This window comes from Idiomarina sp. A28L (assembly GCF_000218785.1).
Taxonomy (GTDB): domain Bacteria; phylum Pseudomonadota; class Gammaproteobacteria; order Enterobacterales; family Alteromonadaceae; genus Aliidiomarina.
On sequence record NZ_AFPO01000007.1, the window covers coordinates 1 to 57671 of the forward strand.

The 57671-nt window shown below is 44.4% G+C and carries 46 protein-coding genes (1 of these 46 running past the window's edge); 21 read left to right on the plus strand and 25 right to left on the minus strand.

Annotation, left to right across the window (positions count from 1 at the left end):
• Positions 1 to 339 precede the first annotated feature (339 nt).
• Complete coding sequence (locus A28LD_RS01815) at positions 340 to 576, plus strand: hypothetical protein (protein ID WP_007419349.1); 237 nt, start codon at positions 340 to 342, stop codon at positions 574 to 576.
• A gap of 22 nt (positions 577 to 598) precedes the next feature.
• A complete protein-coding gene (locus A28LD_RS01820) occupies positions 599 to 1294 on the plus strand; it encodes an SOS response-associated peptidase family protein (protein WP_007419350.1) in 696 nt (231 codons plus the stop codon).
• Between the two features lie 819 nt (positions 1295 to 2113).
• Here A28LD_RS01820 and A28LD_RS01830 read toward each other — a convergent pair.
• The gene (locus A28LD_RS01830; protein WP_007419351.1) at positions 2114 to 3046 is read right to left on the minus strand and encodes a hypothetical protein; all 933 of its coding nucleotides are present in this window, start codon (positions 3044 to 3046) and stop codon (positions 2114 to 2116) included.
• Between the two features lie 22 nt (positions 3047 to 3068).
• Complete coding sequence (locus tag A28LD_RS01835; protein WP_007419352.1) at positions 3069 to 4520, minus strand: GIY-YIG nuclease family protein; 1452 nt, start codon at positions 4518 to 4520, stop codon at positions 3069 to 3071.
• Between the two features lie 767 nt (positions 4521 to 5287).
• On the opposite strand from A28LD_RS01835, the gene A28LD_RS01840 reads away from it, so the two are divergent.
• Complete coding sequence (locus A28LD_RS01840; protein ID WP_007419353.1) at positions 5288 to 5494, plus strand: helix-turn-helix domain-containing protein; 207 nt, start codon at positions 5288 to 5290, stop codon at positions 5492 to 5494.
• Between the two features lie 398 nt (positions 5495 to 5892).
• Here the strand turns inward: A28LD_RS01840 and A28LD_RS01845 are convergent, their stop codons facing one another.
• The 3 genes from A28LD_RS01845 to A28LD_RS01855 all read right to left on the minus strand — a co-directional run bounded on the left by A28LD_RS01845 (position 5893) and on the right by A28LD_RS01855 (position 8564).
• Entirely contained in the window at positions 5893 to 6459 is a 567-nt protein-coding gene (locus tag A28LD_RS01845; protein ID WP_040486870.1) for a hypothetical protein, read from the minus strand.
• 493 nt (positions 6460 to 6952) lie between these two features.
• Positions 6953 to 8269 carry a type II toxin-antitoxin system HipA family toxin gene (locus A28LD_RS11810; protein ID WP_050795123.1) on the minus strand — a complete coding sequence of 439 codons (1317 nt, stop codon included), beginning with the start codon at positions 8267 to 8269 and terminating at the stop codon, positions 6953 to 6955.
• Complete coding sequence (locus A28LD_RS01855) at positions 8256 to 8564, minus strand: hypothetical protein (protein ID WP_007419356.1); 309 nt, start codon at positions 8562 to 8564, stop codon at positions 8256 to 8258. Before A28LD_RS01855 ends, A28LD_RS11810 begins: the two co-directional genes overlap by 14 nt.
• 741 nt (positions 8565 to 9305) lie before the next feature.
• On the opposite strand from A28LD_RS01855, the gene A28LD_RS01860 reads away from it, so the two are divergent.
• The 3 genes from A28LD_RS01860 (at position 9306) to A28LD_RS01870 (ending at position 14054) form a co-directional block, all read left to right on the plus strand.
• Positions 9306 to 9695: a response regulator gene (locus A28LD_RS01860; protein WP_007419357.1), complete on the plus strand. Its 390-nt coding sequence runs from the start codon at positions 9306 to 9308 to the stop codon at positions 9693 to 9695.
• Complete coding sequence (locus tag A28LD_RS01865; protein WP_007419358.1) at positions 9688 to 11388, plus strand: GGDEF domain-containing response regulator; 1701 nt, start codon at positions 9688 to 9690, stop codon at positions 11386 to 11388. Before A28LD_RS01860 ends, A28LD_RS01865 begins: the two co-directional genes overlap by 8 nt.
• A gap of 218 nt (positions 11389 to 11606) precedes the next feature.
• Entirely contained in the window at positions 11607 to 14054 is a 2448-nt protein-coding gene (locus A28LD_RS01870) for an EAL domain-containing protein (protein WP_007419359.1), read from the plus strand.
• 18 nt (positions 14055 to 14072) lie between these two features.
• On the opposite strand, the gene A28LD_RS01875 is transcribed toward A28LD_RS01870, so the two are convergent.
• Positions 14073 to 14522: a response regulator gene (locus A28LD_RS01875; RefSeq protein ID WP_007419360.1), complete on the minus strand. Its 450-nt coding sequence runs from the start codon at positions 14520 to 14522 to the stop codon at positions 14073 to 14075.
• 191 nt (positions 14523 to 14713) lie between these two features.
• Between A28LD_RS01875 and A28LD_RS01880 the strand changes: the two genes are divergently transcribed.
• The 3 genes from A28LD_RS01880 to A28LD_RS01890 all read left to right on the plus strand — a co-directional run bounded on the left by A28LD_RS01880 (position 14714) and on the right by A28LD_RS01890 (position 17830).
• A complete protein-coding gene (locus A28LD_RS01880; RefSeq protein ID WP_007419361.1) occupies positions 14714 to 16045 on the plus strand; it encodes a HipA domain-containing protein in 1332 nt (443 codons plus the stop codon).
• The gene (locus A28LD_RS01885) at positions 16038 to 16316 is read left to right on the plus strand and encodes a helix-turn-helix transcriptional regulator (protein WP_007419362.1); all 279 of its coding nucleotides are present in this window, start codon (positions 16038 to 16040) and stop codon (positions 16314 to 16316) included. Before A28LD_RS01880 ends, A28LD_RS01885 begins: the two co-directional genes overlap by 8 nt.
• A 758-nt stretch (positions 16317 to 17074) precedes the next feature.
• Positions 17075 to 17830 carry a DUF3667 domain-containing protein gene (locus A28LD_RS01890; protein WP_040486872.1) on the plus strand — a complete coding sequence of 252 codons (756 nt, stop codon included), beginning with the start codon at positions 17075 to 17077 and terminating at the stop codon, positions 17828 to 17830.
• 27 nt (positions 17831 to 17857) lie between these two features.
• On the opposite strand, the gene A28LD_RS01895 is transcribed toward A28LD_RS01890, so the two are convergent.
• From A28LD_RS01895 to A28LD_RS01915, 5 genes are all read right to left on the minus strand, one after another.
• Entirely contained in the window at positions 17858 to 18112 is a 255-nt protein-coding gene (locus A28LD_RS01895) for a hypothetical protein (protein WP_139043488.1), read from the minus strand.
• A 218-nt stretch (positions 18113 to 18330) separates the two neighbouring features.
• Positions 18331 to 19563 (minus strand): hypothetical protein, encoded by a 1233-nt coding sequence (locus A28LD_RS01900; RefSeq protein ID WP_007419365.1) that lies wholly within the window; start codon positions 19561 to 19563, stop codon positions 18331 to 18333.
• 157 nt (positions 19564 to 19720) lie between these two features.
• Positions 19721 to 20050, minus strand: a complete 330-nt coding sequence (locus A28LD_RS01905) for a hypothetical protein (protein WP_007419366.1) — start codon at positions 20048 to 20050, stop codon at positions 19721 to 19723.
• A 185-nt stretch (positions 20051 to 20235) separates the two neighbouring features.
• Complete coding sequence (locus A28LD_RS01910; RefSeq protein ID WP_007419367.1) at positions 20236 to 21549, minus strand: type II toxin-antitoxin system HipA family toxin; 1314 nt, start codon at positions 21547 to 21549, stop codon at positions 20236 to 20238.
• Positions 21549 to 21824 carry a helix-turn-helix domain-containing protein gene (locus A28LD_RS01915; protein ID WP_007419368.1) on the minus strand — a complete coding sequence of 92 codons (276 nt, stop codon included), beginning with the start codon at positions 21822 to 21824 and terminating at the stop codon, positions 21549 to 21551. The genes A28LD_RS01910 and A28LD_RS01915 overlap by 1 nt, the downstream gene beginning before the upstream one ends.
• 551 nt (positions 21825 to 22375) lie before the next feature.
• Here A28LD_RS01915 and A28LD_RS01920 point away from each other — a divergent pair.
• From A28LD_RS01920 to A28LD_RS01945, 6 genes are all read left to right on the plus strand, one after another.
• A complete protein-coding gene (locus A28LD_RS01920) occupies positions 22376 to 22912 on the plus strand; it encodes a sigma-70 family RNA polymerase sigma factor (protein WP_007419369.1) in 537 nt (178 codons plus the stop codon).
• On the plus strand, positions 22909 to 23583 hold the full coding sequence (locus tag A28LD_RS01925; protein ID WP_007419370.1) for an anti-sigma factor: 675 nt from the start codon (positions 22909 to 22911) through the stop codon (positions 23581 to 23583). The genes A28LD_RS01920 and A28LD_RS01925 overlap by 4 nt, the downstream gene beginning before the upstream one ends.
• A gap of 76 nt (positions 23584 to 23659) precedes the next feature.
• The gene (locus A28LD_RS01930; protein WP_007419371.1) at positions 23660 to 25234 is read left to right on the plus strand and encodes a DUF4331 domain-containing protein; all 1575 of its coding nucleotides are present in this window, start codon (positions 23660 to 23662) and stop codon (positions 25232 to 25234) included.
• Positions 25235 to 25255: 21 nt separating this feature from the next.
• Positions 25256 to 25747 (plus strand): Ig-like domain-containing protein, encoded by a 492-nt coding sequence (locus tag A28LD_RS01935; RefSeq protein WP_007419372.1) that lies wholly within the window; start codon positions 25256 to 25258, stop codon positions 25745 to 25747.
• 38 nt (positions 25748 to 25785) lie between these two features.
• Positions 25786 to 26808, plus strand: a complete 1023-nt coding sequence (locus A28LD_RS01940; protein WP_139043489.1) for a tetratricopeptide repeat protein — start codon at positions 25786 to 25788, stop codon at positions 26806 to 26808.
• Between the two features lie 113 nt (positions 26809 to 26921).
• On the plus strand, positions 26922 to 27299 hold the full coding sequence (locus A28LD_RS01945; RefSeq protein ID WP_139043490.1) for a hypothetical protein: 378 nt from the start codon (positions 26922 to 26924) through the stop codon (positions 27297 to 27299).
• Between the two features lie 219 nt (positions 27300 to 27518).
• On the opposite strand, the gene A28LD_RS11815 is transcribed toward A28LD_RS01945, so the two are convergent.
• The 3 genes from A28LD_RS11815 to A28LD_RS01960 are packed head-to-tail and all read right to left on the minus strand — an operon-like array spanning position 27519 to position 34446.
• Positions 27519 to 30131 (minus strand): hybrid sensor histidine kinase/response regulator, encoded by a 2613-nt coding sequence (locus A28LD_RS11815; RefSeq protein ID WP_007419375.1) that lies wholly within the window; start codon positions 30129 to 30131, stop codon positions 27519 to 27521.
• A 5-nt stretch (positions 30132 to 30136) separates the two neighbouring features.
• Positions 30137 to 33256, minus strand: coding sequence for a hybrid sensor histidine kinase/response regulator (locus A28LD_RS12325; RefSeq protein WP_007419376.1), 3120 nt, complete (start codon positions 33254 to 33256; stop codon positions 30137 to 30139).
• 17 nt (positions 33257 to 33273) lie between these two features.
• On the minus strand, positions 33274 to 34446 hold the full coding sequence (locus A28LD_RS01960; RefSeq protein ID WP_007419377.1) for an EAL domain-containing response regulator: 1173 nt from the start codon (positions 34444 to 34446) through the stop codon (positions 33274 to 33276).
• A 563-nt stretch (positions 34447 to 35009) separates the two neighbouring features.
• Here A28LD_RS01960 and A28LD_RS01965 point away from each other — a divergent pair.
• Positions 35010 to 36221 (plus strand): NAD(P)/FAD-dependent oxidoreductase, encoded by a 1212-nt coding sequence (locus A28LD_RS01965; RefSeq protein WP_007419378.1) that lies wholly within the window; start codon positions 35010 to 35012, stop codon positions 36219 to 36221.
• A 55-nt stretch (positions 36222 to 36276) separates the two neighbouring features.
• Here the strand turns inward: A28LD_RS01965 and A28LD_RS01970 are convergent, their stop codons facing one another.
• Together A28LD_RS01970 and A28LD_RS01975 are read right to left on the minus strand one after the other, a co-directional pair.
• Positions 36277 to 37326, minus strand: a complete 1050-nt coding sequence (locus A28LD_RS01970; protein WP_007419379.1) for a linear amide C-N hydrolase — start codon at positions 37324 to 37326, stop codon at positions 36277 to 36279.
• 157 nt (positions 37327 to 37483) lie between these two features.
• Positions 37484 to 37816: a DUF6768 family protein gene (locus tag A28LD_RS01975; protein ID WP_007419380.1), complete on the minus strand. Its 333-nt coding sequence runs from the start codon at positions 37814 to 37816 to the stop codon at positions 37484 to 37486.
• Positions 37817 to 37932: 116 nt separating this feature from the next.
• On the opposite strand from A28LD_RS01975, the gene A28LD_RS01980 reads away from it, so the two are divergent.
• Complete coding sequence (locus A28LD_RS01980) at positions 37933 to 38265, plus strand: hypothetical protein (protein WP_139043491.1); 333 nt, start codon at positions 37933 to 37935, stop codon at positions 38263 to 38265.
• Between the two features lie 54 nt (positions 38266 to 38319).
• Here A28LD_RS01980 and rluF read toward each other — a convergent pair whose 3' ends face one another.
• Positions 38320 to 39273 carry a 23S rRNA pseudouridine(2604) synthase RluF gene (gene rluF, locus A28LD_RS01985; protein ID WP_007419382.1) on the minus strand — a complete coding sequence of 318 codons (954 nt, stop codon included), beginning with the start codon at positions 39271 to 39273 and terminating at the stop codon, positions 38320 to 38322.
• A 265-nt stretch (positions 39274 to 39538) separates the two neighbouring features.
• On the opposite strand from rluF, the gene A28LD_RS01990 reads away from it, so the two are divergent.
• Positions 39539 to 40744 (plus strand): GGDEF domain-containing protein, encoded by a 1206-nt coding sequence (locus A28LD_RS01990; RefSeq protein ID WP_007419383.1) that lies wholly within the window; start codon positions 39539 to 39541, stop codon positions 40742 to 40744.
• A 105-nt stretch (positions 40745 to 40849) separates the two neighbouring features.
• On the opposite strand, the gene katG is transcribed toward A28LD_RS01990, so the two are convergent.
• Positions 40850 to 43054, minus strand: coding sequence for a catalase/peroxidase HPI (gene katG, locus A28LD_RS01995; protein ID WP_007419384.1), 2205 nt, complete (start codon positions 43052 to 43054; stop codon positions 40850 to 40852).
• Between the two features lie 284 nt (positions 43055 to 43338).
• On the opposite strand from katG, the gene A28LD_RS02000 reads away from it, so the two are divergent.
• Positions 43339 to 44643: a hypothetical protein gene (locus A28LD_RS02000; RefSeq protein WP_007419385.1), complete on the plus strand. Its 1305-nt coding sequence runs from the start codon at positions 43339 to 43341 to the stop codon at positions 44641 to 44643.
• 69 nt (positions 44644 to 44712) lie between these two features.
• Positions 44713 to 45213, plus strand: coding sequence for a DUF1543 domain-containing protein (locus A28LD_RS02005; RefSeq protein WP_007419386.1), 501 nt, complete (start codon positions 44713 to 44715; stop codon positions 45211 to 45213).
• A 94-nt stretch (positions 45214 to 45307) separates the two neighbouring features.
• On the opposite strand, the gene prpF is transcribed toward A28LD_RS02005, so the two are convergent.
• The 7 genes from prpF to A28LD_RS02040 all read right to left on the minus strand — a co-directional run bounded on the left by prpF (position 45308) and on the right by A28LD_RS02040 (position 56964).
• Entirely contained in the window at positions 45308 to 46477 is a 1170-nt protein-coding gene (prpF, locus tag A28LD_RS02010) for a 2-methylaconitate cis-trans isomerase PrpF (RefSeq protein ID WP_007419387.1), read from the minus strand.
• Positions 46470 to 49061 carry a Fe/S-dependent 2-methylisocitrate dehydratase AcnD gene (acnD, locus tag A28LD_RS02015; protein WP_007419388.1) on the minus strand — a complete coding sequence of 864 codons (2592 nt, stop codon included), beginning with the start codon at positions 49059 to 49061 and terminating at the stop codon, positions 46470 to 46472. Before acnD ends, prpF begins: the two co-directional genes overlap by 8 nt.
• An 82-nt stretch (positions 49062 to 49143) precedes the next feature.
• Positions 49144 to 50268 (minus strand): bifunctional 2-methylcitrate synthase/citrate synthase, encoded by a 1125-nt coding sequence (gene prpC / locus A28LD_RS02020; RefSeq protein ID WP_007419389.1) that lies wholly within the window; start codon positions 50266 to 50268, stop codon positions 49144 to 49146.
• 93 nt (positions 50269 to 50361) lie between these two features.
• Positions 50362 to 51240, minus strand: coding sequence for a methylisocitrate lyase (gene prpB / locus A28LD_RS02025; RefSeq protein WP_007419390.1), 879 nt, complete (start codon positions 51238 to 51240; stop codon positions 50362 to 50364).
• Positions 51224 to 51925 (minus strand): GntR family transcriptional regulator, encoded by a 702-nt coding sequence (locus tag A28LD_RS02030; protein WP_007419391.1) that lies wholly within the window; start codon positions 51923 to 51925, stop codon positions 51224 to 51226. Before A28LD_RS02030 ends, prpB begins: the two co-directional genes overlap by 17 nt.
• Before the next feature lie 181 nt (positions 51926 to 52106).
• Positions 52107 to 53693, minus strand: a complete 1587-nt coding sequence (locus tag A28LD_RS02035) for an ABC-F family ATPase (RefSeq protein WP_007419392.1) — start codon at positions 53691 to 53693, stop codon at positions 52107 to 52109.
• A gap of 235 nt (positions 53694 to 53928) precedes the next feature.
• Positions 53929 to 56964 (minus strand): ligand-binding sensor domain-containing diguanylate cyclase, encoded by a 3036-nt coding sequence (locus A28LD_RS02040; RefSeq protein WP_158091780.1) that lies wholly within the window; start codon positions 56962 to 56964, stop codon positions 53929 to 53931.
• A gap of 382 nt (positions 56965 to 57346) precedes the next feature.
• Between A28LD_RS02040 and dbpA the strand changes: the two genes are divergently transcribed.
• Positions 57347 to 57671 carry the 5' portion of an ATP-dependent RNA helicase DbpA gene (gene dbpA / locus A28LD_RS02045; RefSeq protein WP_007419394.1) on the plus strand. The gene runs 1070 nt beyond the window's last position, so the window shows 325 of its 1395 coding nt (coding positions 1-325); it begins with the start codon at positions 57347 to 57349; its stop codon lies off the right edge, out of view.

The window sequence follows — 57671 nt, forward strand, 5'->3', positions numbered from 1 at the left end:
GGTAACATACTACTACCCCTAAGGACATAAAGGAGCCCAAAAGATGTCTAAGGGATCTAGATACACCACATAGACAACGAGGTATGCGCTTGTCCATGAGATTAGGGCAAGTCCAGTGTTCAAATCTTTGTTTTATGGGAGTCATGCACTTTTTGCCACGGGCAAATTTAAATCTGCACTTGAAGAGCATGAATTTACCGGTATAACGTTTGATGAGGATTTAGCTCGCGTATTCTAAATTCAAAGTGTATTGCCATGAGAACCTGTCGTTTGGCGGATTTACTGCTATTCTGCTGGTATCTATTAAATACGTTACTGGCGGCATGGTGGAGCGACTTTATGGTTACAACAGAACTTGTTAAAGACAGCGATGGCAATCATATCCTAATTATTCCTGAGGAGTTTGAGGCTGAGTTCAGTGGAGTAGATAAGGTTGATATATGTCGCGAGGGACAATGTCTTATTATCACGCCGATCCGCAAAAGCTGGTCATCTCTTGCTGATGCTGAACGAGCTGATGAGGATTTTCTAACTTCACGACCGGACGTCATCACCCCGAATAAAGATTCAGAATAACGGGCTATAACGGAATTGGTTTATGTGCGGCAGACTGAATGTTATCGACGACTCAGACGTAATAGAGCTATGTGAGGGTCTGCAAATAAGCTTGTTTGCTAATCAGCCCATATTCAGTCGGTTTATCCGAGCCACTCAGCCTGTCAGTATCGTTCGTGAGAAACAAGGCGTGCGCCGGATGGATACCGCAAGCTGGTGGTTACTACTCGATAAATCGGATACTGGCTTTAAACCCTCAAAGTACACCTCGTTCAACACCCGTTACGACAAACTTAATGTAAAAAACTCAGCGGGTTATCAGCCCTTTCGGCATAGCCGCTGCGTAATACCGGTTAAAGGATTTGGCGAAACAGAATATGTTAACGGCAAACCTATTCATTACCACGATATGGTAGCCAAACAGGGTGGTTTATTCATGGGAGGTTTATGTCGTGAGTGGTTTAATTCAGAAACGGGTGAGAGCGCTTTATCCTGCTCAGTGATTACCTTACCACCTCATCCCAAACTGAAAGACATTCACTCTAAATCGATGCCATTGATATTGCCGCCACAACCTGAACTTCTAAATAGCTGGCTGGATGAGAGTATTACCAATCCTGTGATGTTTGATGAACTGTTAGAGCCCAGATTACCCGTGAATTTAATTGCTTGGCAAATTGATAAACCCAGTACACATAAATTAATAGCCCCAAAATTTGAAATTTCGGCTGATATCTAACGACTGGTATTTAGGCACAATGATGGACATGAGGCGGTGATGCCAATTTTAGCTCGACGTTGACTTAAGCCTCGCCTAACCTGCCAGCTAAGTACCAACAGAGACACGTACCCAAGTTTAATGGAAATCTCATCGATGTCATGGCTCCATTCTTGGGGGGAGATGTCACAATGGTTCAAGTCTTACTGCAAATTAAAAGTTAAAGGCACAAAAAAGCCACCCGAAGGTGGCTTTTTGTTTAGCGGCCTTGGCTAGAGGCTAGCTAACAGGTAGTAATTCTTAATCAAATACTTGACTACTATGGCAAACCTGTAAAAAGAGTGCAACTTTAAAAATAACGCAATAGCAGAGTGCATGGACGGCCTGACCTTATCTATCTGCAGGACGGCTGTTAATTTGCAGGCGAAACTGATCCACGATTTGCATCTAAAATTGCTCCATCCGATTGCAAGTTTTCTCGTTGCTAAAGCCAGAGATCCTTTTATGTCTGAGTATTCCAGCCCTCACCATTATGAAATGCAAAATAAGTGTCTTAATCCCCTTTATAGGCGGGGCTTTGTTCTGACTCTTCCACAAAAATTATACTCTATATTTCAGGGGTTTACCGTATCGGATTTTTATATAAATTAAACACCAAAAACTGCTCAAAATTTAACCTATGCGTTAAGGGGCGTTTGTATAAACATATCAGAAGAACCAACATAACTACAGACCACTTTTAGTTTTTTATATATGTTTTTAAGTAGCAATATCTCTGTAGTAAAGAAAAGGAAAGTCGGAGTTGACCTTTCCCCTGAAATAACACTGCAATTTCGGTAACTAGAGCGAAAATGAAACCGCTGTATAGAGAGACAAAGCGATCGCAAAAGTTGGAATCACCTGTCTATAAATTGTTTGCTGCACCGACTTGTATTTTTTTCTGTCTGACTCCAGCTCTTCTACTTGAGAGATAAGGAGTTCCTGTTGAAACATGAGGCTTTCTATCGTTTCCCTGTTTTTCTGAGCATAGATCTCCAATTCAGAAGTGGATAGAACCAAACTATCAATACGCTGGGTTTGAATTCGGTCAATCTCGTCTTGATTGGCATTTTGCGCTTTAAGCTCCTCGATTAACCGTTGCTGCTCCCTATCTCGCTCGATGGTTTCAAAAGCTCGAGATTCCAGCTCGTACAGTTTCCTATCTTGCTCAGCATCGTGTATCACTTTCAAATCCACAAAACCATCTAGTTCATGGAGCTTCTTTTGATGATGTTCAACCATTTCCTGTTGCTTGATTTGAGTCGCCACTTGCTCCTTGAGCCCTTCGATAATCGCTATTGCCGCGGCTCTCTGATTTTCGTCAAGCGTCAGGGTATCGCCTTCAACTGCTGCGATCTTATTCACTAATGCTTCGTGGAACTGCTTTAAAAATCGGTTCTTGGTATTCTGGACGATCATCATCAACTGAAGAATCTTCTGGGTCGTCTCAACACTAGCCCCTAGATCGCCAATCATGCTTGAAATATTTTTAGAGCTTTCACCTGATATCGACTTTTTAAATCTTAATAAGAAGCCGTGTTCTGCGAACTCTTTCGCCTGCTTTCTCGTTGTTTTAGTCTTTGTCAATGAATCACTCAGACTCTTGAAGTGCACTTCAAAATCTTCAAAAAATTCTGCGAAGTCAGAACTCATCGATAACCCTTGGGATTTTTCTGCCTCATGAGTTGCCAGAATTTCTGTCTCCATTCCTTTTGTCGTCTCTGCTGTTGTCATATATTCCCTGCCTTAATTTTCTTTACGCTATGTTTTTGGGGGTACTGGAGCCATTCAAAAGCGCATTCACATCAATAGGTGCTATCGACTTATGATCACGCAAAGACTGAGTCTTATCTTTTAAGTCAATGCAAAAATCCGTAGCAGAATCTACATACTCTTTTACCCCCAGCAATAGCTCCATTTCCCTCTTCGCAACATCTAATAGTTGCTCAACAGCTCGTCTTTCTGCCTCTTGAGCTTCTTTCCAACCAAGCTTTATTCCCGCTACAAAATCAATCACTTTGGGAAGATGAGTGGTTAAGAAGTAGCTGGTTAAGCCAAAACCTATGGCGGCAAACGTAGCAGATAAGAACGGTGCGACAGGGCCAAGCGCTGTCAGCTGACTTTCCATCGCCGCATCTAACGCATCCCAAACGATAAGAGCACCACTGATGGCAATTGTTTCAGTTATTTTTCGTACTAACTCCTCTCGGGACATTTTGCTCGAGCCTCTAAATAGGTTCCAGCTCGCTGAAGCCAAATCAAATATATTACGCGCAAGCATGTAAACCTGCTGGAACGCTTTGTTTAGCGCATTAACGACGAATTCAAAAACGCCTTTAAGCGCTTTAAACGGCGCACTGAACATTTGTTTCAGTATCTTTACAATCCGGACCCAAATGCGCCTCGCGCGTTCCTTTATCGTCCTTTTTATACCTGCAATCACCTCGACCAACTCATCTTTTAAGGCCTTTATTAACTCGCTAGCCAATTGCTCAAACAGAACTGCAGCACCTTGCTTTAAGGCTTCCTTACCCGCACCAACTGCAAGTGCTCCCGCGTCTTTCATGTGATCTTTAGCCTTCTTCGCCTCAATGTTAGAGCGCTTTGTTTGTTTCCCTTCCAATTCACTTCTCTTGTTCAGCGACGGGTTCCCTTCTTTAATGAGGTGCGCTTCAATCGCTGCAGCACTTGCTTCTGAGTCTGTCTGTAGAAAGCGAACTGTACATCCTTCCTCTAACACCTGATTCAATTTGTATTGTTTTTCGGGGGTTCCTGTTGCGTTTTCGCGAAGGTGACCATTCTGCCAACGAGTTCGTAGCGTAGTGCTATCGCCCACGTAAACAGGGTTATCGTTATTATCATAAACAACATAAACTCCTGGAGCTTCGGGGACTTTCTCAAGACCCTCTGGTTTACCACCATGAATTCTAAACTCACCATCAAATTGAGCAGTTGAAAGCGATGAAATGCCATGGGTCATGGTTTTCATCGCGATTTCTTTCCATAGAACACCGCGATTGGCTACGTCCATGTATGTTTGTGCAGATGGGGTCGCGGGCTTATCCGCTGCACTCGATTTATTTCTTTTCTGTGCAATCAGCTTTCGCGTAACATTTTCTATCGCCTTATCCATAATTTGGTTGGCAAGAGGATTCAAGGCTAGATTTGATTCCGCGCTTAGTTCGGAAGATGTAGTACTTTTTTGCATAGACAGCTCCAGTGGTTTACATCTACTGCAATAGTTAGCGTTGGAAACTCTGGAGGACCATTGACGACATCCATTTCCTTAATTTAGCTTCTATTGCCATGAAGTAGTTCAATAATATGCGTATTGTGGCATTAGCATCAAGCATCGGTTTGAAAAATACCGCATCCAGAATTCATGATTAATTTATAGCGTCGACAGAAATATGGAAGAAAGTTAACCGTAATCGTTAATGTGTTGCCTTACCCCAAATGCGAAGAAATTTTTCAGTAATGGCAGATTTGCGACTTTTCCCGAATGGCTTTCCAAGCGAATTCTTCAATTTGATCCGCACTAGTACTTGCGGATACTGAGCTAAGTAAGAAAAATTAAATAACTAGATGAATCATGAAGGCCAACAAGAATGCTCGCATTCCGAGGGCCTTATTAACTAAAGAGCAAACGTTCCAAGTGGGATAAATACCGTCTAAGGTGTGTGGTTGTTTTTATGAAATTACAAATCAGTTGATGATGTAAAGTGGAAAGGATCTAATGCTGGAAAACCTGGAGGGCGAGATGAGCTAAAGAACTCTAATGATCAACTAGGAGCAGTGGTACGAATAACTCATTATGGCTAAGTCAAATTGAGTGACAAGCCGGATATACTTTAGAAATAAATCTATCTTCCTGCTCAACTGTTGCAATATAACGGAAGCCCATACATTCACCCTGAAATCTGATAACCTGTAAATCGCTTCGCGGAAATTGATGAGAAATTCGCATAAAATTTAATGACCATTGGCGAGACGGTCAAGAAAACCCGAAACGACCTCTATGATATGAATCAAAAAGATTACGCCAAATTTATCAACGTCTCCGACAAAACCTTACGCGATGTTGAAAAGGGGAACACCGATGCGCGGCTATCAATTGTTAACAAATTACTTGCGCCGGGAAGTTTTCAAGTGAGCGCTCGAGTGGTGAAAAGGGTGATTTAATGTCGAAATATTTCGACATAGAAAGTCAGGTTTTTTGTTCACCAAAAATATTTTTGTCGTGGCTAAAGGTCAAAAACTCAACTTTTTGAAACCGCTTTATGTGACACGATTTTGCATAGAACGATCTAAAGTGGGGTGAGATACCGGTAAAAAGCTCTTCGGAACCCCACTTAACCTACTGTTTTTACTGAAGATACCGATTTACCCCTACTATCCTTTCCGCACTCCGGAGGCGGAGGTCAGAGGTTCGAATCCTCTCGGGCGCGCCATTAAAGCCTTTCAGCGCACTTCCCACTTCAAGTTCCATTACTTTTCTTTTCATGAGTTGAAGTCGTCTAGAATATTCAGGCCTTACCAGATTGGTATTTCACAAACGCGTCTCTAAAAATAATGTTGCGCTATTGATTCGCCAGCAAGGCCAATATCGACATGCCTAAAGTAACAGCTATGGCAGCTAAGCTTATCCAGAGCCACGTCAACGCTTTTAACAAACTAGGGTTAGGCGGCGTTGGCAGTATACCTGCAATCGCACGCTCTTCTAACTCGGCTTCGCGCTGCTTTTGTTTGCGCTCACTCGGTTGTAACCAAAACCACTGCATAGCGAATACCAAAAGAATGATAGGCGAGAGGATTTGTGCGAGTAGTGAGGAGATTTCTACCCAGAATATATCTAGGTAGCAGAGCGCTAACCAACCATTGACTGCAAACATGGCGAACACAAGCGCACTTAACAACAGTAAGATTTTGGCGTAGCGGTGCGCCGAGAGTGGCGGCAATGGCTTGTTCACTCGTGTGATTATTTTCTGTTCATGCTGCTCACGGTATACACTTAGGTGATACACCAGCTGAAACAAACGCGCATAATCATAAGAATGGCGCGTATCCACTTTGGCCTTAAAGGCGGGGCGCTGCTGATGAAAATGAAGCTCAACTTCAAGCAGCTTTCCCACGTATACGCTGTTCACATAGCATTCTGTGAAGGCTTGAGAAATCGTCTTAACCTCTCTAAAGGGGATGCATTCACCTACCAGCACCATACAGTGTTCAGAGACATCCACGCTTAGTGGCGTGTTATAAAGCGTATTTTGGCTAACCAGCGACATGGATATGACCCAATTAAAATTATGTGATACATCACCACTGTCATGGCCGTTAAGAAAGCCAATCAGTTTCTGATGAACGCGCCTTGATGAGTGCGATTTACCACCTTGCTAAGCAGTACCAGCTTTAATACTTCAGTAAGTATTAAAGACGAGCATCCAGTATAGCTTGAACAATCATGTTAACCAACAACTCCGCAACAGTGCCAACATCTTTATGCAGCGAGTGATCATCCTCCACCAGCAGAGGTGTGACTAGCTAAAGGCTCTGGGTAATCAGTGACCTATCCCCCAAGACTAGTACTATGACATTGATGAGATGACGCTAGGAGTCTTGGGGCTACCCCATAGAGGACTATCAGTCTAGGATCCGCTCTAATGTGCCACATCGCTCACGAATACGATCCACAATTTGTTGGTGCAAGACATTTGGCATTGGTGTTTGAAAACCACTGTCTAGGATTTTTATAACCTTGCTGGTCAGTTGCTTCATTTGCTTTTCTACTAGTGTTTGAGGCAGTCCTATATTTAAACCCAGCTGCACAAAATCATGCTTGGTATAGTAACCAAATGCGTTGTACGCATCACTGAAATGGCCATCATCTCCTTCTTCTATTGCAAGAACACCAATCGACATGAAACAAGCACCATCGAATTTAGGATATGGAGCGAGGCTGAGTACGTCATAGACTGGCGTTAAAGTATCCATGGTTGTGCTTTGTCCGCTAGGCTTTCGCATCAAGGAAAAGTTTTTTAGATGCAAGTCGTTATTACCAACAACGTAAGAAAAGACAACTTGTAAGAATAATTTTAGCGTGACCGCTTTGCTATTCCCAGCTGCGTTGCTTAACCGTTTTAACACAGTTTCGTAACTCAATGCGTCGCTGTCTTTATGCTTCGGATGTACCAAACATAAGGATGCACCATCCTCTACTAAGTAGCGCTCATCCTCATTAAGGATATCGAAACGCTTTGTCACGTAGGCAAGCTCTCCGTCTTCAAAGGGTACTAGGCCACATTCAGCGGCGTTTAAACCAACCTTGTTGGCCAAGTTCATGACGAAAAACTCATTTTCCGGACAATGTGGTACACCCTCTGGTGCAGGCTTAACGATGTATTGTCCTCCACGAGCCGTCGGAACCAGTTGATTACCCTCCAGCTTCATCATAAGCTTTCGCTGCACGCCAGATATGGATTGTCCATTCCCATAGTCTACCGCATAGTCATTAAATGAGCGTGAAGTGCCAACAATGGTAACGCCTTTGTCCTTCAGGGTACTTGGCTTGGGTATGGGAAGTTGAATTAACCGATCTGTGAGCAACGAATCAACCTCACTAGCTACCACAGAAACCGCACCGATAAGCTCCTCTCCGTTGGCGCATAACAGACCAAATTCATCACTTTTATCAAGTCTTGCCTTTTGCGCCTGATGCGCTCTTAACCAACCTTCCGAGAGCAAATTAGAAAAGAACGGGGGTAAGGCATCAAACTCAAACTGCGCTTCTTTGAGAGGAAAATGATGCCCGATGGGAACGCCATGCTTTAGATATTCTTCGGCATAAGTAAAAGTATACGACTCGCGCCCAGATAAATCTTGGGAATCACGAAGCTCGACAAGAGTCCCAGCTTTCTTGGAGTTCACAAAAACGGTAGCGGTGCGATTAACTTGCATCATCACGTCCTATGTATAATCTGTAGTTTCCAAACACAGAAATAATCGACTCAATGGTTGCGCACTTAGTAGAGCCTGGGGAATTGAATGCAACGTATAGGGTCGCTTTGCTGATCATCGCAAGTTCGCAGAACGTGTCGATGGTGATATCGTTTTCTTTCACATAACGGGTCACGTGTACCTTTAATTCCGAGAGCGGAAACATATCTTTAGCTTCACGTTCTTGAGTTTCGATGCGCTCAAGCTCTTTTAAGAGGGCATGAACGCGCTGCTTTATTTCTGTGATATCGCTTTTCATACATTCCACCAGAAAATAGTTTCACTTACCGAACTAATCTTTTAAAAAAACAACATTACGCCTGCTATAGCATACTTTAACCAATCAATGTACGCTAAAATGAACTAAAATGCAAATTATGTCCATAATGGTTTTTTATAGTGTACTTAAATTTGCTTCGATAATTCATCGTTATATTCGTAATAGCTCCAACCAACGCTTATTTTTATAGTCAGAGCTCCTTTTTATATCCAAATTTTTCGACATAAAAAGTCAGGCTTTTCTCAGCAATTAGAAGTTACTATCGTGGCTAATCGTCAAATTTAAGCCTTTTCGGATCACCCTTCTATTTCCAAAATTTCCACTAATTGATCTAACAAGTCTCAATTTCGCACGAAAACAGCACCTAATAACGATGTAACGCATTAATTTATAACAACAAGGTAATTTATAGCATTTTGCGAGATTGCCGTCCGGAGGCAAAGGCCAGAGGTTCGACAAAATGGCAGAAAGCCATTTTAGACGCATGAGCGCAGCGAATGCGCCCTCAGGGTAAGCGCCCTGGATGGCGCGAATCAATCCTCTCGAGCCCGCCATCAAATGCTTTCAGAGCATTTCCCTTAAAATTCCGTTAGTTTTCTTTCCGTGAGTTGAAGTCGTTCTGGATATTTAAGACTTACCAGTTCTAAAGTATAAATAAGTGTTGCATTAAATCTTTTATGTTTTACCTTTATACGAAGACTTATTTATTGGATGTGAATTTTGAAAACACCGTTGACAGTGCTATACGCAGAAGACGATCCAGACATTCAGATGATTGCGTCTATGGCGTTAGAGGATATTGGCGGGTTCGAGCTCCATTTCTGCAATGATGGCCGCGAGGTAGTTGCCAAGCTAGAAAACCTTCAGCCTGACTTGATTTTACTCGACGTCATGATGCCAAATATGGACGGCCCAACAGCTTTTAAGGAGCTGAAGAAACGCCACTGCGATAACCTAGCCCCAGTTGTGTTTATTACTGCAAAAGCATCATCACACGAGATCGCTCGCCTCATGGCAATGGGAGCTATTGGTGTCATTACCAAGCCTTTTGATCCTATGACCCTTGCAGATAACGTAATGACTTACTGGAAAAGGTCTAAAAATGAATAAACCGAACCAGGAAACTTTGGATGAGTTAAAAGCTATCTATGTTCAAAAAATCAAGGCTGAATTTCCCAAACAATTAAAGAACTTCAGCGATAAAAATGCCAAAGAACATCAGCTGTCTCAACTAAGAGGCTACTTGCACAAGCTTGTTGGCTCGGGTGAAAGTTTCGGTTATACAGACATAACACATACTGCCAGAGCTGCCGAGTCTATCGCTACATCATTAATGAGTGAGTCGACAAAAGATAAGCCTTCGAGGCTAACTTACTTAGTTAAATTGCTCGAAAAACTTGCTGGTATTGTTGATAAAATAGAAATAGAAAGCCCTGTAACCCTGCACTCTGGGGCAAACTTTACGGACCGTCAATCGAACGCAAAACTACTGACGGTAGGCCAAGCGCATATCGCGAAAACTGAACGAAAGCATACGATATGCGTTTGGGTAATTGACGACGATGAGTCAGTAGCCGCCCAGTTGAGTGAACAATTGTTAAGTTTTGGTTTTGATGTGGCGTATTTTTTAAGTTGCGCCGCATTTAAGCAGGCGCTGTTATCTTCTCAGCCCCACTTTGTGATTGCCGATGTCAGACTCGAAGACAATTCTGATTTCTATCGATGCGCTGACTTGCATCGTATTGACCTTAAGTCGTTCGGACTGATTATAATGTCAGCGTTTGATGATTTTCATGCGCGTATCAAAGCGGTACGCAGTGGAGCAATAACATACCTTCAAAAGCCAATAAACGTAGCTCGAGTTGCAAGTTTTATCCATGAGCATAAAAATAAAATTCAATTGCACCCAGAACGAATTTTAATCATAGATGATGACACCGATTTAAGCGCACTCTACAAATCTCAGCTTGAAGCTGCTGGCATGGCAGTACACAACCTTTCTGATCCAAGGAAAGTTATGGCTGCAATACAAGAATACCAACCAGACTTGGTGCTTATTGACCTATACATGCCAGACTTTAGTGGCATGGAGCTCGCTGCGGTAATACGGCAGTTTGATAACTTCACATCATTACCTATCGTATACATTTCTTCTGAAACCGATAACCAGCGTCAAAGCAAAGCCATTGCTACAGGTGGTGCTGACGAATTCATCACTAAACCAGTGTCAGCTGACATACTAATTACTGCTCTAAGAACGCGAGTGAAACGAGCTCGTCAACTTAACGCATTGATAAGTAAAGACAGCTTAACGGGATTACTTAAACATAGTGCAATTAAAGAGGCAGTAAAAAGTGAAATTGCACGAACCTCTCGAGATCGACAAAGTCTTTGTATTAGTATGCTTGATATTGACCGCTTTAAGCGTGTTAACGACACCTACGGGCATGCCGTTGGTGACACCGTTATTGAATCCCTCGCCAATTTACTGACGCAACGCGTTCGTCAGACAGACCACGTAGGTCGTTATGGCGGTGAAGAGTTTATGTTGGTCATGCCTGGTTGTGATGCTGAATCAGCGCAAGTTATTTTGGACGATATTCGTGAGCGTTTTTCAAATATTGAATTTACGGTTGGTAATAAAGGATTTCATTGCACCGTATCTGCAGGATTTGTCCAACTAGAAGCTTCCGTTTTTTTGCCGACTGCAGATTCACTAGTGGAACACGCAGACAGTGCTCTGTATGAAGCAAAGAACACAGGGCGAAATCGCGTTGTGCAATCTATAACAGCTAGAATTTAAGAAAACCCTTAAACCTTTGTAAGCACTGATTTTCCGAGCCTTTTAAATCGATGGCCTTGGGAGACGATGTTCTTGCATACAGGAAAAGTATTCAGCTTCAATGGAATATTATCTGAAGTATAAAACTATTTATCTCGTAGGATAAATCTGATAATTTTAACCTTAAATAGTAGTTATACTACAGCTCAGTAAACTAGCGGAGAGAGGGCTTTAACAGCATGAATACGTTTGAATCTCTAGTTAAGAGCTATCAGCAACGACTATTGGCTTATAGCGATGAGCTTGAACAACTTGCAGAAGGCACTTCGCTTTGGTCATGTTCAAATATTTTAGAGATTAAACACATTGCCCATCGTCTCTCTGGTTCGGGTAGAGCTTATAATTTTCCTGAAATATCTCGCATTGCAAAACAGCTCGAAATCTATTGCGAACTGCTTGAGCAAAGCCCTGATCCAAAAAATATACAGCAGCTTCAACATATTCCTTTTGCTGATATCATCAAGCAACTTGCAAATGAGCTAGAGAACGCAGGTCAAGCAGTGACAGACAAAGGCGCAAACCGACATGCTTCGCAAGTTGCGCCAAAACAGCAAAAACCACTAGACAACAACAGCATAAAGCTGCTGTTAATAGATGATGATAATGAGTTCTCGGCCCTATTAAGCAAGGCCTTAAAACAATATGGTTACCAAACTCATTTCCTGACAGATATTTCACAGCTTACCGATGCAATAGAGCACCTTCGTCCCGATGCCATTTTAGTAGACATGGATTTCTATGGAGAGCGATTCGCGGGGGCCCGCCACGTAAACCTGTGGCGAGAACGTTCAGGTTATCCATTACCCACTATATTTATTTCCTCACATAACAATTTTGATGTTCGTTTAGCTGCTGTTAAGGCTGGGGGCCACCACTTTCTCAAAAAGCCTATTGATATGACTCGGCTCTCAGCCCTATTGCGAAAAGAGTTAGGCATTACGGAGCTAGAATCACCTTTCCGCATTTTGCTAGTAGACGACGATGAACATTTGTTGCAGTTATACCAAACTGTGCTAAGCCAAGACGATTACACCATTTTCACTGCAACGAGTGCAGAGCAAGCACTATGTTTACTAAAGAACGAAAATCCCGAGTTGATTTTAATTGATATTTTTATGCCAGAGTGCAGTGGTCTTGAGCTAGGCCGCCTGATTCGCCAGCACGAAGAGTACTTCGACACAGCAATTTTGTTCATGTCGAGTTCGTCAGACACAGATGTTCAGTTAGCTAGCGCTCGCCTTTCTCAAGACGAATTCATTAGCAAACCCATTGAGCCGTGGCGTTTACGCATGGCGATTAGAGCCCGTGCAGAACATATTCGTCGACATAAAGATATCCAGCTAACCTTTGACGGAATAGAAATAGCTACCTTTGATCGACTGACCGCTTTACCCTTGCTAAAAAGTCTAGAGCAACGACTTGACTCTTTACTACAAAAAGAACAACGCGAAGGGGCCTTGCTCAAGCTTGATATTCGTAACTTTCATACTATTAACAATTTACATGGTCCTTATAGAGGCGACGGACTACTTCAGGCAATTGCATGGCGTTTAAGCGAAGCAATTGCAGACAGGGGGGCTATTTACAGAGCGACGGCTGATGAGTTTTATGTGCTGATCGATCAATGCAACTCATCAGCAGAAATCAAGGAGTGTATAGAGACTATCCACGCATGTTTTATAGAAAAATACAACTTTGATGGCGAACAGAGCATATCAATTACTGCAGACTTCGGTGTTATTTTATTCTCGCCTCAAGTCACTAAAGTTACAGATATGTTAGCTCATGCTGAAACCGCCCTATTTCAGGCAAAATCGCAAACAGCCGCTTCGACCGTTTACTTTGATGCAAGCATGCGAACATGGGAAGAGAAGCGTTTTAATCTTGCTCAAGAACTTGAGCTAGCCTTCCTTAATCAGGAGTTCAACGCTTTTTACCAGCCAATTTTTTCTGTTCACGAGCAGAAGGTCGTAGGTTTTGAAGCACTTGTTCGATGGCAGCACCCAACCCGCGGGCTAGTCGGCCCCGGTGAGTTTATTCCTGCTCTTGAAAATAGCGGCCATATCACGAAACTCACCGTATTCATGCTAGAGCGGGCTTTAATGCAACTTGCTCAGTGGCAAAAACAACAACCCGATTTATTTATGTCGATTAATTTGTCCGCTTTAGATATCGAATCACCTCGCTTTCTAGATGTGCTGTCAAAGGCCCTAAAACGTCATGATGTGAATCCGCAAACTGTTGTGCTTGAAATTACGGAAACAACTTTACTCGCTAATTGGCAGCAAGCCAGCAAGGTAATTCAGTCAATCAAGAGCATGGCGGTAAAGTTGGCGCTCGATGACTTTGGAACCGGTTTTAGCTCACTGAATTATTTGGGCCGTATCGACGCGGAAAAACTAAAAATAGATCGAAGTTTTATTGATGGCTGGTCGAGAAGCGGTGATGCCCGTCTGTTGAGCGCTATGATTCAACTTGGAAAGAGCATGGGCATGACGGTAGTTGCTGAGGGAGTTGAGCAACAGAAGGAGCTGCTTTTTCTGCAGGAACTACAATGTGATTACTATCAGGGTTTTTTGTCTGCCAAACCGATGCTGCCAGCTGCAATCGAAACTCAGTTTTTATAAAAAAGCGCATTGAACTACTTATTTTCGTAGGCGCTCTTTCACTGCTCTTAAAAGCTGACCTGGCTCAAGATTCGATTTACGAATAGCTAAATCAATATGCTGCAACTCTTCTCTGCTTATGTCTCTTCCTGATAACACCAAAATATATGCTTGAGGTTGGTACTGCTTAATATCTGCCATCAACTCCCATCCTGAGCCGTCAGGTAGGCCGATATCTAAAATGACCGCATCAAAAGTGCCTACCATCACTTTTGTACGAGCTTCTTGAACTGACTGGGCTGAGTAAAGCTGAAATCCATCACCTGCCATCGCCGAAATGACTTGGTGCAAGTCATAATCGTCTTCTACATGCAGCACCTGAATAGGTCTGTTTAAATTCCCTAAACGCTGAGCTATTGTGCGCAGTAAACCCTCTTTCTGGATAGGCTTTGCCAACCAGTCGATGTGTGATGCATCTGTAGTGGCCAACTAAATTTGGCCACTGTTGAGGCCTGGGTATACTAGATACTCTAATCTATAGTCCTAACGAAACAGAATACGCACCCCGAACCAGTAGTTTGATTCGGTTTTATACGGAAAAGATGTCCAAATAAAGTAGATTATTACCGCTTTATGGTCTATCTTACAGCAATAACAGTATCAAACTACCGAGCGCCACTATGGAAACCGTAACGCTACAACTCTTCAATCGAGGCAAATGGTGGGATGCCGCAGAGCTTAGCTTTGATGGCGATAAAATGAATAGCCACGTTACTTTATCCTACCTACCCGATTACATTAGGCATGTGCTGAGCTACGCAAGAAAGGATTGTTGGGCGTGCAGTGTAAATGCGCCCGTTACTATCGTTCCTATTGATTATCCAAGTTGGCCTGCGCTGCTAGACGACTTACTACCCGCAGGTGAATCGCGCACATGGTGGCTCAATTACCTGAACGTCAGCAGAAGTAGCGAATTTGAGCAAAATTATGCACTTCTTACGAAAGCATGCATGGCGCCTATTGGGAACTTACGAATTAAGGAAGCCGCTGAGCAAATCCGCTACGATACCGCCCGCCGTTTTTCCATCGATTCTGTGGTTGAGTTGCAACACGATTTCTTAGAGTATGCGAACGAGCACGGTGCTGCAGTAGGTGGTGCAACCGGCGCTGGCGGTGTTGCTCCGAAGTTGCTTCTGATGGTTGACGATAACCAAGTGTTCATTGACGGCGATTTTGCTGGGAATCCCCTCTCTGCTTTGCCATATCTTACGAAATTCGCGAGAAATACACGTTCACCGCGCGACAATAATGTTCTGCGAGCTGAAGGCGTGTTTTATCAGGCTCTAGCAGAAATACTCGCAGATACCGATGTTGAAACTATTGATGTAACGCGCATGATGATGCGTGAACACCAAGGTCAGGTTAGCCTATGGTTACCTCGTTTCGACACTGCTGTAGAAAATTCCGTAGCCACCCGCATTGGTTTAGAGAGTGTTTATTCAATTATTAATGCAGCGCCCGGTAGCTACCACGATCACTTCATTGTAATGAAAGCCGTTTGGCAGAAGATAAAAGACACCACGAAGATGTCCAGCTTCGAATTCGCAACACAATACCTAGCACGCGATTTACTAAACCTAATTTTTGGTAACTCCGATAACCATGGTCGAAATATGTCGTTCTTAAAGTTCGAAGATGATATTCGATTCGCTCCTATTTATGATTTTGCACCAATGAAAGCAGATCCAGAAATGGTCACTCGTTTATTCAAGTGGGGCGAAAACTGTGAGCGTAGCGGAACGGTAAGATTCGACCAAGTCGTCGAAAAACTTGAGGGCTTTGGTGAGCCTCAAGCGCTATTGGCTTACTTACAAAACCTAGCAGCGCCGCTCATAGAGATACCTAGCTTACTGAAAAAATTCAATTGCCCAGATGAGATACTTAACTTCCCTGCCATTGGGTTTGACCATGTACAACAAAAACTCATGAACTACGGAGTTTACAATGCATAATCTATCAGCTGATGAACGCAAAGCGCTCATAGCGCAAATCGATGAAGCCTTAGCTTCCAACACCATGTCGATTGGTGAGGCAATAAAGAAAATCAGAACCGAGCTCTATGGGATGAATCAAAACGATTACGCCAAATTTATCAATGTCTCCGACAAAACCTTACGCGATGTTGAAAAGGGGAATACCGATGCGCGGCTATCCATTATTAACAAATTACTTGCGCCGGGAAGTTTTCAAGTGAGCGCTCGAGTGGTGAAAAGGGTGATTTAATGTCGAAATATTTCGACATAGAAAGTCAGGTTTTTTGTTCACCAAAAATATTTTTGTCGTGGCTAAAGGTCAAAAACTCGACTTTTTGAAACCGCTTTATGTGACACGATTTTGCATAGAACGATCTAAAACGGTGTAAAATGCCGGTAAAAACCCCTTCAAAAACCCACTTAACCTACTGTTTTTACTGAACATGCCGATTTACCCCCACTATCCTTTCTGCACTCCGGAGGCAGAGGTCAGAGGTTCGACAAAATGGCAGGAAGCCATTTTGGACGCGCGAGCATAGCGAGTGCGCCCCGAAGGGGTGAGCGCCATGGATGGCGCGAATCAATCCTCTCGGGCGCGCCATTAAAGCCTTTCATAGCAACACCCTATCAGTTTCATTACTTCTTCCTGATATTAATTAAGGTCATTATTACATGACTAAAGACCTCTGCCCGAAATCGCAAAAACCCCATCAAAACTAGCCTGTGACACAGGCGTGACAAATCTGTGACAGGAATTTTTGTTGCGATTTTCAAGGCTCTAATTTTTGACCTTTATCCACAAATTCCGTCTGCAGTAATTGACGTTGACTAATATTTACCATAAAAGGTGCCGGTAAATCTCAGGCCTTACCACATCGCGCGCTCGCCAAAAAATTAGGCCGTAGTAACGACAATGAAGTTCATGATTTATTGGCAAATCTCTAAGATAGATTTACCTTAAAAAGGTAGCTAAAGTATAGGGTAAATAGCAAAGTGGCCAAGATTCCCATGCAAAATTGTAAAAACTGCAACACACCGGTAGCCGATACGGCTCGCTATTGCGATCAATGTGGGCAAGCAACTGAACTCAAGAGCTTTGGTATTTGGAATGCTACTCATAGCTTCTTTGATCAGTATATTGCGCTTGAAGGCACTGCGTGGCGAACGCTACGAAAGCTTGTTACGGAGCCTGGAGAACTTTCCATAACCTATATGGAGGGGCAAAGAGCTTCTTTTGTAGGCCCTATTCGGTTGTTCTTTTCAACTAGCTTTGTTTTTATCTTGCTCATGTCTTTGATGCTAGAAAATAGCTTAGCTCTGAAAACTTACTACAGTGATTTACTCTTTTCAGGCCAAGAAACGGTGGTTTTTGAGTTACTACAATCAGCCTTTGTTATTCTTGTTACTTTAACACTAAGCTATGCAGCTCTTGTTTGGCTCGTAAAGGCGATACATCACATCAATTTTGGCAATGCTTTACTGATAAGCCTACACTTTCACAGCTTTAGCATGCTTCTTATTCTTCTTGCTAGCTTATTATTCTGGTTTACGTCAGGCGCAGGGCAAGCCGCTGCGGAATGGTTCGTAGTTGCGGTGTTAACTGTGTACATGGCCATAATGCTTTGGCGCGTGATTCAATATTCAAGCAAGCAGCATTCAGTTGTAAAAATAGTTTTAGTTTTGGGCATCATGGCGCTTTATTTGTTTTTCTATGTTGGCTTTATGCGTGGCTTCGTTGAAGGATTCTTCTCTAGAGGAATTTAGTTTAAATTCCTCTAGAGCTCGATTTCATCATTTATCAATACCGCCCATAATCCGCCACTCTATGGGGTTAGGAAACTTAGCGTCATTCAAGTTTTCTTGACTTAACTTCGCCTGATAAACGAGAACTTCCCTTCCCATACCTATTGTTATGTTGAGCGAATTATAAAACCCTTTAAATTTCCTTAAATCAACGTTGGCCGCCTCCGCTCTGCTCATACTCAAAGCATAGCCAGCAGTGCGAAAGGCATTCGTCATTGGGTTAACGGGCTCAGGCTCATTCACCGCGAATACACCGAATTTCATAGAACACGAAATGATAGCTAGCAAGGTTAATTTTAATTTGGATTTAATCCTAGATTCAAATAAGAACTATACACATATGAAACATTAAATCGGCTTCATATACTCATTGACGGCTCTCATTAAAAGCCCCGCTTGGTTTTATGCTTGGTCAAAAGTCAAATACTAGTGCTTTTTATCTACCATATACTTTAACTTCTTTAATCAATTACCTCAGTATGCAAAATCTTACCTTCCGCGTTGGTAACTTCTATCTTGCTGCTCGATGGTGAGATAAAAACACCAGCTGCATCCTGAGCAGTTAAGAGTACGATACGATCGGTTGGGACTTCATCATCCACGCTCGCTGCATAAACCTCTATGGTGCAAGGAAATGTTTCTTGGCACCAAGTTGAATCTGCAAGCTTTAGTTTTCTGCCTAAACGAGCCCATTCGGGGCGGTTTTGAATGTATTCAGTTCTGGGCCAAATTACGTTGACATCATATTCATTAGGGCTTGCCGACCAAAGCTCACCTGCTTCATTTAATAGTGTAATTGGTGTGTCAAAGGCGTGATTGGCAATAATCCATGCGTAGCTTTCTGATTCATATTGTTGCTCGCTTTTTTCGCGAATTTCCGTTTGGTTAATCGTCAAGGGGTCAAGTCCAAGTGATTTTTTCAGATGATGGGCGAGCCAACCTTCTTCATTGATATGGTTGTAGCCAACATGGATGATCGCTTTAGCATCAGGGTTTTGAGTGAATATTTTTTCTCGGAGGTTTCTCGCGCCACTTTCCTCTCTTTCTGCAGTAGTGCCTTCAATTTCAAAACCGTAGTCATATGAGACCAGTTGGAAGCCAAGCTCTTGCGCATAGAGCAGTAAGTTAGCGAAAATTGGCTCCTTAGTATAATGACCAGCGTTTTGGGGAATATGCCCTATCGCAAGATTATGCTCAGCATTTTCGGCCAACGCTTCCAAGGCTAAATAGCGATAGCCCTGCTCCCACAAGCCTTCAAGTAACTGATACGTTAATACTCGATGTTGAGGAACATGATGAGCTTCATTAATCATCACGATTTGATGCTTCGATGATCTTTCCAAAATCGCATCGATGGCATCGTGAACTCTAAAGCCCTTTATTTCGTCATCCAGCTTTCCGGGCTCAATGCCTCGACTATCAACCGTCATTAAAGCCTGGTGATACAGGCCTGAAAATGAATAAACGTCGCCGAGGCTTTGTAGTAAAACATCCTGTACCGCGTCATTATCCTCAAACTCTACATAAAGCTCTTCGATAGCTATGATCTGTTGACTATAGGTCTTGCCGTTCGTTGCTTCAAAAAAGCGGCTGAATGCTTTGTTAACTTCCTCAAGATACTCCTCCGTAGATTGAGTATCAGCGAAACTAGTAGCACTGGTAAGTAAAGCAGCAATAAAAAGTAGTGTTTTCAATATATCCTCCATGAGTACAACAAATATCGGTAATTAGTCGAGTTTAGCAACCACCTTTTTCCTGAAACAACACCATATTTATAAGCACAATAAAACCCGCAAAATGTCGAATGAAGATAGACGTTGCCAGTTTGAAAAGTCAATGATGATTCAAGATCTATTTATTTTTATTTTTATTTTTCAACAACCTATATCTAGGGTGAGAAACCGCCCATTTTTTTATTGATTCCTCGTTATCTTCTACATTAGGCAGATATCTCCTAAGATTTTTAGGAACAGGGGCCAGAGGGGTTCCCCGCCGTTCATTATCTAACACTATTTGAAGGAATTGCTCTGCTGGGCTTTGTGTATCATTGAGCCTGTTCTTCTTTTTTGCTCGCCAACGTGGATCAAGGAAAGCCCGATCTCGTTCCTCTATTTTCTCTTCTTTATCTCTATCGCTTCGGCTAACGATCGTGCTGCCGCCTAAATAACTGCCTTTACCCATATTAAAGCTTTGCCTTGTCATGTTATTTACAAAGAACTTTAGTAGACGTAAAACATAGAAGCAATTGTAGTAAACCTATATCGTAAGTTGTGAGGCCAGAGCTTTCTGGGCGACTTTTGGTAAGGCCTGATTATTCTAGACACTTTCTAGTTACTCAAAATACTCATGTTACCAATCGGGTAAATTCATTCGATCAGAAGTCGACGTTTACGCTCAAGCATACCTTCAAAAATTGGAGTCGAAACGCGCTTCGGAAAATCATCCGGCAAATCGTTTTTCACTCGCTCAATAACATCATCTACTTTATCGCATAGGGTGGTGATGATTTCGCTCATTCGGCTCGGGCTAAATTCAGCTTCTTTTGCGGTATTTAAAAAATGCCGCCGAAAAATTTGGTAGATACGCCATTTCTTTCCACTCGATCCTCGCAAGCTCATCGCAAGTTTTAAATCACGAATATTCAGGCCGTTTCCACCTATTGCAGTGTAAGCAGAAATGATGTCATAAAGCGGTGTTAACCGATATGTACCATAGGGCTCGATGTGTATAGAGAAGTTTTTTGCATGCCCATCAGTTGCGCCTAAAAGAAAAAATAGCACCTGCGCTGCCATAAAAGTTTCACGATCGCGCGTAGGCTCAGCAGAGCCCTGAAGGTGTTTCATAATTCTGGCAATCGTTGGTCCGTTATCCGATTCGTATTTTCTAGCAGAGGGCAAACCCAGTATCTGACAGTAATCTTCTTGAGGAAGTCTCATTAGCCACGAGTGATCTGGGGAATATTTACGATCGAAGCGCTCAATGGCGAGGGCTTTAATAGTTGGCGTAGTAATCACTTCACAATCAGGCGCATCAAAACCAAATGCTTTTGCAATTCTTAGGCACAACATTTCATTCTCAACGCTGTCAGTCAGGTCAATCGTGTGATCATGGCTTTGGATCTTCCCAATAGGAAGCTTAATGATGTGCGTAGTCGGAGTGTTACCTTTTGGAATACACCATGCGTTGTCTATTTTCAGCAAGGCTGTTTTTTCTTGAGCGCCGGCAATTGAAATTCTAAAATCGTCTAGCTCCCGCAACATACCTAAAGGTGCCTTCGATTGATAACCTTTTAAAATTCTCTCTAATTTGTCTTCGGTGAGTCTTTCATATTGCAGTTCATGAACGCTCCCCAGGTCTTCGTTCTCGGGAACGAACTGCAATGCACCTATACTATCTTTTCCAATCGTCGAGAGTAGGTCAAAAGCTTGGTCGGAGTCGGCTTGATAGCGGGCAACAATTCTGTCTCTAATTTCTTCATTGTCGGGCAGTAAGTTATCAAAAAAGTTAATGACCTCCCGTCCTGAGTATTCGTCGTGCCTTAACGGCATCGACAAAGAAATTGGACGCGCTCCCTCTTTGATAATCCAGCTCTTATCGTAACAGAACGTATGAGCGCCGGAATCACTTCGGCTAAAGTAGCCTACGCAGTAGCCGTTCATATAAATAGCGAGTGTACTCATTACCAATCCTCACTCCATTTGGCATCGGGCAACACAGAGTTCGAATCATCCTTCAAGTCATTGCTATTCTTAGGTTTTACTGACAACTCAAGCTCTAAAGCTGATAGTAAACGAAACAAAGTATCAAGCTGCATTTTCTCTGGCATTGATTCAAATTTAGAAACCGTTCCTTGCCTAAGCCCCACTAAATCTCCAACCCTGGCTTGACTCAGGCCACGAGTTCTTCGTTTATCTCGTATGTAGTTTGATAATGCTTTGGGATCATTAATTTTCATTGCGCTCTCTTTATAAGTGAGTTCATATAAATCTTATTTTAGACGCACTTGCGTATAAGTCAACTTTCATACGCAAGTGCGTATGAAAGTCCTTTTATGCGCGAGTGCGTATAAATAATATTTTATATGGATTCGCGTATGATAGTTACAAATGGAAGGAGTTTCGGGCTATACCAAGTTTTCGGCTGATGAACGCAAGGCGCTCATAGCGCAAATCGATGAAGACCACTTAACACACTGTTTTCACTGCATATGCCGACTAACCCCCGATGGTTCCACCGCCCTGCAAGGATATAACCATGGCATCAATGACATTTCTATTAAGAGGGCTTAAAATTCGAAGTCGTTGCAAACGAGCGATCAACGTATATCGCCTAACAATTTTGAACGTGAGTATTTTAAGCAGCTAGAACATGTCTAAAATATTCTGGCCTTATCATGAGTATTCCTTAGTTGACTGCACCTTCAAGTTATCGTTAAATGCCAGTGAACAAAATTCACTCGTGTAGCTACTACTTGGAATTCTTGCAATAAATTTAAGGACCGTGTTGATGGCCAATCAAAACCTATCTAAAGATCTACACCTTATTGCACTTGGCGATCAACAAGCTTTCGAGCGCTTCTATACTCAAACTTCAGCGAAGCTGTTCGGTATCAGCCTTGCGATACTCCGAGAACGCGATCTCGCCGAGGATGTGCTGCAAGATACTTACGTTAAAGTCTGGCACTCTGCGTCACAATATCGCGCCGATCAGGGAACAGTTATGTCATGGGTTAGTAGCATCGCTCGTTATCGCGCTATCGACATGTTACGTGCAACCAAAACTCGAGCCATCTCAACGGATGATATCGAGCAGCTCATAAATCAAAACCTCGACGAAGTTATGGGCAACGACGAGGTGGATGCCCCTAGATTGGACTATTGCCTTGATAAATTACAAAACTCACAGCGACAGTCTATTCATCTTGCTTATCTTTTCGGCTTGACTCATCAAGAAATTAGCCATCATTTAGGAGAAGCACTAGGCTCTATCAAAACCTGGATTCGTCGTGGGCTCGATAGTCTTAAGAGGTGCTTACAATCATGAACTACGATAATGCAGAACTGACGGAACAATTAGCGCGCCGCTACGTAATTGGGTTAATGCGAGGCAAGGCGAGGCTTCGTTTCTCGTTGTTACTACAAAGCAATCCATCTCTTAGTCAGCAAGTTGTTTATTGGGAAGATAAATTTAACCATTTAAATGACCAAATAAGGCCAGTTCAACCGCCGAAAAAAATATGGAAGATTATTTCTAATCGGTTATTCAGTTCCACTCGACAACGGTTTGATTTATGGCATTGGCTTGGAGCGATCGGCAGTACAGCGGCTATCGTTTTGGCTGTATTCCTGTTCCAGCAGCCTCTTTCCACATCACTACCGACTACCAATCGCGTTGCGGTGATTCAAAACGAACAGCAAAAATCACTGTGGGTATTAAATATTTCGGATAGTGTGATCGAGGCTATACCTCAGGCATCGATTGAGCCCCAGGCCGATAAAAACTATGAGCTGTGGATGCTACCAGTGGATGGCTCTAATCCTGTTTCGTTGGGTCTGTTACCGGAACGTGGCAGAGCAATGATTCTAACTCCACCCCCCGCTTTCAAGCTCGCGCAGGTTGCGGGCTTAGCTGTCAGTGTTGAACCATTAGGCGGTTCAACAACAGGATTGCCTACTGGGCCTGTGGTATACAGCACTGATATAGCCCGGTTATAGAAAAGTTAAATTTCTGAATCCAAACTACCCCCTCGATCGTTTAGTTAATGAGAAACAAAAACAACGAGAGGGTATTATGAGAAAAACATTTTCGAAAAAAGCATTAACATTAGCACTTGTGGCTGCGGGAATCGTATCCGCAACCGCAGTTGCTATCGCATCCAGTCACAGGGAAGCGCCGAATATCGCCCGTTTCCCAGCATTGGATTCAACAGATTTCTATCTGTTCAATAGCTATGAGCCCGGCAGGGGTGACTACATCACGGTCATCGCGAATTACTCGCCATTGCAAGATGCCTATGGTGGGCCAAATTACTTTGCCATGGATTCATCGGCCGTGTATTCCATTCATTTTGATACCAACGGAGATGCACAGGAAGATCTAACGTTTGAGTTTCGCTTTGATAATTCTCTGCCAAATGGCGGTGTTAAATTACCTGTTGGCGCCAACGGCATGCAGAAAAATGTAAGCGTGCCGCTTAAGTTTATCGGTGCTATTTCTGCTAACGATCAAAGCAATCTTAACTTTAATGAAAGTTATACCATCAATGTTGTCGCCGGAGCACAACGAACTGGCACCTCTTCGCAAGTCATGGGTTTATCAGGCGAACAAGAGTTTACTAAGCCGCTGGCATTTGTAGGCGAAAAAACATTTGGCAGTGCAAATGGCTATCAGGCCTACGCAGATCAGTATGTGTACGAAATTGACATACCAAACTGCTCAATGCCAGGTAGAGTTTTCGTTGGTCAGCGTAAAGACCCTTTTGTCGTTAACCTAGGGGAAACTTTTGACCTCGTCAACTATGTTCCGATTGAAGCAGCCGCCTTCCCTGGAGGCATCGAGCAAAACGACGCTAATGACGATTTACGTAACAAAAACGTCAACACCATTGCTCTTGAACTGCCGAAAAGCTGTGTTGTTGGTAATGGCAATGGCGTCATTGGCAGCTGGACGACCGCACAAGTCCCTCAAGCTCGCTTACAAAATCCTAACGCAACCTTCGAAAAGCCCGACGTTAGCGCCGGCGCACTGGTTCAGGTGTCACGCTTAAGTGCACCACTAGTTAACGAGCTAATAATTGGCCTCGACGATAAAGATACATTTTCATCTTCAGCGCCAAGTAACGACGGTCAGTTTGCCGATTACGTGACGCACCCGACACTGCCGGTGATCCTTGACCTGCTATTTCGTGAACCTGTCAATGCAACCTTAGGTACCGATTACGCGAGCCTAGCGCCATCGAACTATCCGCGATTGGATTTGGTTGCCGCGTTTTTAACGGGCTTTGAGGGTGTTAACCAGCAAGCAAACGTTACAGCGTCAGAGATGTTACGATTGAACACCGGTATTCCAGCCACTCCTGCCCAAGAGCAATCGGCTTTCGGTGTTGCTGGTGATGACTTAGCAGGCTTCCCAAATGGCCGTCGTCCTGGAGATGACGTTGTGGATATTGCCCTACGTGTGGTCATGGGCGCGCTGTGTCACAACATTCCAGTAAATGGTGAACCAACGAACTTGGGCTTTTGTAACCCTGATGACGCCCCCGTAGGTAATGTACCATTCACTGACGGTGCACCGATCGATGCCAGCTATGTCAACGATAGTTTCCCTTATCTCAAAACACCTGTACCGGGTTCATCGAGCGAATAACGCAGCATCGGAGGAAACAATATGAAGTATCCATTAAGCATCGTCACCTTTGTTGCAGCCCTGCTGCTAACAGGCTGCTTCGATACTAGTGACAAAAACCTGCCGCCAACGGCTCGCGATAGTCTGTTTACGATTACCGTAGATACTACGCTTAACGAATCGTTGGATGCTCACGACCCTGATGGCGATTCGCTCACCTTCCGGCTAGAGCAAGAAGCGAGTATTGGTGAGGTAACCGTTAACATGGATGGCACTTTTAGCTATACACCGCCAGCAGAGTATGTCGGCGAAGCTAATTTTACCTATTCGGTTACAGACGGTGAATTCTCCGCTGAGGGAATAATAACAATTGTGGTTGAAGCTGAACGTGTTAACGCAAGCTTTTATGTTCGTGAAGCATTTTCTCAGTCAGCCAGCGCCGAACCATTGCGGCTGAACGGCCGCATTATCAATGATGATGTCACCGATACTGCGGCTTTTGCCGATCTTGTGGCTGACGGGGGCAATGAATGAGAATAGCGCTTTTGCTGACTAGTCTATTGATGAGTCACATGGCGGTTTCGTCGGACGACGTACTATGGCAGCCAGAAGCTGCCATAGTACCCGCTGAAGTAACTGAGGCTGAGTACTCCTACCAACAGCAACCCAATAATTTGGAAAGTGCGGCCAAACTTGTTGAGGCCTATTTGGAAGTAATACGGCGCTCAGATAGCCATGAATTGCTACAAAAAGCCCGAAGCATACAGACCGACGTTTTTGAGCATCCTAATTCGTCAACACATATCCCTTGGTTAATCGCGAGCGCTGATTTATATCAATATCAGCATGAATTTGAAGCCGCACAAAAAAGCTTAGCGGCCGTAATCGCGCGCGAGCCGAGACATTTACGTGGTTCATTAATGCTGGCTCGTATCAAGCTTGCTCAGGGAAATATTGACCAAGCGCGCAGCATTTGCGCGAATCTATTTGGTCACCACGAACTCGGCATCGTATCCACTTGCTTGTTAGAAGTAGAAGGGCGTGAAGAAAACCCACAGCCGGTATACAACAAATTAAAACAGCTCCACCAACGAAATGACGCACAGTCTTCCATGGTCGTCCGTCAGTGGCGGCTCCAGATACTCGCAGAACAAGCTATTCTACTGGGACACTACGAGGAAGCTCAACACTGGCTATCGGAGCTGCCTGAGCCGAAAACTATTGTTGAACAAAAACTGCTTCTTGACAGCTTTCTATTTGCTCCTTCACTGTCAGTGCCTCGCGCACTAATTGCTGATTGCAGCGAAACCGTGGTCGATGCTATAGCTGTCCGTTTAGCGCGGGCACAACAAACAATAGGCGGTGGTTGTTGGGTTGATTACGCAAAACAAAGAATTCAATTGCGGGAGATTAGAAACGATAAGCTTCACAGTGCAGACATCGCCTACTACTTCACTTATGTAGAGCCTAAACCTGAGGCCGCACTTCATTGGGCCGAGATTAATTACTCAGTAGCAAAAGAGCCCTTTGATCGAAAATTACTGGAGCACGCCCAAGCATTAGTCTCAAAACAATCCAACACAGGAGTCGAATAATGCTACGTTACTTTTTCATTAGTTTAATAAGTACTGTGCTTTTTTTTACGGCGCCAACAAGCTACGCTCATTCATTTAGCACTTCGTTTCTGAACGTTACTCAGGATGGGCTCGTGAAGTATCAGATATCGTTTCATGACCTCGTAGCCCTGAATCAGGGCTGGTTAAAAGACAAGACAATCAATAGAGAGCTATTAAATCAACACCTTGACGATATTGAGTTGTTTTTACAAGGCACCGTTATTCTTAATAACCAAAACTGTCAGCTTAACTTAATTAATCAAAGCCCATGGTCATCCGTTACCTTTGCTAACGAAAGATACATGGTTATATCTGCTAGAACCGGTTGCCAAGTAAACGCTATCGAGCATATCGAAGTAGTAAACGTGTGGGCTGAGTTTCCTGATCATAAGGTTATTGCTGAAATAAAATTGCCCAAAATCGAAAAGGTAAACTGGGTGTTAAGCATTGATTCGTCTACAATAAATTAGGAAGCTATACTTCAATTCAGCGATTTAATCGATGAGGTACTAGCTTCCAACACCATTTTGATTGGTGAGGCAATGAAGATAATCAGAACTGGTAAGGCCTAAGATTTAACGACATCGTTAATAGCTTACATACCACTACCTCTGAGGGCATAAAGGAACCCAAAAGATGCCTAAGGGATTTAGGCCCCCACCAGGCATCTCTTTCTAGCATGTTACACATCACTCGTCCAAGACAAAGCGCACCTTCGAAGCCAGCTCCAACCGAGTATAAGGCTTGCTAAGAAGGGTAACTCCACGATCCAGTCGTCCATGGTGAACTATCGCATTTTCAGTATAGCCGGAAGTAAATAATACTTTCACAGTCGGGAACCTCTCCTTAGCTCTATCCGCCAGCTCGCGCCCATTCATGCCCCCGGGCATAACTATGTCGGTCAGTAGCAAATCTATATCACTATGTGCCTCGAGAGCATTCAGTGCTTCGGGTCCCGAGTTAACGGCCGTCACACGATATCCCAAGGAGCGCAATTGTCGCTGCAGGCTTTGCTTAACCAAATCGTCATCTTCGGCCATCAAAATATGTTCTGTGCCACCTTTTGGTTGATTCCTTTTTATCACCTCATAACGTTCCTGATAAACGCTTTTAACTCTCGGAAAATAGAGTTTCACTGATGTACCTTCATTAAGCTCAGAGTAGATCTTAATATGACCGCCGGATTGCTTGGTAAAACCAAAAACCATACTCAAACCTAGCCCGCTTCCTTTTCCTACGGTTTTGGTCGTAAAAAACGGTTCAAAAACTTGAGAAATAGTATTCGCGTCCATACCACTGCCAGTGTCTGATACGCACACCATTACATAGTCACCGGGCGTAACTTCAGAGTGACGCGCAGCATAACTCTCATCCAGCACCGCATTGTTCGCCTCGATAGTTAGCCTTCCCCCATTATCCATCGCGTCGCGAGCGTTGATAACTAGGTTCAATAATGCAGTTTCCAGCTCTCCAGCATCGATTTCGGTGATACCGAGATCAAGAGAAGTTATAATTTCGAGCTCTATATCACGTGGGAGCGTTCGACGAATTAAAGCTCGCATCCCCTCCAATAACTGCTTCAAATCTGTTGGTTTTGGGTCGAGTGGTTGCCGGCGAGCGAATGCGAGTAAACGGCTGGTCAATTCAGCACCACGACGCGCAGCAGACAATGTCATTTGTGTCATAGCTTTTAGGTCAGAATCGGAGGTTTGTTCAACCATCATTTCTGAGTTGCCGAGAATAACCGTTAATAAGTTGTTAAAATCGTGAGCGATACCTCCAGTAAGGTGCCCAACGGCCTCTAATTTTTGCGATTCACGCAGTCGTCTCTCGAGCTCAAGGCGGTCGGTGATATCGCGTTCGATTGCAACTAAATGTGTACACGCTCCCGTGTCATTGATCAGAGGAACTATCTCGATTTCGAGGTGGTATTCTTCACCTGATTTGGTGTAGTTAACCAATTGTGTACGAATCGATTTCTTTTCTATTAATGCAGTTTTTATCTTATCCAGTTCAATACGATTAGTTTTTGGCCCCTGAAGCATTCTTGGACTTTTTCCAATTATGTCACTTGCCGAATAGCCGGTTACTTTTTCAAAGGCTTCATTAACATAAACGGTCTCTGGACCAGGTGCATCCAAGGGGCTAGCCTTAGTGATAATAATAATATCATTCAACCTCGACACCGCAAGGTCTAACAGCTTAAGCCTTTCTCTCTCTATACGCGAAGTTGTAATATCCGAAAAATAAACCGATATCCCATCAGAAGATGGGTAGGCATGAACTTCCAGCCATTTACCCTTAGGCGCAAAGTATTCTTCAAAATGAAGTTTTTGCTTTTCTTTTGCAACACGACGATATTTCTTAGCGAAGGGGCTCTGATAACCGATCGGGCATTCTTCCCAAATTATCTCACCAAGCATATCTTCAGCTGAGCCACCAAGTATCTCTGCTGCTTTTTGGTTTACAAAGGTAAAACGGAATTCATGGTCAAGGGTAAAAAAGGCATCTGTAATGCTCTCTACTGTATGACGAAACTTCGACGCCAGCCGTTCTGTTTTCTCTTGCAGTATACGCAGGTCGTCTATATCTATAGATGAGCCAAACCAGCGCAGTATTTTCCCTTCTTCATCGAGTTGAGCAACGGCTTGAGTTTTAAACCAGACATGTTCTCCGTCATAGCGTCGCAACCTAAAGTCAACTCGATACGGATCACCAGTTGCCACCGAGCGGCTCCATATTTTTACGGTGTTTTCTCGATCATCCGGATGAAGAAATGATAGCCAATTATCAACAATACTCTCTTTTGATTCTCCCGAGAACTCAGCCAAGCTATTACTGACAAAATCAATAGCACCACTGGCATCTGCAGACCAAACTTGTACTGGCATCGCTTCTATAAAATCATGCATTGTTTTGCGCTGTAATTGTTCAAGATCTTTGATCTCGACATTTTGGCGTTTCACGGTACGCAAATTTCGTAGATAGATATAAATCAAGCATAAAATAAGTGCCGAAAGAACTCGATTCCCGATTATCACTATTTCCGGCAAATTGGAAAAATTAGGTAACAACAAATAGGCCACCGCATTGGTTGTTAAACCAGTCAACAGTACCCCGATTTGCATTCGTTGACTAACTCCAGGAAGCAACATGGCACCAGCAAGTACTGGTACATAAAGAACGCCGTGCGCGAAGCCAAGCGGCGTATAGAGGTCTGTCAAAAAAACCAGAATTAAACCGATCCAGATCACACTAATATTGAGGGCCGGATAAGGGAAAAGTGCGGTAATTGTTTTCAAAGAAATTAACCTCGAAGTACTTGCTGCACTTTATTTGCCAGCTCTAAACGGGTATAGGGTTTACCCAGCAGTTCAACTCCTGGGTCAAGTCGGCCTTCATGAACAATGGCGTTTTCGGCATAGCCCGAGGTAAACAGAATTTTCAGAGATGGGTAAGTTTCTCTCACTATATTCGCAAGCTCACGTCCATTCATCCCACCCGGCATAACAACATCGGTCAAAAGGAGTTCAATATTGTTCTGCGCAGCCAAAATGCGAAGTGCATCCGGCCCAGAGCTAACAGTTGTAACCTGATAGCCTAAAAAATGCAATTGACGTTCCAAGTATTGTAGGACTAACAGGTCGTCTTCGACAATCAAAATATGCTCATCATTACCCTCCGGCAATAGAGCCGGTAATGGTTGACACCTCACTTGCTGTGTACGCTGGACTCGAGGAAAATAAAGTTTCACAGATGTACCCTCATCCGGCTTTGAGTAAATGCTAATATGCCCACCTGACTGTTTGGTGAAACCAAACACCATGCTTAAACCAAGACCACTACCTTTTCCAACTGATTTAGTGGTAAAGAAAGGCTCAAATGCTCGCTGAAACACCTCAGTGCTCATGCCTACCCCTGTATCCGCCACACATATCATCACATATTCACCAGGAGCAACTTCACCGTGCCGTTCAGCATAATGTTGATCCAATAGTATGTTGTTGGTTTCAATGGTTATCTTGCCCCCACCCGGCATGGCATCACGCGCATTAACAACGAGGTTAAGCAAAGCTGCATCAAGTTCACCGGCATCAATCTCCGCCACCCCTAAATCGTTCGCTAGCGAGATATCTATTTCGATATTCTCCGGCAAAGTGCGGCAAATGAGCCTCTGCAAGGCTTCAGCCCGCTCGTTAAGATTCGTAAGTTTAGGATTGAGTGGTTTGCGGCGCGCAAACGCTAAAAGGCGGCTGGTGAGGTCAGCTCCTCTCGTGGCTGCAGATATTATCATACCGGCCATGACCTGAAGTTCTTTATCAACAGCCCGCTCTACCATCATTTCCGCATTTCCTAAAATAACCGTCAATAAATTATTGAAATCATGGGCTACTCCTCCGGTCAGATGGCCTACAGCCTCAAGCTTTTGCGATTCACGTAGCTTTAATTCCAATTCCATTCTTTCTGTAATATCGAGCATACTCCCAACCATTCGAGTTGCCTTACCATTCGCATCACGAACCACAAATCCACGGTCAACAACATTCGCAATTTGTCCATTTCGTTTAATGAAGCGATACTCGCCCTTCCAATAGTCTTTATCACCCTCAATAATCTCATGAATACTTTTAACAACCTCCTCAAGATCCTCTGGGTGAATGCGACGTGTCCAAGATTCCGGGCCCGGTTCCAATTCCGATGGGGAATACCCGAATAACTCAGTTATTGAATCATTCCACCAGACTTTATCCATTGCAAAATTCCAGTCCCAAATTACGTCGCGGGTGGCTTTTGAAATTAGGTTAAACCGTTCTTGGTGTTCATGTTCGCGCGTCACATCCCGAAAATAAACCGCGAGACCATCGGGGATTGGATAGGCGTTAATCTCAAACCATTTATTCAATGGCTCAAAAAACTCTCGAAAACTCACGGTTTTTTGGCTTTCAAGTGCTTTTTTATACTGCTGTTCTATCTGACTTCCTCTAGCTTCGGGAAACTCTGTCCAAATATGTTTCCCCATCAAATCATCTGCGCAGCGATTCAACAGTTGGCTCGCCTGTTGATTGAGGTAGGTAAAGTGCCACTGCTGATCCAATGCAAAAAACGCATCACTAATACTCTCGAGAATATTTAGGCGCTCGCGCTCTTTTTCGTCGGCTCGAAGCTGTGCTTCTTGCAACACAGAAATATCTTGAAATGCCCCCTGAACTGCTATGATTTTACCTTGCTCATTCGATTCTGCTTCACCGATTGCTCTCACCCAAGGGCGTCTACCGTCGGGGCACAGTAGCTGGCAGATAATATCAAACGCATCACCCTCCTGGACACATTGCTCGAATGCCGCTTCAACCATTGGACGAAATTCTGGAGCATAAAATTGTGTAGCCTCGTCAATATTGGAGGGCGCATAATCAACAGGCATACCATGAATGGCAGCTGTCTCCGATGTCCAGAATACAGTCATGGAATCCAGCTCTATACGCCAACCCCCTAAATGTGCTTTCTCACCGGCCAATCGGAGCAGCTGCTCTGCCCGTGTCAATTTGTCACGCGTTGTTATCGAAGAAGTAATATCCTGAACGTAGCCAACAACAATTTCACCATCAGGACTAGTATGACGTTCACCGACACCTTTGATGCATCGAGCACGGCCATCTCGAGCAAGAATACGGTGCTCGAACAGGATTTGGGGAGCATCTTCATTAGAAAAGGTTTTATAAATTGCGCGTACGTTCTCCCTGTCATCGGGATGTACCATGGCAAAGTATTCATCAAGATTTGATGGAGATGAGCAATTAGACACATCGTAGAAGTCAAAAACTTCCTTCGACCAATTCAGATCTCCTGTTCTTGGGTTATATTCCCAAGTGCCAATACTCAACAGCCGCTCGCACGTGCGCATACGAGCCTCGTATTCCTGTAGCTTTGATAAGGTTTGTCTCAACTCTTTCGAACGAATCATGATGTCTTGAATAGCCAGACGGTTATTGGGTTCGTTCAACGATTCTATATTTTCGTCCTGCAAGATTTTCGTCACATCCTCCACTCGGTGCATGATAAACTCTACTGCACCGGTGTTGTCTAAAACTGGAGTGTTCACCGGACTCCAGAATCGCTCTTCATAGCCGCCTGCGCGCAAACGTATCGGATAGCGTTGAACGGCCATTATATCGGCTGTTTTCATTGACAAAACCCTTTGCAACGAAGCCGCGAGCGTTTTTACACCGTCGGATGACGGATCATCAGGATTATCCGGAAAAACCTCAAAGAGTGTTTTTCCGACAAGATCACTCTCTTGTGACATCGTGGCTCTTAAATATTCATCAGTGACAGCAATAATTTCGAATTTTTCTGGGAGTAAGACCAGAACTTTTCCTGGTGAGGCTTTGAACAACCGTTGATATAAAGCATCATCAGATCGAGTCATTTTTTGTTTACCCCTCCTCACTTTTTACTCCAAGCCAAAGCGGCCTGCTCATCCATCGGCCGAGCGATAAAATAGCCTTGAGCCTCATCGCATCCTAGGTCTATCAGGTGATGTAAGGCCTCCTCGTCCTCTACGCCTTCGGCTACCACATTCAATCCCAACGATTTTCCAAGTCCGATCACAGCTCCAACGATTTTTTGGGACTCATCAGAACTGGATAGTGTTTTTACAAACATCTGATCGATCTTCAATTCTGAAAAAGGTAGCCGCGCCAGTTGCACTAGGGAGGAATAGCCAACTCCAAAATCATCAATTGACAAATGAAATCCGCGAATCCGAAACTGTGTCAAGCTTTCTAACAAAGCTAGAGGATTGTCCATGCTGGCTGTTTCAGTAACTTCTAAGATGATTTTTGATGGGGAAATATTATTATTCTGACACTCAGTAAGCAGCCAGCGTGGAAAAGTTTCGTCGGCCAAATTAATCGGTGAAAGGTTGAGCGCATATTTAAGGTTCTGAGACTCCGCTTCACGTGGGATATTTCTCAGGGCAAAACTGTAAATTTGGCGAGTGAGTTCATCGATCTGGCCTGACCGTTCCGCCAAGCCAATAAACTGATCTGGAGGTACCATACTTCCATCTTCACGCTGCCAACGCGCCAAACACTCAAATCCGACCAACTTACCTGTAAAGCAAGAAATTTTGGGCTGAAAGTGAGTAACGAAAACGTTAGCACTAAGCGCGTCGTGAAGTTGTTCAGCGGTCACTGATTGCATTGAATATTTGCGTGGCAGAGCAACTTGCTGGGTATCTAATGCCAACAATGCCAGCAGCTCTGAACGAGAAAACGGCTTTGATAATGTGCCCAACAATCTCAGGTCGTTTTCGCGGACAGCTCTCGCCGATGAATCCAAGATACGACCCCCCAAACCTGACATGATAATTACAGCAGCTTGGAATCCTATTTCAGCCAACTCGTGAATAACTTCTATGCCGTCACGTTCTGCCAACTGGAGGTCGACCATTACGTGAGTGGGTGACCAAGCTAGTACTTTCTCCATAAAAACATCACAATCATCTGTGTAATCAGTTTCAAAGGCTGAAGCTTTGGCCATCAAACAGATTGTGCTAGCCACGTCCATTTCATCATCAAGAACCAATAAACGGCCCACGCTTTTTTCTACTTGCATGAAAGTGCCCTCAATAAACAAAGCCGTTTTAATTCGGCTCACAACGGAGATTTATCAATCATCGAAACTTTTTTTCATGCAACGTCTCTGCAGTAAATCACGGTTAAGCGTAATTTTTGACAACAAAGAGAGCCGTCGAATTCAATCTCAAACAAAGCATCCAATACTTCTGGGCGAGCCTACATAGTAGTTTCTGAACCAACAGACACCTAATCAATACTACTGTTTTTTTTACAATATCCTCTTAACAATTTCAATACTAGCGAGCATAGCTGTGAAATTGGTAACGCTGTAACGTTTCAATCGAAGCAAATGTTTATGGTTTTCAAATTACAAACATGCATTTCCTTCAGATAAACGCCAATTTAGCCCAAGATTTTTCCTTTTACTTACATTCATTCGCAAGCAAAACTCACCAAACACAACTAGTGTTAAACCATTGGCCCACCGGTTGCGCCAGTTGGGGTACTAACAGGTGGATTAGATTGTTTGCAAAGAAAGATGTAATCCGTGCTGCGCTCACTACCATTTCAGGTTGATCGCAGAGGCGCTCAGGAGGAGCTATGGATTTAAAAAGTGGATACCCATTTTGGGCAGTTAAAAATGGTCTTATGTCGGCCTTCCCTGCCGTAAAAGCCGATTTAAAATGTGATGTTGTGGTGATTGGCGGCGGCATCACCGGCGCTTTGATTGCCGATGAGTTAATTACAAGTGGCTTCGCTACCGTGGTAGTTGAGCAACGCGATATTGGCTGGGGGAGCACCTCTGCTAGTACGGCGTTACTGCAATATGAAATCGATACACATTTATTGGATCTCGTTAAATGGTACGGTGAAGAAAATGGAGTAATGGCCTATCAGGGCTGTTCCGATGCGATTAATGCTCTTGCTGAGCTCGTTTCTGAGGTTGGTGATGTTGATTTCGCTCGCCAACAAAGCCTTTACTTTGCCAGCCAGCCGGAAGATGAGAATACGCTACACAACGAGTTTAAGTTACGCCACAAGCACGGCTTTAAAGCTGATTGGCTCGCCGCTAATGCGGTACGAGAACGCTACGGCCTGCTATCTTCGGGAGCTATCTTAACCCACCATGCCGCGCGTATAGATCCCTACCGCATGACGTATCGGTTATTAGAACGATTAGTTACTCGCGGCGGCCAAGTGTTCGATAGAACCACCATTGAAGCCATCACAACCCATGAAAACGGGGTTACTTTGCGCACCGAGGAAGGGGTAAAAATTAGCTGCCAGTATGTAGTTCTGGCGGCAGGCTACGCCTCGCAAAAATGGTTGCAGCAAAAGGTGGCGAAAAACCTTAGCACTTATGCTTTCATAACCGACCCGATGGATGCAGATACCCTTGGGGCATTAACCACTACCATGATGTGGGAATCGGCGCGCCCATATTTGTATTTTCGTTGCACGGGTGAAGGGCGCTTATTGGTAGGTGGAGAAGATGACGACATTGATATTCCGACGAAACGCGATGCTCGAGTGGAGAAAAAATGCCAAAAGCTTATCAATCGTATCGCTGATATTTTTCCTAACTTTGAGCTTAAGCCAACATTTTCTTGGGCTGGCACATTTGCTGAAACAGCTGATGGCTTACCGTTCTTTGGCCCGCACGAACAACATGGCCCACGTGTGCTTTTTGCTATGGCTTACGGTGGCAACGGCATTACTTACAGCATGATCGGCGCAAAATTACTTCGCGAACAAATTCAGGGCAGGCAACACAAATTAGCCCAATTATTTTCGTTCGAACGCCTAAGCTAATGCGTGATTTGTACCAGCCTGCAATGAGACGATTGCAAGCTGGTACAACCCGAACTTAAAGCCCTTTGAATTCGAACGGCGCCGAAGCTGCAAAGTATGCGCTTGCTTCACCCGCATAAATCTCGCCTTGATCGAGCGCTAATTTTTTAACCGGTGCATTCGCGCTGAAATCTACATTAGCGAAATCTACCCAAACTACGTTCGGGGTAAGCACATTTTCAAAGTAATATACTAAATTGCTTTGATCAGCTACCACACGCCAACGAGTGTTTGATAAATGCGGTTCTTCTGGCGTACCAATGCCGTAAGGCACAGATACATTACGAACAACGCTAAAAACACTGGCGGCAGCAATTTGCGGGTTGCTAGTTTGCGGAATCATATCGAGGTAATAGGAAGCACGTACAAAGCGATCGGCTGCTTTACCAGTGCCCGGCAGAAATGCCTTGCCTGGAACTGTATCCCAATAGCTCTTAATAGCGAGCTGCTGTTCAAAAGGTGGATCGTTCGTCATTACTTGATAATCGCGGCTATGATGCACCACTAGTTTGCCGCCAATATATTCAAAAATGGCACTATCGCCACTGGCATCAGAAAGCGATAAATGCACGGTTGTAAACTTATCAGTTCCCGGAATAAAATCAGAAACAATGGCGAATGGCTCATCTTGAAAAAATGCCACCGCTTCCGCAACGGTTGCGAAATTATCCAATGCATATTGGCCCCAAGCAGAAATGGTAAGGCCTGGTGTATCACCGCGAGCATCAAATTCAGGATATTCAGAAGCAACTAACCACAGCATATTGGCCACTAGGCCCTTTTCATTCATACCATCGGGTGTAGAGATATCCCATGAGCTAGCAGCTACGCTGCCATACTTAGATTGCCAAGTAATTGAATTTGGCCCCACTTGCCCACTGCGCTCCATACCCCGAGGAAAAATCCACAAATTGGCTGGAATATCGATGGAGAAATCCATACTACGGCCGGTAAGAACAGTGTTATCTGGGCCCAAATAAACCAGCCGTGTGCATGCATCAGCTGTTGGCATAGTAACCGTGGCAGCAAAAACAGCCGCTGCAATAGTAGAGTATAGTTTTTTCATTTAGTCCCTTCCTAATAACGAGAGTATTCCTAACAAGGCGATATTGCATCACATAATTACAACATTTAACTGTAATTTGATCATCGCTCTCGAAAAAACTAACGCTTAAACCGGATAAGTATTTTAATTTTCATATAAAAACTCTGACGCAATACCTTCAGTTCTTAATTAACGATTTCAAACGCTTTTCAATCGACCGAAGCTCCTGCATGGTTTGGCTATGGTTCGTTTGCATATAAATCCACAGCTTAGTGGCCATTTGGCCATTAAGCGTAAGGATAAACAATACTCCCCAAAATACCTGAGTATTTGGGGAGGCTGTAAAAAACTGGTAGGCACAAAATGCCATTATCACCGTTAGTATCACGCCCAAACAATAACCAATTTTAAGCAACCAGCCTAAATCACCGTTAATTCCCTGTTTTAAATACGCGATTAAGCCTTTCATACCCTTACTCTCTGTATGTATCTTTTTGTTTGCTACGTTCATCGCTCGCTACTCCAATTCCTGTTGTGTGCTATTCGATACAAATCCATTTAGTGGATTCTCATGTAATAATTGATAGCACTACTTATGAATTTCTGCGAGTTTTGAAAATTATAAAAATGAACCAAGCATATTACCCCGTGCGGAATCGCCGCCCGCAGCGTGAACGAAAACCAAAAGCGGAAAATTTAAGCTACTTTGAGCAGGCGTTCGTGTGCTTGAAAGAAGATCCGGATCGCGTAGCAATATTGCGCGCGAACGTTAACCATTATCAGCAGAAGAAGCATTTACCGAAGGCAGCAAAAGCAGCTATTACGCGATTTGAGTATTTACTTGCGGTTACGGAAAATCCGGAAGAAATGGAACGTCGGGTAATGGAAGATAGTTATGAGGGGCGTAAATTTCGGCAAATGCCCCTGCTGCTAAAGGGCATTAGCACAAATTCTGAATAAACTTCCCCGCACAAGTTTTTGCTATCTACCTTGTTGCAGGCTCAACGCAAACCACTAAGAGTTCTTCTTAATCGCTTTACGAATCAAACTACGAGTAGGTTTCTTACTTGGTTTTGAATCACGGGGCCCTGATTTTCCAACTGCAGCTTTGGAGTTCTTATCACTTCTACTTCGTGTGCCCCACGGATCTGGCTTCGCGCCTTGGCGTTTGCTAACGGTATCTTTACCAGCACGCGCTTTCGGCTTATTCACCGGTTTCTTTTTCTTATGCCCTGCCGGGGCTTCTGATGATGAGTGCGCCACCGATTGCAATAAGGTATCCAGTTCCTGTTCAGTTAAATCGCGCCATTCCCCAATGCCTAAACCTTTCAGCTCAATATTCATTATGCGAATGCGCTCAAGCTTTTTCACTTCATAATCAAAGTGCTCACACATGCGGCGAATTTGCCGATTCAGCCCTTGCACCAAAGTAATTTTAAATACAAAACGGGAAACCTTACTAACCTTACATTTTTTAGTAATCTCGCCAAGTATTGGAACGCCGCGGCTCATGCCCTGAATAAAATCATCAGTAACTGGCTTATTTACCGTAACCACGTATTCCTTTTCGTGGTTGTTACCAGCACGCAAAATTTTATTTACCAAATCACCATTGCTGGTAAGAAAAATTAAACCTTGGGAATCTTTATCGAGCCGACCAATCGGAAATATGCGTTTTTCATGATTCACAAAATCAGCCATATTGGCTCTTTCGGCTGAATCTGTAGTGCTTACAATGCCAACTGGCTTATTTAGAGCAATGAACACAAAACCTTCTTTGTTCTGCGATTCTATCAGCTGGCCATTTACCTTCACTTCATCATCTGGGCCCACCTTCTCACCCATAACCGCTCGCCGGCCATTAATAAAAACATTACCTTGTTCAATAAAGCGATCGGCCTCGCGGCGCGAGCAAATTCCGCTTTCGCTAATGTATTTATTTAACCGCGTTTCTGAAGTATTCGGCATGAATATTTAACTTTTATTAGAGTGAATCGAATCATTCATTGATGTATTGTTTAATTACGCTAGGGTTGCACCCAGAAGCGTTCAAGTTTTTAGGCAAAACCCCGATATAACAGGGAAGAGAAACCAGAACCCGGGACGCTAATTATAAAGTAAATTATTCTTCTGCAAAACAAAGAGTGAAATAACGTGTTAGGCAGGGAACAAAACTGGGTACAAAACCGTAGTCAATACAAAGCACAAGATATCATAATCAGGAGCCACTTCGTTGCACTTACCCACACTGATAGGAATTATTCTCTTACTTAACCTCATTCTGGGTGGTTTGTTACTGGTGATCTATAAACTACGCCAACAGCAACGATGCTTCTTGTATTGGGCTGTTTCCTGCTGGGTATTTGTGGCCGGTGGCAGTATTGCGGCTGCACGAAATTACATTGATATGCCATGGCTTACCCACTGGTTTGCATCGGTTCTATTAATTGCTGCTCCACTGCTTGCGGTAAAAGGCGTTCAACATTTTCGGGCACCACGAAGCGCGCGAAAATGGCGCGGGCAAATCATTCTAATGCTGGCTATTGCCATCGGATTAGCCCTTCTTTATCCGATGTATGCTTGGATTTCTCCAGTTACTTCAATTTTAATCGCCAGTTTATTCCTTTGGGCCGTATATCTGCTTGTTAATGTAAAAGCCTCAATGCAACTGCCGCAACAACTGCTGTGTTTGTTCTTCTCGCTACATGTAATCACCATGCTTCTGCAGGCAGGTTCCATGATAGTTACTTTAATCGCTGCACCGGGGGCACAGCCAGTTGCACAAGTAGATACCGGAATTATCGCAAGTGCCGTTGTTGAAGCGCCCGAGGCCAGCATGAGCTCAATGCTACATATTACTTTTATCAGCCATTTATTGCTCACCACCACTACCGCGCTTATGTTTCCACTGTTGGTTTTTTCCAAAACCGAAGAGCGGCTTGTTGAATTAGCCAATATCGATGATTTAACCAAGCTCTATAATCGCCGGGCGTTTTTTCAAGAAGCCGAAGAGCAATTCAAATATGCCCGCATAAACAACACGAATATATGCGTTTTAATGGTCGATTTAGATTATTTTAAAGATGTAAACGATACTTGGGGCCATGCTGTGGGCGATGAATGCCTACGCTGGGTAGCAAAGTGCTTACAAAACGAGCTTCGAGATACCGATATTCTTGCCCGAGTAGGTGGTGAAGAGTTCGCAATTGCGTTGCCCGGTGTAGATCTTGAAAGAGCGCGTTTACTAAGTAACCGATTATGCAAACGAGTTGCCGCCAAGCCAGTGAAAATAGATAACCTTAGTATTCCTCTGTCGATAAGTATCGGTGGCGTACTTTGCATTCCCGAACATACCGATTTCCAAATGTTACTCAGTGATGCCGATAAAGCGTTGTATCAAGCCAAGGAAAACGGCCGTAACCAAGTTGTTTTTACTTAACTATCGGCCTTAACTACTAGCCTTAACTATAGATCCTAGATTGCACCCATAAAAAAAAGGGAGCGCATGGCGCTCCCTTTCACTATGGTTTGTAGCTATTTGTAATTACACATCAAACCGATCAGCGTTCATTACTTTCGTCCAAGCTTTCACGAAATCACCTACAAACTTCTCGGTGGCATCGCTCTGTGCATAAACTTCAGCAAGTGCGCGTAGTTGCGAGTTTGAACCAAACACTAAATCAACACGCGTGCCTGTCCATTTAACTGCGCCAGTACTACGATCGCGGCCTTCGAACTCTTCCGCTTCTTCCGAAGTTGGCTTCCACTCGATGTCCATGTCTACTAAGTTCACGAAGAAATCGTTAGTTAGCGTACCTGGCTTATCAGTGAACACGCCATGCTGGCTTTGGCCGAAGTTAGCATTCAACGCACGCATACCACCTACTAGCACTGTCATTTCTGGTGCCGTTAGGGTTAGTAGCTGAGCACGATCGATCAACAACTCTTCTGTAGACACGGTATAGCGTGTTTTTAGGTAGTTGCGGAAACCGTCTGCTACTGGCTCGAGCACTTCAAACGATTCTGCATCGGTTTGTTCGTCCGTTGCATCAGTACGGCCTGGAGTAAACGGCACTTCAACACTGTGGCCGGCATCTTTTGCTGCTTTCTCGATAGCGGCAGAGCCACCTAAAACGATCAAATCAGCCAATGATACTTTCTTGTTGCCAGATTGCGCAGAATCGAAATCTTTCTTAATGCCTTCGTAAGTAGCCAACACTTTCTTTAACTGCTCAGGTTGGTTCACTTCCCACGCATTTTGTGGTGCTAAACGAATACGTGCGCCGTTCGCGCCACCACGGTTATCTGAACCACGGAACGTAGCAGCAGAAGACCAAGCCGTGTAAACCAATTCTGATACGGTTAAGCCTGAATCCAAAATAGTTTTCTTAAGCTCAGCGATATCGCTGTTGTTTACAAGCTCATGATCAACTTCTGGCACTGGATCTTGCCAAATAAGATCTTCAGCTGGCACTTCTGGGCCTAAGTAACGAGCTTTTGGCCCCATATCACGGTGCGTTAGCTTAAACCAAGCACGTGCGAATGCATCAGCAAACTCCGCTGGGTTTTTATGGAAGTGCTCAGAAATTTTACGATATTCAGGGTCTTCACGCATTGCGATATCAGCAGTAGACATCATTAATGGCATTTTTTTCTGCGCATCATCAGCAGCTGGAGCATGATCTTTCTCAGCTAAGTTTTTCGCTGCCCATTGCTGTGCGCCTGCTGGGCTCTTAGTGAGCTCCCACTCGTAGCCAAACAACACATCAAAGTAGCCGTTATCCCACTGAATTGGGTTAGCTGTCCACGCGCCTTCTAGGCCACTAGTAATGGTATCGCCACCTTTACCTGTGCCATAACTGTTTTTCCAGCCAAAGCCCATTTCTTCCAGCGGTGCCGCTTCTGGTGCTGGGCCGTGGTGCGAATCAGGTGCAGCACCGTGAGTTTTACCAAACGTATGGCCACCAGCAGTTAGTGCTACGGTTTCGTAATCGTTCATCGCCATGCGTTTGAACGTTTCACGAATATCGCGGCCAGAACCTAGCGGATCAGGGTTTCCATCAGGGCCTTCAGGGTTAACGTAAATTAAACCCATTTGTACCGCTGCTAATGGAACTTCTAGTTCACGATCACCGGTGTAGCGCTTGTTACCAAGCCATTCATCTTCAGCACCCCAGTAGATATCTTCTTCTGGTTCCCAGATATCGGCACGGCCGCCACCAAAACCGAAGGTTTCGCCACCCATCGATTCAATTGCCACGTTACCGGTGAGTACGAATAAATCGGCCCAAGAAATTTTGTTGCCGTATTTTTGCTTAATTGGCCACAATAAACGGCGTGCTTTATCAAGGTTGCCGTTATCTGGCCAGCTGTTTAATGGCGCAAAACGTTGATTACCCGTGCCTGCACCACCACGGCCATCGCCCATGCGGTAAGTACCAGCAGCGTGCCATGCCATGCGAATCATGAATGGGCCATAATGGCCATAATCTGCTGGCCACCAATCTTTAGAATCGGTTAAAACAGCTTCGATATCTTTTTTCAATTCGCTGAAATTGATTTTCTTGAAGGCTTCAGCATAGTTAAAATCTTCCCCAAGTGGGTTCGATTTTTTATCGTTCTGGTGCAGAATTCGTAAATTCAGTTGATTCGGCCACCAATCTAAATTCTTAGTGCCAATACCGCCCATGCGCGTATTACCACCATGCATTACTGGGCACTTGCCCCCAGATGTGTTGTTCTTATCCATCACTATCTCCTCGTTAAACTAGTTTTCGGTGATTTTTGTGGTTCACCGCCATGCTGTTGATTTTTACGTTAGTTACTAACAACATAGGTACTTTTTATCTTTAACGAATATAGACCCCACCAGCAAGCATTGAAAGTTTGTTTTCTCGAATAGCCTAATTGGTTTTTTGAATTGATGCATAAAAAAGGCTAAAAAACGATATATATAAGTAGCTTACACAGTGATTTCTGGCATTATATGATTGCTCTTTATGAGCCCATAATAATAAAAATATCGGAGACCATATGGAAGTTTATCGCCGCCACATGCGCCAACTAAACCGGCGCTTATTATTGATAACTGCGTTACTTTTGGTGTTTTGGTTGGAGTTTAGTGTGTTCCAGCTACGCCCTGAATTCACCGGCATGTTGGAATTCATCGTAGAACGCGTAATAAAAACATTAGCTTTCTGGGCGTGGCCCATGCTTTTCTTTATGTTCTTCCAGCCTATCGTAAACAAGTTCTTCTTTTTGCATTACGAGGGCGAAGTAACCCCAACTACTTTTAAGTTTGAAGCCCGCTTCTTTTTCGCTGTATTCTTTTTATACACCGCTATTGGTTTATTTATTGTGGCGGCTATAACTTCTGCTTTTGGCATAATAAACCAAGGCTGGGCCGCATATACAGAATCGCTGCAGTTTAGTTTTCATATCCATATGCTTATTCAGTTTGTGCGCGCTTTCACCTTACCGGCAGGTGCAATAGCGAGCGAGAATATTCAATCGCCCTTATTTATGATTATCGGCACATTAGCTCTTCTGCTGGGCTATGCACTGTACAGCTTTGTGTTAATTGCCAGCAAAGGCCGCCCGGATAAATTTATAAAGTACAATAAAACCCAACAACAGTACGAAGCTCATAATGCCTACTTTATTCGTGCTATCGATTTTTTAAATCGAACCCTCAACATCAAATCTGCCACCAAATTGTTGGTTGTGCTGTTTTTTGTATTACTGGTTATCGCCATTTTTGTGCCGGCCCTCAACGCTTCGAAGATCGTTCGTTTATTTTGGGCCTCAGTGCTTCATTCCGCGCTCTTCTTGGCATTGCGAGCTTGTTATCGGTTCTTGAAATTCTGGTGGGATAAAATCTTTGCAGTACAAGATTATGAACTCACTAAGCCAATGTTCTATAGCTCAAAAGATCTCTGGCTGAATCACACTGCGGCGCGTGATATCTGGGTGCCGCACTATAAACCCCCAACTTCGGGCTCTAGCACTAGTTCAACTTCCAGCCCCAGCAGGCGTTCTGGATCGAAGTTTCCAAAATTAATCGCAATTCCTTGGATAGTCGCAATCGAAATAACGTTGTTTTTCGTAGTATTAGCAGTGGTGGGTGGCTTTGCGTTTAGCTATCACCCAGCATATGTGGAAATGATTAAATCGCTGAATGCGGTGGCGATGGTGAAAGCTATTTATCAACACACAGGCTTTTTCTGGCACGCTATTTTTGCACTCTATGTGGCATGGCGTTTATTCCATCGATTCGGCCGGTTTAACCTTGGCTTCTTTGAAACCATTGGGCGGTTAGTTACGCGTTGGTCTGATTAGTTGGTGCCTTATTATAGCGGGCAATAATAACGAGCAATAAAAAATAGCACGTACATTAAGGAATGAACAATGCAGCTATTTATGGTTTATTTAGGTGGCACAGCGCCAAATGCAAACATTGAGTTGCACGATATTCGCTTTGTGGTTGGTGAAACCATCGAAGATTGTTACCCCGCGTTGCGCCAGCAGTGGTTTGGCACCGTGAAAGGGCTACACTTAGATAGCTATTTAGCTGTTCACCATGTTGATGGCTATCAAGTGCAACTAAGCGAAACGCCACAAGCGCAAGCCCAGAAACTTTGGTTTGTGAACTTCGGCGGTTACTACCCGGGGCGCATTCCGGAGTTTCATGATTTCACCCTTTGTGTTGCCGAAACGGCCGATGAAGCAAAGCGCATTGCTAAAGGCCGGCTGCTCACTGATAGTATTGAGCAGCACAAAGACGATCTCTATAACGTTGATGATTGTTTAGCGGTTGATTTACTCGGTGGCTGGCATGTTCACCTCAAGCACGATGGCGGCATGCAAGCTTTGCAACCTGACTGGGCGGGTTATCACGTTATTGGCTAGGCACTTTAATGCTAAAAAATAAAGCCCCCTTGAACATGCCGCTAATTGCATAGATTCAAGGGGGCTTTTTTGTTTGTTGAAGCTCTAGGTAGGCTTAGGCTACAGGCACGCGAACCCAGCCTTCCATTAAAACGCGTGCGCTGCGGCTCATAATGGCTTTGGTTACTTGCCACTCACCATCTACTAACTTAGCTTCAGCGCCCACCCGTAAGGTGCCCGAAGGGTGCCCAAAGGTAACAGCCGTGCGCTCACCACCGCCTGCCGCTAAGTTCACCAGTGTACCCGGAACCGCCGCCGCTGTGCCGATGGCTACCGCTGCCGTGCCCATCATCGCGTGATGTAACTTACCCATTGAAAGTGCGCGCACATTCAAATCGATATCATCCGCATTAATGTTCTTACCACTGGAGGAAACATAACTTTCCGGTGGTGCTACAAAGGCTATTTTCGGCGTGTGCTGGCGCGCTTCCGCTTCTTCAAGCGATTGAATTAAGCCCATGTGCTTGGCACCATAAGCGCGTAGCTTCTCGAACATGGCAAGCGCTTCAGGATTTTCGTTAATTGCGCCTTGCAGCTCTGTGCCGCTATAACCGATATCGGCCGCATTCACAAAAATAGTAGGAATGCCGGCGTTAATCATGGTTGCTTGAAACGTACCTACACCCGGAACATTCAGTTCATCAATCACGTTTCCGGTAGGGAACATTGAACCCTCACCATCGGCTGGATCCATAAACTCAATAGGCACTTCTGCAGATGGGAAGGTTACCCCATCAAGCTCAAAATCACCGGTTTCTTGTACTTCGCCGTTGGTAATCGGCACATGCGCAATAATGGTTTTCTTGATGTTCGCCTGCCAAATGCGCACCACAGCAGTTCCATTCTCTGGAACACGGCTTGCATCAATAAGGCCACTGGTTACCGCGAACGAACCAACTGCAGAAGTAAGATTGCCGCAATTGCCGCTCCAATCAATAAAAGGCTTATCAATAGCTACTTGGCCGAACAGGTAATCAACATCATGCTCCGCGCTTTCGCTTTTCGATAAAATAACCGTTTTGCTGGTGCTCGACGTGGCGCCGCCCATACCATCGGTATGCTTACCGTAAGGATCGGGGCTGCCAATTACCCGCAATAAAATAGCATCGCGGGCAGGCCCCGGTTGCTGTGCTTCTACAGGTAAATCATCGAGGCGGAAGAACACCCCTTTACTAGTGCCGCCACGCATGTACGTGGCAGCGATTTTCATTTGCGGTTTATGCATCGCTCGACTCCAAGAAATCTTGCGCGAAACGCTGCAACACACCGCCAGCTTCGAATATTGATACTTCTTCCATCGTATCTAAGCGGCACTTCACTGGAACATCAACCCGCTCGCCATTTTTGCGATGAATTACCAAAGTAAGCTGCGCACCAGCGCTTGGCGTTCCCTCAACATCGAAGGTTTCGGTACCATCAATTTCCAACGTTTTGCGTGTGGTTCCAGCGGCAAATTCAAGCGGTAACACACCCATACCAAGGAGATTAGTACGATGAATACGCTCAAAACCTTCTGCTGCAATGGCTTCAACACCCGCTAAGCGAACGCCTTTCGCCGCCCAATCGCGTGAAGAGCCTTGGCCATAATCAGCACCGGCAATGATAATTAGTGGTTGTTTACGTTCCATGTAGGTTTCAATTGCTTCCCACATGCGCACCACTTTGCCTTCTGGTTCAACACGGGCCAACGAACCTTGCTTCACTTTCCCGTCTACTATTGCCATCTCGTTGATGAGCTTCGGGTTAGCAAAGGTAGCGCGTTGTGCGGTTAGGTGATCACCACGGTGGGTAGCATAGGAGTTGAAATCTTCTTCCGGAACACCCATTTTTGCTAAATATTCACCGGCCGCGCTATCAGCCATAATCGCATTTGAAGGCGAAAGGTGATCGGTAGTGATGTTATCGCCAAGCACTGCTAAGGCACGCATACCACGTAAGCTTAACTCCCCTGCTAGCGCACCTTCCCAATAAGGAGGGCGGCGAATGTAGGTGCTCTGCGGGCGCCAGTTGTATAGCGGCTCGGTTTTTTCACCCATATCTACTGAAATATTAAACATTGGGTCGTAAACCTTTCGGAACTGTTCTGGTTTAACGCTTTTCTTCACGATTTCATCGATTTCTGCATCACTTGGCCAAATATCTTTCAAGGTTACCGGGTTGCCATCGGCATCATAACCAAGTGCATCTTTTTCGATATCAAAGCGAATCGTACCGGCAATAGCGTAAGCCACTACTAAAGGTGGCGATGCCAAAAATGCTTGCTTCGCATAAGGGTGAATACGGCCATCAAAGTTACGGTTACCGGAAAGTACCGCGGTAGCATAAAGATCGCGTTCAACAATTTCTTTCTGAATCACCGGATCAAGCGCGCCACTCATACCGTTACAAGTAGTACAAGCAAAGCCAACGACACCAAAACCAAGGGTTTCTAGCTCTGGTAATAATTTAGCTTCTTCCAAGTACATTTTTACAGTTTTTGAGCCCGGGGCTAAAGAGGTTTTCACCCATGACTTGCGGGTTAATCCAAGCTTATTCGCGTTGCGTGCGATTAAGCCGGCAGCAATCATGTTGCGTGGGTTTGACGTATTGGTACAGCTGGTAATCGCGGCAATAATGCAGGCACCATCTGGCATTTTACCTTCTTCATTTTCCACCACACCGGAAATACCACGGGCAGCGAGTTCAGAAGCAGGTAACAATGAGTGAGGGTTCGAAGGCCCGGCTAAGTTGCGGTTTACTGATGATAAATCAAACTTTAATATTCGTTCGTACTCCGCCGTTTTCAGGCTATCAGCCCATAAACCGGTTTCTTTGGCGAACTTCTCTACCAGTGCAACTTGATCATCATCACGGCCCGTAAGCGTTAGATAATCAGTGGTTTGCTTATCAATATAGAACATCGCGGCAGTAGCACCGTATTCTGGTGTCATGTTCGAAATAGTTGCGCGATCGCCTACGGTAAGCTTATCGGCGCCTTCGCCGTAAAACTCTAAGTAAGCGCCCACTACCCGTTCTTTCCTCAAGAATTCAGTAATCGCCAGCACTAAATCGGTACTGGTAATGCCTTCACGCAACTTACCAGTAAGCTCTACACCAATAATATCGGGCAAGCGCATGTAAGAAGCACGGCCCAGCATAACGCTTTCGGCTTCTAAACCACCTACACCCACCGAAATAACACCTAGGGCATCAACCATTGGCGTATGGCTATCGGTACCAACACAGGTATCAACAAAAGCTACACCGTTTTGCACTTGCACAACCGGTGACATTTTCTCAAGGTTGATCTGGTGCATAATGCCATTGCCTGGAGGAATTACATCTACATTTTTAAACGCAGTTTTTGTCCAGTTAATAAAGTGGAAGCGATCATCGTTTCGGCGATCTTCAATCGCGCGGTTTTTCTCAAATGCATCGGTATCAAAACCTGCATGCTCAACAGCCAACGAGTGATCAACTATAAGTTGAGTTGGCACAACTGGGTTTACTTTGGCTGGATCGCCGCCTTTTTGGGCTATTGCATCACGTAAGCCGGCTAAATCAACCAATGCGGTTTGCCCTAAAATATCGTGACAAACTACGCGCGCCGGATACCAAGGGAAATCAAGATCACGCTTGCGTTCGATAATTTGTTTCAACGCCGGAGTTAATTGCTCAGGCGGGCAACGGCGAACTAAGTTTTCAGCCAATACACGTGAAGTGTATGGCAATTTTTCATAGGCACCTGGCTGAATAGTTTCTACCGCAGCGCGGGTATCGAAGTATTCTAAGTTAGTGCCAGCTAGTGTTTTGCGATATTCAGTATTCATAATCAACCACAACTTATGTTGTTAGAGAGTTGGAAGGCAGAAAAAACTAGGGAGAAACCGAAGCTTCTCCCTACTGTGCCAATTAACGTTCGTTGATTGCCGGAACTTTACGTGGCTCAGGGCCGGTGTAATCAGCACTTGGGCGAATAATGCGGTTATTCGCGCGTTGCTCTTTCACGTGAGCTGTCCAGCCAGTTACCCGCGACATTACAAAGATCGGGGTGAATAGCTTGGTAGGAATGCCCATGAAGTGATACGCAGAAGCGTGGAAGAAATCAGCATTCGGGAATAACTTTTTCTCGCGCCACATTACTTCTTCACAACGCACTGATACATCATATAAACGGGTATCACCGAATTCATCAGCGAGCTTTTTCGACCAAGCTTTGATTACATCGTTACGCGGATCAAACTCGCTGTAAACGGCATGGCCGAAGCCCATAATCTTTTCTTTACGTTCCAGCATGCCTACCAGAGTTTTCTCTGCATCGTCGGCATCTTTCATATCTTCAATCAGTTCCATAGCCGCTTCGTTGGCACCACCGTGGAGTGGGCCGCGCAAAGAACCAATGGCACCCGTAACACAAGAGTGGATATCTGAAAGTGTGGAAGCACATACCCGAGCCGTGAAGGTTGAGGCATTAAATTCGTGCTCTGCATACAGAATCAACGAAGTGTTCATTACCGCTGCATGCAGTTCTGAAGGTGATTCGCCGTGCAATAAACGCAAGAAGTGTGCACCAATTGAATCTTCATTAGTTTCGGTTTCAATGCGCACGCCATCGTGGCTGAAACGGTACCAATATAAAAGCATACTTGGGAAGCTTGCTAGCATGCGCTCAATTGCTTTATCAGCCCCGCTGAAATCAGCTTCTGGCTCAATGTTTCCCAAGAATGAACAACCGGTACGCAACACATCCATAGGGTGCGCATCAGCTGGAATACGTTCTAACACATCTTTCAACGGAGCAGGTAAGCCTCGTTGCGATTTCAAGCGCGCTTTATATTCAGCCAATTGGCTTTCATTTGGTAATTCGCTGTGCGCCAATAAATAAGCCACTTCTTCAAAGCTAACTTTTTCTGCTAACTCAGAAATATCATAACCACAGTAAGTTAAACCAGAACCAGTTTTACCTACTGTGCAAAGCGCTGTTTCGCCTGCTACTTGGCCGCGTAACCCGGCTCCGCCTAATTTTTTCTCTGACATTATTTAATCCTCTTCATTATATTCATCAATTCTTTATGTTTTCATTTTTCGCGCTGCAATATCCTGCGCGGCAAACTATTTTTTTAAGCCAAATTACTTTTTAAATAAGCTATCTAGCTTTTCTTCAAATGAGTGGTAATTCAAGAAATCATAAAGCTCGGCACGTGTTTGCATGCTCTCTACCACATCTTTCTGATCACCTTTAGCTAGAATATTTTCATAAACATTTAGCGCCGCTTTGTTCATCGCCCGGAATGCGCTTAATGGATATAATACCATTTCCACACCAACCCCGGCTAACTCGTCTTTGTTGAACAACGGTGTTGCACCAAACTCAGTTATATTCGCTAACACCGGAACATTTAACGCTTTGGTAAATGCTTGATATTGCTCTAGAGTGTGCACTGCCTCAGCGAAAATGGCATCAGCACCGGCTTCAACACAAGCCTGAGCTCGTTCAATCGCTGCTTCTAAACCCTCTTGCTGCAACGCATCAGTGCGCGCCATGATTAAAAACTGGTCATCGGTGCGCGCATCTACTGCCGCTTTTACCCGATCAACCATTTCACCTTGAGTTACTATTTCTTTGTTCGGGCGGTGGCCACAACGTTTTTGTGCAACTTGGTCTTCAATATGGAAGCCAGCAGCGCCCGCGCGAGTCATTTCTTTCACGGTGCGCGAAATGTTAAATGCGCCACCCCAGCCCGTATCGGCATCTACTAATAAAGGTACATCGGTAGCACCGGTAATGCGGCGAATATCTTCACAAACATCATTCAACGATGTCATACCCAGATCGGGTAAACCAAACGATGCATTAGCAACACCTGCACCTGATAAATAGAGTGCCTTGTGGCCAACACGTTCCGCCATCATTGCGGTATAAGCGTTAATAGTACCCACAATTTGTAATGGCTGTTCTTGTGCTATCGCTTGGCGTAGCTTTGCGCCCGCACTAGTTACTGATGTCATGTTCATTCCTCATTTGTAGAAGTTGAATTTCGATGTTTTTGCGTGAAGCACCGATATGGCGGCGCATCAATAAATCGGCTAGTTCGCCATCACGATTCGCAATGGCGGTAATAATGGCTTTATGTTCATCAAATGCTCTGGAAACGCGAGGGCCATTCATCCCTAATTGAACACGATACATACGAACTAAAAAATATAGTTCATCGCAGAGAATATTGATGAGATATGCGTTTTTGCTACCTAAAATAATTCGATAATGAAAATCTAAATCGCCTTCTTCTTGGTAGTAACTCTCGCCTTCACGAACTCGCTGGCTGTTAAGATGCTGATCAAGCAGCGCACTGAGTTCGTCAACTTCGTGTTCTGGCATGTTCTCAGCTGCCAAACGGCACGCCAAACCTTCAAGCTCTTCACGTAATTGATATAAAGAAAGTAACCCTTCAGGAGAAAGCTTAACTACTCGGGCACCCGCATTCGGTGTTCGTTCAATTAAATGGCAACGTTCTAGCCGCGCCAGCGCCTCACGCAGTGGAGCGCGGCTTACATTAAAGCGGCGCGCTAATTCCGGTTCACTAATTTTGCTTCCCGCCGGAATATCACCCTCAACGATAGCGCGCTGTATTTCTAACAGCACGCGATCTGAAGCGGTAATCGGCGAACGCCACACTGGACTTTGAATAGGCATAGATTGTCGACATAATTAAACAGAACGCTAATTATAGTGATTCATCAACCTCTATTCAAGGCAGATTGTCGACAATATGTAGCAAGTAGACCTGTTTACAAGTACTGAACGCAAAACGGCCACATAAATATGAATTTATATGGCCGTTATCGTTTATTAGCAAAGATCTTGGTAGTGCAGCTTAGTTTAATGTTTTCAGGTAATCATCATAACTACCCGAGAAATCACGTAAGCCGTTATCGGTAATCTCGATAATACGCGTAGCTAGCGATGAAACAAACTCACGATCGTGGCTTACGAAAATCAAAGTACCCACATATTTTTCCAAGGCTAAATTCAATGATTCAATCGATTCCATATCCAAGTGGTTAGTTGGCTCATCCATCACTAAAATATTGGGCCGTTGCAGAATTAGCTTGCCGAAAATCATACGGCCTTTTTCACCACCAGAAAGAATACTTACAGGCTTGGCGATATCATCTTGCGAGAACAGCATACGGCCAAGCACGCCACGCACCGATTGCTCATCATCTGAAGGCTTTTTCCATTGCATCATCCAATCGAGTACATTCATTTTGCTTTTAAACATATGCGCATGATCCTGCGCATAATAGCCGATATTTGCATTTTCCGACCATTTCACAGTACCGGAATCAGGTGTGTAATCACCCATCAAACATTTTAGCAATGTGGTTTTACCAATACCGTTGGCGCCCAAAATAGCTACTTTTTCGCCTACCTCGATTACGGTAGATAACCCTTTAAGAACATGATTATCATCAAAGCTCTTTTTCACTTCTGTTAATTCTAAAGCTAACCGATAAAGCTGCTTATCCTGATCGAAGCGAATAAACGGGTTTACTCGGCTTGAAGCTTTCACTTCTGAAAGCTGAATTTTTTCAATCTGCTTTGCCCGCGAGGTAGCTTGTTTAGCTTTTGAAGCATTTGCCGAGAAACGGCTTACGAAGCTCTGTAGTTCAGCAATTTTATCTTTCTTTTTCGCATTATCAGAAAGCAATTGCTCACGCGCCTGAGTGGCCGCAAACATATATTGATCATAGTTACCCGGGTATACCCGCAACTCGCCGTAATCAATATCAGCCATATGCGAGCACACACTATTTAAAAAATGCCGATCGTGCGAAATAATAATCATGGTGCACTGGCGTTGATTCAATACATCTTCTAGCCAACGAATAGTATTGATATCAAGGTTGTTGGTAGGCTCATCGAGCAACATAATATCTGGCTCAGCAAACAGAACCTGCGTTAATAATACGCGTAATTTCATGCCCGGAGCTATTTCCGACATCAGGCCCCAATGTTGATCTTCAGGGATACCAACACCTAATAACAACTCACCAGCACGAGATTCTGCGGTATAACCATCAAGCTCAGCGAATTGCACTTCTAAATCAGCAACGCGCATTCCATCTTCATCGCTCATTTCAGGGTTACTATAAATGCGGTCGCGCTCAACTTTTACTGTCCAAAGATCTTCATGGCCCATCAGCACGGTATCAATCACTGAAAAATCTTCGTAAGCAAATTGATCCTGGCGTAATTTACCCACGCGCATATTAGGCTCTACAGAAATATTTCCGGCAGAAGGCTCAAGCTCACCGCTTAAAATACGCATAAAGGTAGATTTGCCACAACCATTCGCGCCAATTAAACCGTAACGGTTACCTTGGCCAAATTTCACGGAAATATTTTCGAAAAGCGGTTTTGCACCAAATTGCATGGTGATGTTTGCAGCAGAAATCACGTATTGAGTATCCAAAAAACGAAGAAAACGGAATGTGGTGGCCATCTAGGTGCTAACGCGAACGCTAGTTTGTTACCGAGGGGGAACGCACAAAATTTGAGCGCCGTAATGTACTCTTTTTAACGTAAATAAGCAAGGTGAAAGGGCTCGCGGCAGTTAAGATAATTACCGCAAGCTATGTATTGGCGTGTTTATTAGTTAGCCGTTTGAGCGCCAAACATACTAACCAGCCGCGTTAACCGCAACGAGTTGTATTGCGGCCAGAGCCTTTCGCTTCGTATAGAGCTTTATCTGCTCTCACCATAAGGCTTTGATAATCAAAATCATCGTCTAGCTCAGCAACGCCAATACTTGCAGTTATGTGAATGCCGTTGTTGATATCAGCAAAATCAGTACCCTCAATAGCTTGCCGAATTCGCTCACAAATATCTTGTGATTCTTCGCATCCAGAGCCTGGGAATAAAATTGCAAATTCTTCGCCACCCCAGCGGGCAACATAATCAACTTCGCGCACTGCACTAGTTAATACTTGAGCTAGTTTTTGTAACACTCGATCACCGGCTTCGTGCAGATATTGATCGTTAACTTGTTTGAAATGGTCTAAATCTAGAACCGCTAAACTCAGTTTGGCACCATTACGCAAACTACGTTTTACTTCCAGTTGCAAACGTTGATCAAACGCCCGCCGATTCGGCAAACCTGTAAGCGCATCTTCGTGTGCCAAGGCCTCAAGTGCCGCAGTTTTTTCCTCAACTAATCGTTCAAGCCGCTCCTGATTTTTATGAAGGCTTCGCACTCGATGCCAAATCAACGCAAAAATAGCAGCCACAACTACCAACCAGAACCACCAAGTTTGATAATAATGGGGGGCTTTACTAAAGCTAATATCAACACTATCCGACCAACCACCCCCCGGATAACGGCTACGTACCGAAAAGGTAAATTCGCCGGGCGGCAAACTGGTATATTCGGCAAACGTGAAGCTACCCCGAGAGATCCATTCATCATCGAAGCCAGCCAGTTTCACTTGATATTGAATGTGCGCAGCCATACGATAACCCAAGCCAATATATTGAAATTCTATACGATCATCATCGGCCTTTAACCTTGCGCCAGAAAAGAATTCGCCAGCATTTGAACGCGCTTTTTCAATCACTAAAGGCGGTGCGCTAAGCCCATGGCTATCAAAATCTTCAGGCGCTATAACAGCCACACCCTCAGCAGTTGCATACCAAATATGGCCATCGTCATCTATCACCGATGAAGGCCCGCCGGTATTTACTTGGCTACTCGCCATACCATCTGATTCAAGGTACTGGTTAGTTGTTACCATGGCCTCCGGGTTTTCCAGCCAACGTTCAACATTCGCTCGGCTCACTCTGGTTATTCCTCGACTACTACCCAGCCACAAATTTTCATCAGTATCAAAAGCTAAAGAGAAATACTTATCCAGCGGCATACCATTTCTGCGGCTGAGCCAGCGCCAGCACTCTGGATTTGATGAATGAGATAACCCCAGCGATGCATATTCTGCTGTTATATCATTCGCAGAACAATCGGCGGCAGAATAAACCAGCACACCACGATCGGTTGCAAACCACATATTTCTTTTATGAGATAAAGCGGCAAACGTATTTCGTGCTAGCGTTATTTCATCCAGATTAATAGCTTCAATTTGCCACTCATCTACTGAACTATAAACTCCGTTCGTATGAATTTTCGAAATACCTGCCGTTGATGCAGCCCATAAATTACCATTTTCATCCAATTCTAAACCCGTAATGGTTGGGTCGATTAAACCATCATCCAAACCGAATGTTCTTACGTGAGTTAACTCTCCCGGGCGAGCATGCATAATAACCAACCCGATAGGAGTTCCCAGTGCTAGGTATTCTGAGCCCGGTAACTTTTGAATCGCCCGCACTTCAGCCAAGGGCATTCCATTCGCTCGGCCATACCTTGCTGTTATTTTATCGTCGATAACCTGTAGCAAACCGTGAGTATACGAACCCACATAATACGCATCACTTTCTGGATCTTCGCCAAAAGCCAATACCGAGATATCTTTAAGCTCTGCAGAAACTAATCCTAATTCCATATTCTCAAAACGGCTCACCCCCTCATTTGTACCTACCCATAGCCGGCGTTTCTGATCTGCCATTGTTGCTCGCACATAATTACCCACTAGGCCCTGAGTGCGAGTAAAGCTAGTGAATAAAGCATCGCGTAACTGCACTAAGCCACCGTGGGTGGAAACCCACATGTTATCTTCGCGATCTTTAAAAATATCAAGCACATGAGGGTTTGGTAGCCCATCCTGAACCGATAACGTGCTAATACCCGAATCACTGATGCGGCCCAACCCGTTAGTTAAAGTGCCAAACCAAATCGCATGATTTGGGCCCTCAGCTAAACTCGTAATCGTGCCCTCTATAGGCACTGGCCATGGCTTAAATTCAGTGTCCGCCTTACTTTGATAAAAAAGCCCATCATCACTTGCCGCTAACAACATGCCGTTAGAATGCTGCAACACCGCACGCACTTGGCTGCCACTCACTGCTGCAACAGCCTCGAAACGATCTGTTTCGCGTTCATAGCGAGCTAACCCTGCACTAGTACCAACCCAAATTTCGCGATCTCGCCCGGCAACAGCAGGCGCCTCATAAACATGGTAAGCAAAATTACTCGGTAAGCCTTCCGCTTGTTGATAGCGATGCATATTCGCTTCTGTATCATAACGAACAAAGCCAGCCCCGGAGGCTGCAGCCCACACATTTTGTTCACTATCCACAAGAATACTGAATATAAAAGAAGGTGCTGCAGGAAGTGGTTGCCAACGTTCACCATTAAACCTAGAAATACCCCCGCGCGGGCCGCCAATAACGATTTCGTTAGTTTCGCGGTTGAGGGCTATGCCCATCACACCGAGTTCCGGCACTTTTAACTCATCGAGGTTATCGAACACGGTAAAATCTCGGCCGTTAAAACGCACTGGGCCTTCCCATGTGCCTAGCCAAAGATAACCATCATTAGTTTGGGTGATGCCATTAACTGAATTGTGCGGCAAGCCATCGCGAGTGTTCCAATGGCTTAGCGCGTATTGTGAAAGGGGTTTGCTATTACGCGAAAATGGTTTCAGTGAATGTTCAAGTGCTGATGAACTAACCTGTGAATTTATATCGCCATTTTCATTGGCATGTACCGCAGAAACATTTGTGCCTCCCAGTAAACTGAGAAAAATTGCCGTTCCTAATAACCAAATTTTCTGCATGTGATTCTTATTATGTTTGGCGCATCGCATCTGCCTTTTTCCTTAAAGTGCAGCCTCGATTTTAACGGCACACCGTCTATTCGCTAATAATCAAGGTATTACTATGGGTAGTATTTATTATTGGGTTTTTTACAGCCGACATATCAGATGCGGTAAGCACGAAAGTTGCACTGCGCTTCTGGTTGCCTCTGTTAGCTAAAATCTATAATAGTGAACTTAGCACTTCCTGATACTGATGCAAATCAAATCAATTCAGATTAGTTTTAACAAAACTTGCTAGATACGCATGCCTTGTATGTTTGCTATACTGGCTCATATCGCAAATATCAGGCCAAAGGCTCTGATTTCAGTACTTTGCCCAAGGTTTGACCAAGGAATTTAAATGACATCAGCATTCACCGCATTGCCTCTCGCAGCTCCCTTACTTACTACGCTCGATGAGCTTAATTACAATGAAACCACGCCCGTACAAGCGCAAGCTTTACCTCACGTTTTAGCGGGTAAAGATGTAATAGTTCAGGCGCGAACAGGCTCTGGAAAAACCGCGGCGTTTGCCCTTGGCTTATTGCAAAAGCTCAACATACAGCGCTTTCGCGTGCAAAGTTTAGTGTTATGCCCTACTCGCGAACTCGCCGACCAAGTAGCTGAAGAAATACGTACTATTGGCCGCGGCATGCACAACATCAAAGTACTTACGTTATGTGGTG

Excerpts from the sequence above, each read along its gene's own strand:
- A28LD_RS01910 (WP_007419367.1), bottom strand. The coding sequence starts at position 21,549 with ATGAGTACACTCGCTATTTATATGAACGGCTACTGCGTAGGCTACTTT.
- A28LD_RS01915 (WP_007419368.1), bottom strand. The coding sequence starts at position 21,824 with ATGAAAATTAATGATCCCAAAGCATTATCAAACTACATACGAGATAAA.
- A28LD_RS11810 (WP_050795123.1), bottom strand. The coding sequence starts at position 8,269 with ATGATGCAAGTTAATCGCACCGCTACCGTTTTTGTGAACTCCAAGAAA.
- A28LD_RS01920 (WP_007419369.1), top strand. The coding sequence starts at position 22,376 with ATGGCCAATCAAAACCTATCTAAAGATCTACACCTTATTGCACTTGGC.
- A28LD_RS01830 (WP_007419351.1), bottom strand. The coding sequence starts at position 3,046 with ATGACAACAGCAGAGACGACAAAAGGAATGGAGACAGAAATTCTGGCA.
- A28LD_RS01960 (WP_007419377.1), bottom strand. The coding sequence starts at position 34,446 with ATGCAAGTAGAAAAAAGCGTGGGCCGTTTATTGGTTCTTGATGATGAA.
- A28LD_RS12325 (WP_007419376.1), bottom strand. The coding sequence starts at position 33,256 with ATGACTCGATCTGATGATGCTTTATATCAACGGTTGTTCAAAGCCTCA.
- A28LD_RS01935 (WP_007419372.1), top strand. The coding sequence starts at position 25,256 with ATGAAGTATCCATTAAGCATCGTCACCTTTGTTGCAGCCCTGCTGCTA.
- A28LD_RS01965 (WP_007419378.1), top strand. The coding sequence starts at position 35,010 with ATGGATTTAAAAAGTGGATACCCATTTTGGGCAGTTAAAAATGGTCTT.
- A28LD_RS01905 (WP_007419366.1), bottom strand. The coding sequence starts at position 20,050 with ATGGGTAAAGGCAGTTATTTAGGCGGCAGCACGATCGTTAGCCGAAGC.
- A28LD_RS02030 (WP_007419391.1), bottom strand. The coding sequence starts at position 51,925 with ATGCCTATTCAAAGTCCAGTGTGGCGTTCGCCGATTACCGCTTCAGAT.
- A28LD_RS01855 (WP_007419356.1), bottom strand. The coding sequence starts at position 8,564 with ATGAAAAGCGATATCACAGAAATAAAGCAGCGCGTTCATGCCCTCTTA.
- A28LD_RS01930 (WP_007419371.1), top strand. The coding sequence starts at position 23,660 with ATGAGAAAAACATTTTCGAAAAAAGCATTAACATTAGCACTTGTGGCT.
- A28LD_RS02005 (WP_007419386.1), top strand. The coding sequence starts at position 44,713 with ATGCAGCTATTTATGGTTTATTTAGGTGGCACAGCGCCAAATGCAAAC.
- A28LD_RS01835 (WP_007419352.1), bottom strand. The coding sequence starts at position 4,520 with ATGCAAAAAAGTACTACATCTTCCGAACTAAGCGCGGAATCAAATCTA.
- A28LD_RS01880 (WP_007419361.1), top strand. The coding sequence starts at position 14,714 with ATGGAAACCGTAACGCTACAACTCTTCAATCGAGGCAAATGGTGGGAT.
- A28LD_RS01970 (WP_007419379.1), bottom strand. The coding sequence starts at position 37,326 with ATGAAAAAACTATACTCTACTATTGCAGCGGCTGTTTTTGCTGCCACG.
- A28LD_RS02040 (WP_158091780.1), bottom strand. The coding sequence starts at position 56,964 with ATGCAGAAAATTTGGTTATTAGGAACGGCAATTTTTCTCAGTTTACTG.
- A28LD_RS01975 (WP_007419380.1), bottom strand. The coding sequence starts at position 37,816 with ATGAACGTAGCAAACAAAAAGATACATACAGAGAGTAAGGGTATGAAA.
- A28LD_RS01890 (WP_040486872.1), top strand. The coding sequence starts at position 17,075 with ATGCAAAATTGTAAAAACTGCAACACACCGGTAGCCGATACGGCTCGC.
- A28LD_RS01925 (WP_007419370.1), top strand. The coding sequence starts at position 22,909 with ATGAACTACGATAATGCAGAACTGACGGAACAATTAGCGCGCCGCTAC.
- prpC (WP_007419389.1), bottom strand. The coding sequence starts at position 50,268 with ATGTCAGAGAAAAAATTAGGCGGAGCCGGGTTACGCGGCCAAGTAGCA.
- A28LD_RS01980 (WP_139043491.1), top strand. The coding sequence starts at position 37,933 with ATGAACCAAGCATATTACCCCGTGCGGAATCGCCGCCCGCAGCGTGAA.
- A28LD_RS01885 (WP_007419362.1), top strand. The coding sequence starts at position 16,038 with ATGCATAATCTATCAGCTGATGAACGCAAAGCGCTCATAGCGCAAATC.
- katG (WP_007419384.1), bottom strand. The coding sequence starts at position 43,054 with ATGGATAAGAACAACACATCTGGGGGCAAGTGCCCAGTAATGCATGGT.
- A28LD_RS01820 (WP_007419350.1), top strand. The coding sequence starts at position 599 with ATGTGCGGCAGACTGAATGTTATCGACGACTCAGACGTAATAGAGCTA.
- acnD (WP_007419388.1), bottom strand. The coding sequence starts at position 49,061 with ATGAATACTGAATATCGCAAAACACTAGCTGGCACTAACTTAGAATAC.
- rluF (WP_007419382.1), bottom strand. The coding sequence starts at position 39,273 with ATGCCGAATACTTCAGAAACGCGGTTAAATAAATACATTAGCGAAAGC.
- A28LD_RS01940 (WP_139043489.1), top strand. The coding sequence starts at position 25,786 with ATGGCGGTTTCGTCGGACGACGTACTATGGCAGCCAGAAGCTGCCATA.
- A28LD_RS01840 (WP_007419353.1), top strand. The coding sequence starts at position 5,288 with ATGACCATTGGCGAGACGGTCAAGAAAACCCGAAACGACCTCTATGAT.
- prpB (WP_007419390.1), bottom strand. The coding sequence starts at position 51,240 with ATGACATCAGTAACTAGTGCGGGCGCAAAGCTACGCCAAGCGATAGCA.
- A28LD_RS01865 (WP_007419358.1), top strand. The coding sequence starts at position 9,688 with ATGAATAAACCGAACCAGGAAACTTTGGATGAGTTAAAAGCTATCTAT.
- A28LD_RS02000 (WP_007419385.1), top strand. The coding sequence starts at position 43,339 with ATGGAAGTTTATCGCCGCCACATGCGCCAACTAAACCGGCGCTTATTA.
- A28LD_RS01870 (WP_007419359.1), top strand. The coding sequence starts at position 11,607 with ATGAATACGTTTGAATCTCTAGTTAAGAGCTATCAGCAACGACTATTG.
- prpF (WP_007419387.1), bottom strand. The coding sequence starts at position 46,477 with ATGCATAAACCGCAAATGAAAATCGCTGCCACGTACATGCGTGGCGGC.
- A28LD_RS01815 (WP_007419349.1), top strand. The coding sequence starts at position 340 with ATGGTTACAACAGAACTTGTTAAAGACAGCGATGGCAATCATATCCTA.